Below are 53,680 nucleotides of genomic sequence, written 5' to 3' on the forward strand. Positions count from 1 at the left end.
TATAAGAGTTGCTTCCCTCTCTTAAACGCTAGCGGTATCAGATAAGAGAAGCAAGCCTCTCCTATGATGGAGGCATGAGCACACCGGCCGACAAACGTCCCCAGCGTCGTCGCGGGCCCGCCCTCGAGGCAGCACTGCTGGACGCCACCTGGGACGAGCTGGTGGAGACGGGCTTCGCGAAGCTGACGATGGAATCGGTCGCGGCCCGGGCGAAGACGGGGATCGCCGTGCTGTACCGGCGATGGGCCAACAAAGACGAGTTGGTGCTCGCGGCGTTGTCGCACTATCGCCACAGCCATCCGGCCGACCTCCCCGACAGCGGCACCCTGCGGGGTGACCTGCTGATCGCGCTCATCGGAATGGGTGAGGAGCGTGCGTCGTTCGTCATCACCGCGGCCCTTGCGGGGTCTGCCGGACTGCTGGCAGGCACCGGACTCAGCCCTGCGCAGGCGCGGGAACGGATCTTCGGCGAGCAGCCGGCCGTGCGAGTCCAGACCATCTACCGGCGCGCTGCGTCCCGAGGCGAGATCGACCTGGCGCGCACGCCACCGGCCGTGCTCGCCATGCCCTACGACCTGGTGCGCCACGACTTGCTGCTCCGGCTCGAGCCCGTGTCGCGCGAACGCATCCGGTCCATCGTCGACGACCTGTTCCTGCCGCTGATCCGGCGCTGAAACCGGGGTCGCCCGCCGCCGGAAAAGTTCCGGTGACACCGGAGCACCCCACCCAGCGGAAAGCGGACGTCGACGGGTCCCGCGAGCCCGGGCCACCCTCGGATCGTGATGCGCACTCACTCCCCGGCATTTCGATCCCACCGAGAGCTGGCGTCGAACCCACGGAAGGCAGACCTGTGAAGCTTCTCGTCACCGCCGTCGATCCGGAGGGTCGATCCGTCTTCGAGCGCGAGTCGCAGCTCGCTCCGGTCGCGGCTTCGCTCGCGCCGGATCTGATCAACTACCCGATCATTGCGACGCTCGACCCGAGCGACCTGCTCGGTGGCGCCTACGCCGAGGCAGAGGACATGCCGTTCTTTCCTCCGCCAGGTGCCCTTCGCGCGTTTCAGCTGGAGATCGCTGCACCGAACGCGTCGGACGGAGCCGCGCCGACCGCCGACCAATTGGACGAGGCCGAGCGCCTGTTCCCGGGCCTGTTCGCGGCGATGGAAGCAGATCCTCCCGGAATGCACCGAACCGACACCGTCGACTTCGTGGTCGTTCTCGACGGGGAGGTGGTGCTGGAACTGGACGACGGTCAGGAGCGCACGTTGCGCCCCTATGACGTGGTGATCCAACGGGGTGCGCGGCACCGCTGGCGCAATGAGACGAACAAGCCCCTTCGGCTCTCGGTCGTGATGCTCGGAATCCATCGGCCGTAGGACGCGCCGCCTATTCGGCTGCCGCCGGGCCTCCGCGTCCAGGAGCCTTCGTCGTGAGGTGATCGACCGCGTCTGCCAGGGTTTCCGCCAACCGGGCGGGCATCGACATCATCGGCGAATGGCTCGAAGGCAGTTCGGCCCACCAGGTGGCCCGCTCGGCGAGATCCCGTTGCCGCGCAACGGGCAGGGCGCGGTCCCGGGTGCAAACGACGTAGTAGCTCGGCACCGAGCGCCAGAGCACGACGCCGTGATCGAATCCGCGCAGAGGTTCGCGGCCGACTTTCCCGGCCTGGAGGCGATACCGGAACAGGTCGATCTCGGCTCGATCGACTCCATTCGGCACCTGGTGGATCGGGTCGAGGCGCGGTTCGGGCGCATCGACGTGCTCGTGAACAACGCGGCCACCAACCGCCGAGCCTCGCTGGCCGAACTGCGCCAGGGCGACTGGGACGTGATGTCCGACGTCAACCTGCGCGGGCCGGCGTTCCTCGCGTCGGCCTGCTCGGACGCCTTCGCGCGCCAGCGGTCGGGAGCGATAGTCAACATCGCCTCCCGTTCGTGGGTGTCCGGCGGCCCCGTCGCGTACGTCACGATGAAGGCCGGCATCGTCGGTCTCACGCGAGCGCTCGCGACCGAACTGGCGAGCAGCAACGTGCGGGCCAACGCGGTCGCGCCGAGCTTCCTGGTCTCGGACTTCACGGCCCACGGCAGAACGTCCGACGCCATGTCGCGCCTGCTCGAGAGCTACCGGGAGATCACACCGCTGCCCCGGATGACGCGGCCCGAGGACGTCGCCAACGCGGTCGTCTTCCTCGCGTCCGAGAAGGCGTCGTTCGTGACGGGTGAAGTCATCCATGTGTGCGGCGGAGCCCAACTGGCTCCGCTGCCCCGCCTGCCCCTCGTCCTGCCCGCGGATCGGCGGCGCGATCGGTGAACGCGCCGACGCCGACGTTCGGTCTCCCGTTCCCGATCGCGTACGCCTCCGTGTCGCTGCACGACCTCTCGCCGGAACAGGCCGTTCGCGAAGCCGCCGCCGCGGGGTATGCCGGCGTCGAGTGGAAGGTCGGTGACGCTCCCCACGCCGCCGACAGCACTGCCTCCGGTCCGTTCCTCTCCGCCAACCGATGCACGATTCCGCCGGGGCCCGGCGGAGCGGCGCTCGTCCGTCGGCTCGCCGCGGAGAGCGGGCTGGCCGTCGTCGGCCTCGGCCCGTATCTCCAAGTCGGCGACCGCGACGGCCTGGACGCGATGTTCGACATGGCGGTGGCGGCCGGATCGCCGCAGATCCGGTTCCAGGCCCCGCGTCTCGGCCGCGAGCCGTTCGCGTACGCCGGTCTCGCCGAAGCGACGCGTTCCTATGTCCGCGCGGCGGGCAGCCACGCGGCCCGGACCGGGGTGCGGTTCGTCCTCGAACTGCACCACCGGACCATCGCCCCGAGCTCGCGCTTCGCGTGATCGAGGGAGCAGACCCGGAACACGTCGGTGTCATCTTCGACGTCGGGAACAACGTCTGGGAGGGCTACGCCGACCCGCGGCTCACGATTGCGCTGCTCGGACCGTATCTGCACCACGTTCACCTCAAGAACGTCCGCGCCGCGAGGTCGGGGGACCGCTGGGTTCACGAGTGGGCGCCGTTGGCGGAGGGGTTCCTCGACGTCGGAGACGTCCTGGCCACGCTCGACCGGCAGCGCTACTCCGGCTGGATCACGATCGAGGACCTGTCGAGGGACCGGACGCCGACGGAGACGCTGCACTTCAACGCGACGTACCTCCGGGGGTTGGCCGACCGGGTCAGGCCGCGCTGAACGTCCTACCGCGCCTTCGCGTTCGACCGACCCGGCCCGGACGCGGGTCGCGATCTCCGAGGCGAGGTCCAGTGGCGGACCGGTCATCCGGTTGTGAACGATCGCTTCTGCAGATGATGGAGGAAGCCGCCGATCTCGAGCAGCGCCGTCGCGCCGTCGCCGACGGGATCGCGCCGGATCGGTAGCCGGGCACCGAACTACGCTGCGCCCCATGAAGCTCCTACTGACGTCGGGCGGCGTCACGAACCCGAGCATCCACTCGGCGCTGGTCCAGCTGCTCGGCAAGCCGATCGACGAGTGCCACGCCCTGTTCGTCCCGACAGCACAGTGGGGCCATCCGATGTGCGATCCGACGTCGGTGCAACGATCGATCGTCGGCCACCCCGCGTCCGGTCGGCAGTACCTGTCCGGCCTGGGCTGGGCGTCGCTCGGCGTCCTCGAGCTCACCGCGCTGCCCACGATCGGCCCGGAACGATGGATCCCCTGGGTCCGGGAGGCCGACGTGCTCCTGGCCGACGGCGGCGAGGCGACCTATCTGGCCCACTGGATGCGCGAGTCCGGGCTGGCCGACCTGCTGCCGTCGCTCCCCGAGACGGTCTGGGTGGGAGTGAGCGCGGGAAGCATGGTGATGACGCCCCGGATCGGGACGTACTTCGTCGAATGGCCGTCGGCGCCGGACGATCGTGCGCTCGGGCTCGTCGGCTTCTCGATCTTCCCGCACCTCAATTTCTTCCCCACGAACACTCCCGCGGACGCGGAGCGGTGGGCCGCCGAGATCGGGGTTCCGGCCTACGCCATCGACGAGCAGACCGCCATCCAGGTCGTCGACGGCACGGTCGAGGTGATCTCCGAGGGGCAGTGGTCGAAATTCGAGTCCTGACCGCCGGCGCCGATCGGTCGATCAGGGACGAGCCGGCGATCGGTAGTCCTTCAGCGCGAGGTCCACGACCAGGGTTCCGAAGTCGGCGAAGTCTCCCGGGCCGGCCTGGCCGTCGTCGTCGTGATTCCGGTCGTTGAGTCGGCGTGCGGCGGCCTGGTTGTCGAGGACGTAGTCACGGATCTCGTCTTCGTAGCGGGTGATGCCGGCCGCCGGGTCGGCGGCGGAGCCGGCGAGCTCGCCGGCCAGGACGTAGGCGCCGACCAGGGCCATCGACGCACCCTGGCCGGTGGTGAGGGAGACGGCGTAGCCCGCGTCGCCGACCAACGCGACGCGGTTCCTGGTCCAGTGGTCCATGACGACCTGGACGCGGGCGTCGAAGTGGAACCCCGACGCGTCGTGTCTCATGTGTTCGAGGATCTGCGGGACCACCCAGCCCAGACCGGCGGACCGTTCGGCCAGCAGGCGCTTCTGGGCGTCCTCGTCGCGGTAGTCGTACCCGACCGGTTCGTCGCTCTGGAAGCCCAGGTAGGCGCGGGCGGTGCCGCTGCCGTCGAGGCCGATCAGCCCGGCTCCGGCGTCGTCACCGCCCATCAGGAACGTTTGCCAGCGGTCGAGGCCGAGGAAGTTGGGAATCGTCATGATCGCCACGTAGCCGCCCAGGTAGCGCAGGAACGGCTCTTCGGGGCCGAACACCAGGCGGCGGGTGCCCGAATGCGTCCCGTCGGCGCCGATCACGACGTCGAACCGGGCCGGCGCGCCGCGGGCGAACCACACGTCGACGCCGTGGTCGTCCTGCCGGAGGCCGGTGATCCGGTCGTCGAACACGAACCGGACGCCCGGCCCGCAGGCGTCGTGGAGGACCTCGACGAGGTCGTCGCGCAGGACCTCGAGGTCGTCGGAGTCCAGGCGTCCGCCGGTCAGGGTGCGTTCGGTCGTGCGGTAGATCTCCGTGCCGGAGTCGTCGACCATCGACATTCCGCGCAACCGTGTGGTGCGCCGACGGAACTCGTCCAGGACACCCATGCGTCGGGCCACGTCGAGAGCGGGCCCGCGGACGTCGAGTGCCTGACCGCCCGGGCGCAAGCCGGGGGAGCGCTCGACCACGGTCACCGCGAAGCCGTAACGCTCGAGCCAGTAGGCGGCGGTCAACCCCGCGACACTCGCGCCGGAGACCAGAATCTGGCTGTTCTTACCTGACATCGCCGATACCGACTTCCCTCGTCGTTTGACGTGGTCGACGCTAGAACGGCCGGCGCGCGCATGGCGGCCAACCGATGCCCCGAAACGGCCAACGCCGGGTGTCGGAGCCCGTCACCGGCGGCTCGGGCGGCAGCATCGATCGGGTGAACACCCCGTCGCCGATCCTGAGCATCGACCGAGGCGAGTCCGCGCCGCGCGACGACCTCGGAGTGCACGCGCATCCCGAACCGAAGCTGCTCTGGACCTGGACGGCGACGATCCTGGTGACGGCCGCGGAACGCGACTGGCTCGTCCCACCCGGCTACGGGCTGTGGATCCCCGGCGGCGTCGAACACGGCGGCGCGGTCCTGCGAGCCGGTGCGGGATCCGCGATCACGTTCGATCCGGCGACCTGCCCGATCACCTGGTCCCGGCCCACCGGCGTCGCCGGAGGCCCGCTGCTGCGGGAGCTGATCACGTACCTCTACGAGACCGATGTGCACCGGCTCCACGCCGAAACGCTCATGTTCAGCCTTCTGACGCCGGTGCCGCCGTTCGACATCCACGTCACGATGCCGACCGACCCGCGCCTCCGGGTCATCTCCGAACGGCTCGTCGCGGACCCGGCCGACTCCCGCGAGCTGGCCGCCTGGGCCGACTACACCCACGCCGGCCTGCGGACCCTGGCCCGGCTGTTCCCGCACGAGACCGGTCTGAGCTTCGCCCGCTGGCGCACCCAGGTCCGGGTCCGCGCGGCGATCCCGATGCTGGCCGCGGGAGTGGCCGTCGAAACGGTGGCCCGGCGCGTCGGCTACCAGAAGGCGGGCGCCTTCATCGCGGCGTTCCGCCGCGTCACCGGCCAGACCCCCGGCACCTACCTCCGGCCCTGACACCCGGACGCACCCCTCCGCCCGGATCGCCACTCGCTCCTACGCCCGCCGCACGCGCTCCGGCCCGGCTTGAGCACCTTCCACTGCCGTCGCGACCGGGGGACGCTGACGCAGCAGGCGTCCGAGCAGGGGAATCTCGGTCAGCCCCTCGGCGTCGGCGATGGCCAGGCCCTGTGGTGCCACGGTGCTGAGGTCGCTCACGACGACGTAGCGGGGACGCCACAACGGTCGGAACTTGTCGTTGTAGTGCCACAGCGTCTCCATCTGGGTGCCGTCGGAGAAGCGGTGCAAGAGTTGCCGCTGGAGCTCGCTGAGCGGACCGCTCCCGCGCTCGCCGGCCAGCACCGCACGCATGACCGCGAAATTGAGGCCCAGGCCCCACCCGCCCCCGGCCTTGAGGTGGCCGATCGTCTCGATGATGACGAAGTCGGTCAGGCCGTTGGGCAGGTCCTCGTCGGTGCGGCGCCGCATCAGATCCAGCGACCAGCCGTTCAGGTCGGCGGCCGGAACCCACTGGCAAAAGGCGTCCGGCCGTCCGTCGGGGGCGTGGGCGACAGCGAGCAGGAGTTCGGTGTCGCGGGGGTCGCAGAGCCGGGAGAGCGTCATCGAGAAACCGCGTTCGGTCTGGCCCACCCGACTCTCGGTGGCCAACTCCCGCAGCTCGTCGGCGAGCTCCGCAGAGAGGGTCGCCGGGTCGTAGAAGCGGACGGTGTAGCCGGCCTTGCGTACCCGGTTGTAAGCGCCTCGGAGGCTCTTCGCGGAGCGCCCCTCGAGGGAGAAGGCCGTGCAGTCCACGATCGCTTCGTCGCCGAGGTAGACCGGGCGTAAGCCCCCGGCCCGGTAGGTCGGCAACCAGCCTTCACCGGCACCCAGCACGCTGATCGGCCAGCCGTGACGGTCGGCGAACGCGGTGAATTGCGCCCACGCGTCGGCGTGTTGCTCGGGCGGACCGATCGGGTCGGGCGAGACCAGGCAGACACCGTTGCGCACGGCGTAGGCGACCAGGCAGTCGGCGGTGAAGAACCAACTCTTGTCGTCACGGAGCGCGAAGTAGTCGAGGGTGCCGCCGCCGTAGCGGGCGACGATGCGCCGGGCGCGAGCCAGATCGGTGGCGTGGTCGGCGGCGTTCGGTGTGGACACCCGCCGCGGCCGGAGCAGAGCCCAGCTCAGCGCGATCAGCAAGCTGATTCCCGCGGCGATCAGAGCCGGGGTGAGCAGGGCCCCGTCGGTCGGCAGCGGCAGGGAGCGTTGGCCGATCAGGCGTTCGGCGACCGCACCGGCGGTCTCGCCTGCGGTGTCGGTGGCTCCGGTGGTGAGCACGAGTGCGGTGCTGACCAGTGCGACGAACCCGGTGCCCGTCGCCAGGAGGACGAGCACCCGGCGGAGCGCACGGCGATCGGGATGGGTCGGGAACGCGGCCCGGTGGTACGCCAGCCAGGCGGCGACCGACAGGGCCAGCCCGGCTTCCTCGACGTCGAGTCCCTTGATCAGATGCAGTCCGGCCGAACCGACCAGCAGGACGAGCGTCGTGGCCCAGGCGACGCTGCGGCCGCGGTGCAGTCCCCAGGCCAACAGCAGCAGCGCGGTGCTGAGGAAGACGACCGCGGCGGCGGCGGCCTGCGGCGCCTGGACCGGCAGGACGTCCAGCAGCGCTTCGAAACGACCGCGGAAGGGGCTGGTCAGAGCTGAGCCGAGTCCGATGAGCGCGACCGCGGCGACCGCGAGCGCGGCGACGCTGCGGGTGCGCTCGAATTCGGCCCGGCGTCGCAGGCCCTCCTGCTCGAGCGGCCAGCCGGCCTGTCCCGGCAGTTCCGCCACGACCTGCGGCGCCTCGCCCCGCTGCCCCTCCCGGCGAGTCGTACGGCGCGCCGCCAGGCGCTCGAGCCCGGTGGACTCGCCGCTGGGAGTCTCGGCGACCACGAGGCGGATGCGCAGATCGCGCTGGACGTCGACTTCGACCCAGGCCCGCCGGAGCGCCGGGACGAAGACCGGCGGCAGGAAGAAGCGTCCGGGACGACGCTCGACGACCCGGGTGCCGCTGCCGGTGTTGGCGTAGAACCCGCCGGGCACCGGGGCGAGTTCCGGTTGGTGGGTGTGGCCGGTGATCAAACCGTCCAGACCCTGGGCGCACAGCGCGGACGCGGCGGTCAGGGGAGCGGCGTTGGAGCCGCGACCGCGGGGACCGAGCCCGCTACCGGCCAGAGCGCCGTATGCGGCCCGCGTGACCAGCCCGACCAGGAGGAGCATCAGCGCGAGATCGGCGAGGAACCCGACGCCCAGCAAGGATCCCCAGTGTTCGAGCCGCCCGGTCGCGGACGGGTGGGAGAGTAACCGGACCAGCGAGTGGACACGTAGTCCGAGCAGCACCACCAGCGGGATCAGCAACCACTTCGCGGCCGGCATCAGGTGCCGGTAGACCAGCCGCGAGCCGACGAACTCGCCGATCGCGTTCGGATCGGCCAGGTCGGGCACGTCGGACAGCAGCGGCGCCCGCCGGACGCCGGGCAGGATCTGCTGCACGACGTGCTGGCCGAGCGGTGAGTCGAGCGGATCACGCGGGTCGCTGAACGCGTTCGCCGGGTCGTACGCGTGCCCGTGCTCGCACCGCACCACCCGTCGTCCGGCCGGTGTGTCGAAGACCAGGTCGGCCTGGAGTGCCGGGCGAGCGCCGATCAGCTCCTGCAGCACGGCTGCGGAGACGCCGTCCCAGGCGATCGGCGCGTCGTGATTCCCGACGGTCAGCACCAGCGTCCGGCCCGGCTGCTCGGCGAAGCGGTGCAACGCCGTCGTCAGGTCGGGGTGGGCGGCCAGGGCACCGGCGACCGTGCCCTCGGGCTCGCCCCACAGCTCGATGCAGTCGCCGTTGAGGACGACCGCGCCCGGTCCCTCCCAGGAGCCGAGACGGGTCACCAGGTCGCGTTGCATCTGCTCGGTTGCGTGGCTGGGCGTCTGGCCCAGGTGCAGGTCGCTGCAGACGAGCACGGTCGCGTCGGCCGGCAGTTCGACGGTGATGCGGTCCGGCACGGCGAGCCGGGGTCCGGTGTTGCCGGGCCGCTCCGGGGTGCGGGTCGAGAGGATGGTCGCGGTGTTCATCGCGGTACTGCTCCCATCGCTGATCGGAATGGACGATCGGTCCCGGTGGGCGGTCCCGGCCGGCGCGGTGCGGATGGTCGTCATCGATGCTTCGCCCGGCCCCGTCCGGACGGGGCCGGTGACGCCGCCGTCGGCGACGCGACCGGCGTCGAGCTGGATTGGCCGCTCTCGACGACGGCAGGCGTGCTCGGCGCCGGGAGGCGGTGGCCGATCCAGTCCAGTGCCGGAGGTAACGCGGCGTTCCAGACCGTGGTGTTGTGCCCGCCGGAGGGCACGGTGACCACCGTGAGATCGGTGCCGGCGGGCACCGCGTGCCGGAACGGGGCGAGCTCGCGCATCGCGGCGTGGTCACCGCCGCTGGCGAAGAGGTAGAGAGCGGGCCGCACCGGGTGGTGCCGGACGAACCACCGCGGCGAGTTGTACTCACGGACACCCCGATTGCCGTGGTACAGGTTTCCGGTGGTGTTGTCGGTCAGCGCGGTGAAGTACCCGCTGAGCGACACCGCCGCGCGGTAGGTGCCGGGGTAGTGCAGCGCCATGTTGACCGCGCAGAAGCCGCCGGTGGAGAACCCGAGGGTCGCCCAGGACTCCGGTGACGTCGCGGTACGGAAGGACGACGCGATGTCGGCGGGTACGTCCCGGGCGAGGTAGGTCTCGTTCTGCTGCCCGTCGACGGCATCCACGCACTCACCGTCGTGGGTGTCGTACTCGTACGGCGCGACCGCGATCACCGGCGGAATCCGGTCGGCGGTGATCTCGGCGTCGAGCGTCGACGCGATCGGCAGCGCGTGCACCCAGTTGTGCGGGCTGCCGGAGTATCCGTGCAACAACTCGACGACGGGGAACCGCTCGGTGGGCCGGTTCGCGGCGAAGTAGGCCGCCGGGAGATAGACGTACCCGCTCCGATTGATGCCCGACCGCGGGCCGGGCATCGACCACGGGATGATGATGCCGTGCCCCTTCGCGGCCGCCGCCCTCCCGGCCGACAGATCGGAGGGGGGAACGCGTTCGTGCCGCGTCTGCGCCGCGGCGGTCAGCCGTTGGTCGGCCGGACTGTTGAACAGGTCGTCCCACGACGTGTAGAAGCCGAAGTAGCGGTTGACGCCGTCGCCGCTGATCGCGACGGGCAACACCATCACGAGCACCAGGCACGCCACTCGGGCCGGCCACGCCACCAGTCGGGGCCAGCGGTTCCAGCCGTACAGCAGAGCCGCCACGGCCAGCACCAAGGCGCCGCAGAGCAGTAGCAGGAACGGCAGTCCGAGCAACGTCATCGCAGTCTCCTCCGAGCCGACGGCGGCCGGTGGGATGGAAGTTCCGGGTGTCTGCGATGACGATGGCGCCGCGTCGATGACACGACGATGAAAATCCGCTGTGAGGGCCTTCACCCCGATGACCCGGCCGGGGTGATCCGGCGCTCAGGCTCCCGGGAGGGTCACCGTCACCACGGCGCCGCCCAGCGGTGCGCCGTTGCGCGCACCGACCGTGCCTTCGTGCGCGGCCACGATCGCCCGGACGATCGAGAGCCCGAGGCCCGCTCCGGAGCCGGTCGCGCGGGCGGTGTCACCGCGGACGAAGCGGTCGAACACCGAGGTGAGCAGCTCGGCCGGGAAGCCGGGGCCGTCGTCGGCGTGCTCGATCCAGGCTTTTGTGGCGCTCCGGCCGGTCGTGATCCGGACCACGGTCGCTCCGGCGGCGGCGCTGTTGGTGGTCAGGTTGATGAGGACCCGGCGGAGTTGATCGACGTCGACCGGTGCGTCGACGGGGTCACCCAGGACTTCGACGTCCAGTCCCGTGCCTCGGCGCAGCATGGGGGCCTCATCGGCCACGAACGCGGCCAGTTCGACCGGTCCGGGATTGCCGCGCAGTGCCCCGGCACGCTCCCGGGCGAGCAGCAACAGGTCCTCGCTCAACCGGGTGAGCCGTACCGCCTGCGCTTGGGCGGCCCGCAGCGACTGCTCCACCTCCGCCGGGTCGTCCAGCGCGGTCAGCGCCAGCTCCAGCTCACCGCGGAGCACGGCGATCGGCGTCCGCAGCTCGTGGCTGGCGTCGTCCACGAACGCTCGTTCCCGCGCGAAGGCCACCCGCAGCCGGTCGAGCATGCCGTCCAGCGTCGCCGCGAGCCGGGCTATCTCGTCGTGTCCCTCGGTCCGGGGCAGGCGCCGATCGTTGTCGAGGGACGAGATCGCAGCGGCCTCCCGGGTCAGCACGTCGACCGGCCGGAGCGCCGCGCGCACCACCAGCCAGCCCGCACCGCTCAGCGCCGCGATCAGCAGCGGTGCCGCGGCGGCCAGGCTGGTCAGGGCGTTGAGGCTGGCCCGGTCGACCACCCGTGCGGACGCCGCGACCGCCAGAACCTCCCCGGACCGGCCGATCGGCCGGCCCTCGACCCGCAGCGGGACGTCCAGGCTGCCGTGGCCGAGCTGCGTGGCGGTGTCGGTCAGCCACGGCCGGGTGGTGGACCGGACCTGGTCCACGCTGAGCAGCCGGCGACCGGCGAGCGCCGGCGATCCGGTCAGCACCGTCCCGTCCGACGCGTACAACTGGGCCAGCGGATCCGAGCTCACGACCCGGGTGTCCCGCGTCGCGATGCTCGCGGCCAGGTCTCGGCTCCGATACGTCAGGTCGGTGTCGAGCGTCTCCCTCAGCCGCTGATGAAGGAGGAAGTACAGGCCCGCGAGACACACGAGCAGCGCCAGCGCCGACCCGGCCGCGAAGATGACGACCAACCGGCTCCGCAGCGACCTGGGGCCCCAGCGCATGCCACCACTTCCCTACACCGTGAAGTCGGGCCGTCCCGGCCTCCCCGCCGCGCTCCGGGCGCGCCACCGACCTTTATCTTGGTACCCATGAGGCTGCTGGTCGTCGAAGACGACCCGGCCATGTCGGCGATGCTGGACCGCGGCCTGCGGCGCGCGGGTTACGCGGTCGACACGGTCGCCACCGGCACGGACGCGATCTGGCGGATCACCGAGACCGACTACGACGCCGTCGTGCTGGACGCGGTGATCCCTCCGCCCGACGGCTTCGAGGTGTGCCGGACCGTCCGCGCCGCCGACCGGTGGGTGCCCGTCCTCATGCTGACCGCCCGCGACCACGTCCAGGACCGCGTGCGGGGCCTGGACGCGGGCGCGGACGACTACCTCACCAAACCGTTCGCGCTCGACGAGCTCTTCGCCCGGGTCCGGGCCCTGACCCGCCGCGGGCCGCTGCCCCGCCCGACCACCTTGCGCGTCTCCGACCTCGCGCTGGACCCGGCCGCGCGCACCGCGCACCGCGGCGGTACGCCCCTGGACTTGTCCGCGAGGGAGTTCGCGTTGCTGCAGGAGTTCATGCGTCATCCGGGGGAGACGCTGAGCCGGACGCACCTGATCGAACACGTGTGGGACTTCGCCTACGAGGGCGGCTCGAACGTCGTCGACGTCTACGTTCGTCACCTCCGGGACAAGATCGACCGTCCGTTCGACCGCGACACGATCCAGACCCTGCGTGGTGTCGGTTACCGGCTCGATCCGGACGCCTAGCTCTTGGCTTCCAGCTCCGAGCGAACCGACCGGGTGAGTTCGTCCCACGAGTCGACGAACTTCTGGATGCCCTCGTCCTCGACGGTCGTGAACACGTCGTCGAGGTCGACCCCGGCGTCGGCCACGGCCTTCATCACCCGGGCCGCGTCGTCGTAGGCGTCCGGGATCGGTGCGCCGGGGCTGCCGTGGTCGGCGTAGGCCTTCATCGTCTTCTCCGGCATCGTGTCACGGTGCCCGGCGCGATGAGGTCGCTGACGTACAACGTGTCCGGGTAGTCGGCGTTCTTCACGCCGGTCGAGGCCCACAGCGGACGGTGCGGCTGCGCGCCGTGCTTCCGCAGCGCACGCCACCGGTCGGAGGAGAAGATCTCCTCGTAGGCCTGATAGGCCAGTTGCGCGTTCGCCAGCGCGGCCTTGCCCTTGAGCGCGGGGTCGGCGCCGGCCTTCTCCAAGCGGTCGTCGATCTCGGTGTCCACCCGGGAGACGAGGTTGGGCCGGTCGACCAGCCACCACAGGTGCGCCGCCTCCGCCGCCGTGGTCTCGGTGTCGCGGGCGACGCCGGGGGAGACCTCCAGCGACACCCGGCCGTCGCGGCCGGTGCGCTGCGCCACCGGCGCGAGCAGGTCGCAGGCGTCGCGGACGTCCGCGACGGTGATGGTCCGCAGCGCTTCCCCGACGCTGACGTTCCGGACCGCCATCGCGTGGACCTGGTCGTCGTAGGCGTCCGAGCCGCTGATCGCGGCGGCGAAAATCGTCGGGTTGGTGGTGACGCCGACGACGGAGAACGCGAGTCAGCGGTCCCCGGTCGCGGAATGCAGCACACCGGGGCTGTCCGGACCGGTGGGAGCGACGGGTGGGGCCTGGGCGGCGGCGAGGCTTTCGTGCGCGGCGGCCACGACGGCCTCGGACGTGAGACCGAACCGTTCGTAGAGCACGGTGTAGGCGGCGCTGGCACCGTAGTGGTCGAGGCCGACGATGCGACCGGCGTCGCCGACGAACTCCCTCCACCCCATCCTCACACCGGCCTCGACGCTGACCCGGGCGCGCACCGTGGGTGGCAGCACCTGCTCGCGGTAGCCGCGGTCCTGGGCAGCGAACCACTCCCAGCACGGCAGCGACACGACCCGGGCCGGGATCCCGTCGGCCTCGAGCGTCTCGCGGGCCGCGACCGCGATCTGCACCTCCGAGCCGGTGCCCAGGAGGATCACCTGCGGGGCGCCGCCGGAGGCCTCGGCCAGCACGTAACCGCCCCTGGCCGTCCCGTCGGTCGAGCCGAACCGTGTGCGGTCGAAGACCGGCAGGTTCTGCCGGGACAGCGCGAGCCCGGCCGGGCGGTCGCCGTGCTCGAGGATGGTGCGCCAGGCGACCGCGGTCTCGTTGGCGTCGGCCGGACGCACGAAGTCCAGGCCGGGGATGGCCCGCAGCGCCGCGTAGTGCTCGACCGGCTGATGGGTGGGGCCGTCCTCACCCAGCCCGATGGAGTCGTGCGTCCACACGTAGGTGACCGGCAGCTGCATGAGGGCGGCCAGCCGCACCGCGCCGCGCATGTAGTCGGAGAACGTGAGGAACGTTCCGCCGTAGACCCGGGTTCCGCCGTGCAGGGCGATGCCGTTCATGATCGCGCCCATGGCGTGCTCGCGGACGCCGAAATGGAGGGTGCGTCCGTACGGGCCGCCGCTCCACATCTTCGTCTGGCGGTTGGTGGGAAGGAACGACGCCTCACCCTTGACCGCGGTGTTGTTGCTCTCGGCCAGGTCGGCCGATCCGCCCCACAGCTCGGGCAGAACCGGATAGAGGGCGGACAGGACCTCACCGGACGCCTTGCGGGTGGCCACACCTTTGGAGTCGGCGTCCCAGGTGGGCAGCTCGCCGGCCCAGCCCTCGGGCAGCGTGCGGGTGGACAGGCGCTCGAGCAGCGCGGCGCCGTCGGGATCACCGGAGCGCCAGGCGTCGAAGCGCTGCTGCCACTGCGCGTGTGCCTGCTTCCCGCGTTCGGCCACCTGGCGGGCGTGCGTGAGCACCTCCGGGGCGACTTCGAACGTCTGGTCGGGGTCGAAGCCGAGGATCTCCTTCGTGGCGCGGACTTCGTCCTCGCCGAGCGCGGAGCCGTGCGCGGCGCCGGTGTTCTGCTTGTTGGGCGACGGCCAGCCGATGATCGTTCGCAGCACGATCAGCGACGGGCGGGCGGTCTCCTCCCTGGCCGCGCCCAGCGCCCGGTCGACCGCGGCCAGGTCTTCGCCGTCCGGCACGTGCTGGACGTGCCAGCCGTAGGCCGCGTAACGGGCACCGACGTCCTCGGTGAAGGCGATCTGGGTGTCGTCCTCGATCGAGATCCGGTTGTCGTCGTAGACCAGCACCAGGTTGCCGAGTTCCTGCGTGCCGGCCAGCGACGAGGCTTCACCGCTGACGCCCTCCTCCAGGTCACCGTCGGAAGCGAACGCCCAGACGGTGTGGTCGAACACGCTCTCACCCTCCGGAGCGTCGGGGTCGAGCAGGCCGCGCTCACGGCGGGCGGCCATCGCCATGCCGACGGCGTTGCCGACGCCCTGGCCCAGCGGGCCGGTCGTCGTCTCCACGCCCGGGGTGTGGTTGACCTCGGGATGGCCGGGAGTCAGCGAGCCCCAGGTGCGCAGCGCCTGCAGGTCGGAGAGCTCCAGCCCGTAACCCGAGAGGAAGAGCTGGAGGTAGAGCGTGAGGCTGGAGTGGCCCATCGACAGGACGAAACGGTCGCGCCCTGTCCACTGCGGCTCGCTCGGATCGTGCCGCAGCCACTTCTGGAACAGCAGATACGCGGTGGGGGCCAGGCTCATCGCGGTGCCGGGGTGTCCGTTGCCGACTTTCTGCACCGCGTCCATGGAGAGGACCCGCACCGTGTCGATCGCGCGGCGGTCGAGTTCGCCCATCCCGTCGGGCAGGCTCGGTCGCGGCTGGGACGGGTTACCCGTGGGGGCATCGCTCGCCGCCTCGGCCGGGGCTTCGGGGCGGGTGCTCTCGGTGCCGGCGGCGGGATCCGACTCGGTGGAGGTCATCGGTTTCAGTGCTCCTTCGACTGGGCGGTGGCCGTTCGAATCGCGTGAGTGAGTCCGTCGCCTCGTCCGGGGAGCGTCGGCCGGCGTCCGGCTGAGCGGCGCGCTCGGCAGCGCCGGCGCGCTCGGCGGTGCCGGCGACGGCGCCGCTGGTAGCGGCCTGCTGCCGCTTGCGGCGCGGGTACCCGTCGTCTCTTCGCCCAAACCGTGTGGCGGCCCTTCTGCCGGGTAGACGGGACCCATGGCCGATACCGCGATCTTCGACGTCGACGGCACTCTCGTGGACACCAACTACCAGCACGCCCTGGCGTGGTTCCGTGCGTTCCGCCGGTACGGCATCACCCGGCCGATGTGGCGCATCCACCGCGGCATCGGGATGGGCGGGGACATGTTCGTGTCGGAGGTCGGCAGCCGGGAGATCGAAGAAACACACGGGGACGACCTGCGCGCCGCGTGGGTGGAGGAGTTCGACCAGCTCATCGACGAGATCCAGCCCTTCGAGGGCGCTCACGAGCTGCTGGCCGACGTCAAGGACCGGGGTTTCCGTCTGGTCCTGGCGAGTTCGGGCAAGAGTCAGCACGTCGAGAAGTTCCTCGACCTCCTCGACGGCAAGTCCCTCGCCGACGCGTGGACCACCTCCGACGACGTGGAGAAGAGCAAACCCGAGCCCGACATCGTGGCGACCGCGCTGGCCAAGGTCGAGGGGGCCGGCGGCATCATGATCGGGGACTCGGTCTTCGATGCCCGGGCGGCGGCCAAGCTTCAGATCCCCACGCTCGCGGTCCGGACCGGGGGGTTCTCGGTCGGGGAGTTGCTGGAAGCCGGAGCCCTGCAGGTCTTCGACTCGCTGGTCGCGTTCCGCCAGGCACTGGACGGCACCCCGCTGGCTCGCGCCGGCCGCTGAACGGAGCTCGGACACACGGCGTCACCCCGTGGGCTCCCGGACGGCCGCGGGCCCCAGCCCGGGTGGCCCCAGCCCGGGTGGCCCCAGGCCGGTGGGCCCCAGCCCGGCGGGGTGTTCCGGGCTGGGGCGTTCAGTGCCGCCGGGTCAGTTGCGGGTGAAACAGAGCGACTGGGTGCCGATCGACCAGGCCGCGTTGCCTGGGATGCCGTCGTCGTCGATGGTTCCGGTGGTCACCACTCCGGTCGCGCTGGGGACCGCGGAGTCGATGAGCGGGCCGCCGAACGTGCCGACCGACCAGCCGGCGGTGGTGCCGACCTGACCGCTACCGCAGTTCGCGGTGGCCGTCTTGGTCGGCTTGTTGTCGAAGGGACTACTGCCGCCCGGGGTGCTCTGGCCCGGGTGCGTGGGCACGCAGATCGCGTAGGTGGTCACCGACCAGTTCTGGGTGAATTGCGGGTCGGACACGTTCGCGGTGGTCAGCGACGTGCCTCCGCCCTGGAAGAACTGGCGGGTGATCGTGACGTGACCGGCGGCGTTCGGGGAAAGAGCGGCGCCGCTGCCGATCAGTTGTGTGCCGCCGGTGCAGGGCTGCTCGGCTTGCAGGAACGGTTGGAAGGTGGTCGGACTCTGCGTCGCCGGGATGATCTTCGCGTCGCCCATCGACGTGGCGCACACCGCAAAGGCGGTCAGCGTCCAGGCGGTGTTCGTGCCGTCGGCGTCCTCACCCGCGGTCGCGATCACCTCTTTTGACGCGGGCACGAGCGAGGCCAGCACTACGTCGGTGGGTGCCCCTTCGATCTTGTAGCCCGTACCGATCACCCGTTCGTTGCCCAGGCATCGTGCGGTCGCGGATTTGGGGGAGACGGAATTGCTGTCGCTGACCCCGGGCCGGACGACGTAGCCCGGAATGGCGGCGGAAGCGGGTGCGGGCGCGACCAGCACGCCTAATGCCGCCACGATCACACCGACGAGGATGCCGACCGCGATCGGTAGTGATCGGCGGGTTTTGATGGTGTTCCGCACAAGCAACTCCCGGTCTGTTTCTTCGAGTCGTGCCGGTGACGTTCGGCGCCAACCGAATTCAACGGGGTCTGCCGGATTCGTTCTGCGCAGTTCTACGCACAGCCGGTTGCTGTCGATTACCCGACGGTGCGCCGACCGGCGGCGGAGGCGGGGCTACGTCGAATGTCTCGGGCGGTGTTTTACGGCATCCGGCCGATGCGCTGCCGGCCGCGTCCCGGCAGCGTGAGGGCTGTTTCCCGCAGAAAGGGCCCACCGTGTCGTTACGAGATGTCCCGGAGTTGTCGACGCCGGTGCGCGACCGCCTCACGACGGTGCCGAACGTGGTGACGATCGTGCGGACGGTCGCCGCGGTCACGCTGGCCGTCGCCGCCCTCACCCGCAACAGCGCGATTCTGACCGTCGCCGCCTTTCTCTGCTATTGGATCGGCGACATGCTCGACGGATTGTCGGCGCGACTCCTGAATCAGGAGACCCGGGTGGGCGCCGTCCTCGACATCGTCGCCGATCGGGCCTGCTGCGGCGTCTGTGCGAGTGCGCTGCTGGTCGTGCGCCCGGAATTCGCGATTCCGGTGGCAGTTTTCCTGGGCCAATTCCTCGTCGTGGATTGCATGTTGAGCCTGTCGTTCATCCGCTGGCCCATTCTCGGGCCGAACTACTTCGCCGCGGTCCACCGTGGCGTCTACCGGTGGAACTGGTGGCCGCCGGCGAAGGTGGCGAACACGGCCGGGTGCGTCGTCCTGGTGGTCGCCGCTCCGTCGCCGTGGTGGGCGACCGCCTTCGCGGTGTTCGTCCTGGCGATCAAGGCCGTGTCGTTGCGGACGGTCGCCCGGCTGGCGTCGCCGTGATTCCGGTCTACCTGACCACCCTGCTGGTCGGCGCGCTCTCGGCCGTTCTGCCGCTGACGCCGGTGGAGCCGTACCTGGTCGGCGTCATCACGACGACGGCGGTCAACCCGATCCTCTGTGGCCTGGCCGCGGCGCTGGGGCAGACGGCGGGCAAGTCGGCCCTCTTCTTCAGCGCCCGCGGCGTACTGCGCTCGGCCGTTCTCCGGCGGCGACGCGACCGCGCCAAGCCGGGTGGCCGATTCGGTGCCCGGCTCCTCGAGACGCTCGACCGGCCCCGGTGGAGCGTCCCGGTGGTGTTTCTCAGCGCGGTCAGCGGGCTGCCGCCACTGCTCGCGGTGAGCGTGTACGCCGCCCGGACCCGGATCAGCGGCAAGGCTTTCGTGCTCGCCTGTCTACTGGGCCGGTCGATCCGGTTCGTCCTCATCGCCGAGGCGCCGCGCCTGGTCGGGCACGGATGACGAGAGGCCGGCGCGCACCGCGGCCAGGGCCGCCTGTGTTCGTGACGACAGGCTGAGCTTGCGCAGGACGTTGCTCACGTGGGTGCGTGCCGTGCGTTCGCTGATGTAGAGGCGCTCGGCGATCTGCTTGTTGCTGAGACCGTCGGCGACCAGCGCCAGGATCTCCCGCTCCCGGTCGGTCAGGGTGGCCAGGGCTCCAGTGGTGGCCAGCGCTCCGGTAGCGGCCAGTGCATCGGTGGCGTCCGGATCGGTGGAGTCGTTGCCCGCAGGGCCGTTCCGGGGGTCGTCCGGCGACGGCGGCGCGGACGACGACCGGTGGGAGCCCAGCAGACCGGCCGCGCGGAGGTAGTGGGCGAGGAGCACCACGGCCCAGATCAGCGCCAGCCACAGCGGCCACCAGTAGTCCGCGCCGTAGTCCGAGGGCCGGGGGTGGCGGTCGCGGGTCGACTGCCAGAGGGCCAGCGTGCCGCCGGCGCCGAGCACGAACACGAACACGTGCGCCCGCCAGGCCCGGTTTCTCCAGCCGCGGTGGGCGGCGCTGACGGCGTCGGGCAGGTCGGCGACCAGGTTCGTGAGGTCGGCGCGGGTGACCGCCCGCGCCGCGGCGCAGGCGCGCTGGTCGAACTCGTCGGAGGTCAGCCGTCCGGAGCGGTGGTGGGCCCGGAGCGAACGGCGGATCGCCGTACGTTCCGCGTCACTGACCCGGTAGTCCGTTGCCACCCCCGCATTCTCCCCGGTCGGTCACGCGGGCGAAAGGAGCACCGGCCGGAGTGCGGCGTCCCGGCTCAACGGGATTGATGCTTCGGGCACCAGTACGTCGTGCGGCCGCCGACCGTGGCGTGCTCCAGGAGCGTGTGATCGCGCGGGCACTGGCCGCCGGGCCGGCGCTCGGGCACCAGAGGCAGCGTATGCACACCCCCGTTGCGCAGCGCCTCGTCGATAGTGGAGTGCAGCGCGCGGTAGAGCCGCCGCCGCTCGGGATCGGTGATCGCGTCGACCGGCCGCGCCGGGTTCATCCCCGCCCGCCACAGGATCTCGTCGGCGAGCAGGTTGCCGACCCCGGCCAGCGCGTGCTGGTCGAGCAGCCGGGCCTTGATCGGCGCACGGCCGACGCTGACGGCCCGGCGGAACTGGGCCGCGGTCATCGTGGCGGCGTCGGGCCCGAGGGCGTCGAGGTTCGGGTCGAGCCGGACGCGGCCGAGCCGCCGGGGGTCGAGCAGGCGGAGCACGCCGCCGTCGGCGAACGTCAGCGAGAACCGCGAGAAGCGGTAGTCGCCGGGCGCGCGTCCGTACTCCCAGTGATCGCCGCCGTCGACCTCGCTGCCGTCCGCGGCCGCGATCACGATCTTGCCCGACATGCCCAGGTGGAGGCCGAGCACCGGACCGGTCGCGGTGTCGCACCACATCGTCTTGCCCCGCCGGTGCGCGGCGACCAACTCGGTGCCCACCAGGGCGTCCCGGATCTGGCCCGGTGGGTGCGGACGGCATTCGTAGCTGTCGGTGTCGTCCACGGCGACGATCCGCCGCTTCAGCGCCGAACGTTCGATGACGATCCGGGCCGACTCGACCTCCGGCAGCTCAGGCATTCGGACACGTTAGCCGGTCGGCGTGCCGGTACCGGCGTCCTGCATCGCTCGCCGCAGCGTCTGCAGTGGACCCGCGAGCTCGGCGGCCAGCGGCTCGGTGAGCCAGGTCCGCAAACCGTCCTCGACCGTCGGGGTGGCGGCCTCGAGGAGCTCCCGCCCGGCCGGGCTCAGCTCGAGCAGCGACGACCGCCGGTTCCGCGGATTCGGCCGCCGGACCACCCAGCCGGCCTGCTCGAGCCGGTCGACGGCCTTGCTCACCGCGCCCACGGTGATCGCGATGTCGTGGGCCGCGTCGTTGACCCGGTAGTTTTCCCGGCCGTCGATCAGCCGCAGGAACCCGAACTGTCCGATCGTGAGGCCGTGCTCGGCACGCACACGCTCGCTGAGGGCGTTGTACAGCCGGGTCTCGAAGTGCACGAGGTCGTTGAAGACGTCGATCAGCTCGGTCACTGGCAGCCTCCTTTCTCCGGAAGTATATTCGTGGACAGGTTCATTCCAGGGAAGATATTGCGGAGGAAGAATCATGAGTGCCGAGCAGCGGGCCGCGGTCGACGCCCAGTTACGGTCGGTGGTGTTCGACACGGGGGCCGCGCCCGAGCAGATCCGCGCCGGCTTCGCCGCGATGATGGCCGGTCCGGCCCCGGCGGGCGTCTCGATCACGCCGACCGAGCTCGGTGGCCGCCGCACTCTCGAATTCGCCGGCGAGACCGGGACGATTCTGTACTTCCACGGCGGTGCGTGGGTGTTCGGTTCGCCGGAGACCGCGCAGGGGCTCACGGCGGCTCTGGTCCGGCGCACCGGTGCACGGGCCTACTCCGTCGACTACCGGCTCGCGCCGGAGAACCCGTTCCCGGCCGCCGTCGAGGACGCGCTCGCCGCCTACCGCGAACTGCTCGACCGCGGTACTGCCCCGGAGAGCGTGGTGCTGGCCGGTGACTCCGCCGGCGGCGGGCTCGCCATCCTGCTCGCGATCGCCGCGCGCGATGCCGGCCTGCCCGGGCCGGCCGCGGTCGTCACGTTCTCGCCCGGTCTGGACGCGACGCGCAGCGGCGAGAGCATGGTGTCCAAGCACGGCGTCGACCCGCTGTTCACCCGGGAGAGCCTGCAGGTGCTGAGCGCGCTGCACCTCGACGGAGCCGACCCGCGGCAGCCGCTGATCAGCCCCGCGGTGGTCGGTGACCTGGCGGGCCTGCCGCCGACGCTGCTGCAGGTCGGCACGAACGAGGTCCTGCTGGACGACTCGACCCGCTTCGCCGCGCGGGCCGCGACCGCGGGCGTCGACGTGATCCTCGACGTGACGGCGGACGTCCCGCACGTGTTCCAGGCCTACGAGGGGACGCTCGACGAAGCCGACGCCGCGCTCGACCGGGCCGCCCGCTTCGTGCGCGACCACCTGGCCTGAACTCAGCCCCGGAGCCGCAGGTCGACGATCATCTGCGCGGCCTGCGTCATGCCCCGGGCCGGCGGCCCCGAGCCGGCCGGTTCGATCCGCCGGTGGGTCTGCGCGATCGTGGTGATCTCGCGCTCCGACAGCGGCAGCGCCCGGCGCGCTCGCATCGACAACGCGGTCGGCTGCCAGGCCGCGATCCAGCCGGCCCGCTCGTCGGCGTCCAGGGTGTCCCAGGCGCGTCCGTCTTCGGCCGACGAGGCTCTGGCCAGCTGCTCGGCCAGCGCGTTGATCTCGCCGCCGCGGCGCCGCTTGCTCCTCGACCGCTGCCCCCGCTCGTCGTCCGCCATGGGTCCGACGATAGGCAATCTAGGTAGCCCGACCGCAAATCTGGGGATCGATGCCCGATCTCTCGGACCACGTCCGTGCATACAACGAGGCGGTGGCATTCACACGAACACGGAGGATCAGTATGCGACCGCTCAAACGTGCCGTAGGTCTCGCGGCTGCGTTACTACTGGCGTCAGTGGCGTTCTCGGCCGCTCCGGCGTCGGCGCAGGGGGTGAACGAGGCCGTTCCCCGCACGCTGCCGTCCGCGACGCTGACGAGTGCGAGCGTCACGTTCAACACCAACGACGAGGACAAGGACGGAGACACCCTGGTCCGCATCCGGATCTGGAACAAGGCCGGGGCGCTGGTCTCACTGACCGAGAACACGTACACGCATTTCGACGACAATTCCGTGCACGGCCCGTACGCGCTGAATGTCCCGGCCGGCGTGCCGATGAGTGATCTGCAGCCCGGTCAGTTCGAGATCTTCATCGTGCCGTCGGGCGGGTCCATTTTCACCGTGCCGAACGACACCTGGAGGTTCAACTACAAGGCGATCCTCAACTTCTCCGACGGCACCTCGTACAAGGTCAGCCAGAACGGTATCGAGCTGACCGAGTGGAACCGGTTCGTTCTCACGCCGTTCACCCCGGTCACCCAGGTCTCCGTGCCGGACGTCACCGGCCAGAGCCAGGCCGGCGCCACGTCCGCGCTGCAGGCGGCCGGTCTGGTCGTCGGAACCATCACCAAGAAGGTCGACCCGACGTGCGACAACATCAACACGGTGACCAACATGAGCCCTGATGCCGGCACCATCGTGGACCCGGGCACGGTGGTCAACCTGACCATCGGGACCAAGCCCAAGGTCTGCAGCTGATCGATCCGTGCGGCGGTTCGTCGCAGGGTTGACGTTGTCGCAAACTGTGACTCATTGTGCTGAGACATAGCTTGCGACATTCGAGGTGATCCTGATGGTCGTCATCGACCCGGCTTCGGCGACGCCGCCGTACGAGCAGCTCCGGGTCCAGTTCGCCGGGCAGATCCGAGACCGTTCGCTCGCCGTCGGGACGCGGTTGCCGACGATCCGCCGGCTCGCGGCCGAACTCGGGCTCGCGGTGAACACGGTGGCCAGGGCGTACCGGGAGCTGGAAGAGGCCGGACTGATCGAGACCCGGGGGCGGGCCGGTTCGTTCGTGACCGCGGGCGGTCAGCACGCGCTCGAGCAGGCCCGGCGCGCCGCCCGCGAGTACGCGGCGGTCGTCCGCGGACTCGGCCTCGACGCGGCCGAGGCGGTCCGGATCGTGGAAGCCGCCCTGGATTCGCCGGTCACGACGCCGTGAGCCGCCCGCCGAGGGTGACGCAGGCCGACGTCGCGCGGTACGCCGGTGTGAGCGGGGCGGTGGTCAGCTACGTCGTGCACGCCGGGCCGCGCTCGGTCTCGCCGGAGACGGCGGCGAAGGTCCGGGACGCGATCCGGGTGCTCGGGTACCAGCCGAACGCCAGCGCGGCGGCGCTGCGCACCGGCTCGTCGAAGCTGCTGGGGCTGGTCCTGCCCGAGTTCGACAACTCCCTCTGGGCCGACCTGGCGGTGGCCGTGGGCCGGTGCGCTTCCGCACGCGGCTTCGCGCTGATCACGGCCAGCAGCGGCGGGGACGCCGCGCTCGAGCGGGACCAGATCCTGCGCCTGGCCGGGCGCCAGGTCGAGGGTCTGCTCGTCACGTCGGTCGAGATGACCGATCCCGACGTGCACGGCGCCGCGGGCATCCCGACCGTCTTCCTCAACGTGTTCTCCGACGTGCCCGGGGCGACGACGATCGGGGTGGACGCCCGTCGCGGCGCGATCGACGGGGTCGAGCACCTGTTGTCGCACGGGTACGACAGCGTCGGGCTGATCATCGGGCCGGACGCCGACGTGCGGGAGCAGGGCTGGCGGGAGGCGCTGGAGTTCCGGAGCATGCCGGTCGAGCGGTGCGCGTTCGACCGGCAGGGCGGTTACGAGGCCGCGCTCCGGATGTTCGGCTCGCCCGGGCGTCCCCGATCGGTGTTCGTGAGCTCCGACATGCAGGCGGTCGGGTGCCTCCGGGCCCTGTGGGAGCTCGGCCTCCGGGTGCCGCAGGACGTGGCGATCGTGTCCTTCGACGGGAGCGTCGACTCGCAGTTCACCGCACCACCGCTGACGGCGGTGCGGCAGCCGATAGAGCGGATGGCCCAGGTGGCGGTGGATCTGGTGCTGGACGGACCGGGGCCGCGCCGGGTCGTCGAGCCCGTGCGCCTGGTGGTGCGGGAGTCGTGCGGCTGCTGATTATCTTTGACCTGCATCTATACGTATAGTTCCGGCAGTGACGTCCACGCCTGTCGCCTCTCGGTCGGCGATCCAGATCGTGATCCGCACCCCGCTGTACCGAGGGGCGACGATCGCGCTGTTCCTGGCCGGTGTCGGGCTCTCGTCCGCCGCGCCGTTGATGTCGTTGTTCTTGGTCGAGGACCTGCACGCGTCGCTGACGACGGCCGGCCTCTACGCGCTCACCAACCTCGCCGCGCCCCTGGCCGGCTACCTGGTCGGGTCTCACTCCGACCGGATCGGCGACCGGTTGGGGCTGTTCCGGATCTGTGCCGTGCTGGGGTTCGTCGGGTGGGCCGTGATCGCGGTATCGACGCAGCTCTGGGTGCCGATCGTGGTGAACATCCTGGTGCTGGGCTTCGCGGGCGCGGCGACGTCGCAGTTGTTCGCGGCGGTCCAGGACGATCCGGTTCCGGAGATCGACGGTGTGATCGCGATCATCCGTATCGCGCTGGTCGGGGGATGGGTGGTCGGGCCGGTGCTCGGATCGCTGCTGGCGTCCTGGACCAGCGTCCGGTTCCTGTTCTTCGTGACCGGGTTATGTCTGCTCGCGCAGATACTGCCGCTCGGCCGGCTGCGGACGACCGTCACGGTGCGCGCCGACGCGAGCCCGCAGGTCGCGCCCGGGATCTCGGCCATGACGCCGTTGCTCGTGTTCACCGCTCTGACCGTCCTGGCCTACGCCGGGGACACGATCAAATTCGCCTACCTGCCGCTCTACATGAGCCGGGAACTCGATCTCCCGTCGGGACTGCGCGGTGCGATCATCGGGGCCCAGCCGCTGGTGGAGATCCTCGTGATCCCGGCGGCCATCGCGCTGTCGCGCAAGATCGGCGCGATGCCGCTGCTGATGCTCGGCTGTGTGCTCTCGGCACTGGGTGCGGTGTGTTTCGCGGTGATCGGCAACGCGGCCGGGTTGTTCGCCGGGCAGATCCTGATCGGTTTCCTGTGGGGCATCTTCGGCGGGCTCGGCATCATCGTCGCCCAGCGGCTGCTGCCGGCCTCGATCGCCACGGCGTCGGCGATCTTCATCAGCGCCGAGCCGCTGAGCACCGCGGTGGGCGGGCTGGCCGGCGGGCTGGGCGTCGCGGAGCTCGGCATTCCGCACGTCTTCTTCGTGCCCGCGGTGCTGGCCGTGATCGCGACGGCGGGCCTGGCCGTGATGGCCGTCGTCGGGCCGGCGGATGGACGCGGCGCGCACGCCACGCCGGCGGAGCACTAGGACGAACGGCGGCCCGCGAACGCGAGCGCCACCGTATGACGGAGTGCGGCTTCGTGGTCGGACCCGGTCACCGGGGAGAGGCCCACCACCGACCAGGTCAGGGCCATCGAGGTCACCAGCGCCAGCACGTCCTGGGGGCTCGCGGTCGCGTCCAGCCGCCCGTCGGACTGCGCCCGGGCGATCTCGTCGACTTTCTCCCGCACCGCGTGCTCGTCCATCGGGAGGTCCACGCCCTCGAGCCGGGCCCACGCCAGCAGGCGGATGACGTCGGGACGCCGTTGCGCGGCCTCGTACAGGCCGACCGCGTAACCGGGCAGGTCGTCGACGCTGAACGGCGTCTCGTCGACGATCGCGGCCGCGTGCTTGCGGTAGACGGCCTCGAACAGCGCCTGCTTGTCGCCGAAGTACGCGTAGATCTGGGCCTTGTTCACCCCGGCCCCGGCGGCGATTCGGTCGACCCGGGCACCCGCGATGCCGCGCTCGGCGAAGTCCCCGGTCGCGGCGGCGAGGATCCGGCGGCGCGTCTCCGGTGCGTTGCGGGTTCTCACACCGGCAGGCTAGCTTAGTTTCTGACTAGTTGGTTACTAAGGAGTTCCCCATGTTGCGGTACGCCGTAGACAAGCCCGGCGGTCCGGTCCGCGCGATCGAGGCCGAGGACCCGCCTCTCGGCCCGCGCGAGGTCGACGTCCGGGTCACGCACTGCGGCGTGTGCAACACCGACGTCAGCCTGATCGACGACGTGTACGGGATCTCGCGCTTCCCGCTGGTCGCCGGCCACGAGGCGGTCGGCATCGTCGAAGCGTTCGGACACGAGGTCGAGCTCACGATCGGGCAGCGCGTCGGCGTCGGCGCGGTCGCCGGATCCTGCCAGGCCTGCGAGTGGTGCCTGAGCGGCAGGCAGAACCTGTGCCCGCGGAAGGACCTCACCGCGGTCCGCGGCGACCGGGGTGGCTTCGCCGGCGTCGTCCGGGCCGGCGACTGGCGGTACGTGCAGCCGATCCCCGACGCCCTCGACTCGGCCGCGGTCGCGCCGCTGCTCTGTGCCGGAGCCACGGTCTTCCCGCCGCTGCTCCGCCACGGCGTCCGGCCGATCGACCGGGTCGCGGTGGTCGGGGTCGGTGGGCTCGGCCACCTGGCGATCCAGTTCGCCGCCGCCTGGGGCTGCCACGTCACCGCGATCTCGTCCACTGCCGACAAGGAGACCGACGCGCGCCGCTTCGGCGCGCACGACGTGCTCGTCGGCCACGACCCGGCGCCCGGCTCGTTCGACTTCGTGCTCTCCACCGTCCCGGCCGACCTGCCCTGGAACACCTATGCGGACGCCCTGCGGCCGGGCGGAACGCTCTGCCTGGTCGGGGTGCCGCACGAGCCGCTCTCGATCGCCCCGATGACGCTGCTCACCGGCGAGCGGACGATCACCGCGGGCAACGTGGGGACGCCGATCGAGCAGCGCGCGATGCTGGAATTCGCCGCCCGGCACGGCATCGTGGCGCAGACCGAGACGTACCCGGTCGCGCGCATCGACGAGGCGCTCGACCGGGTACGGCAGGGCGCGGCCCGCTACCGGGTGGTACTCGAGATGTGACCGCCGGACGGGAACGGGTCGGCGAACCTCTCTCGCACCCCGAGCAGGTGGTCGGTGATCCTTCTCGGCGTCGGTCTGACGCCGTGCGATGTACCGGAAGTCCTCGTCCGTCCACACCGGTTCGCCCGGCTCGGCGAGCTTCCGGACGGTGTGTTCCCACCTGTACTCGGCCACCCAGCCGGTCCGGGCCCAGACGCCGCCGCGTTCACGGTAGTGCTCGGCGAGCAATGCGCTGACGGTCGTCGTGCCGGTCGACTCGGCGCCGACCACCACGACCCGGGGTGGCCAGCCCGGCTCGTACCACCGCCTGCCGGACACCGGCCAGCAGGTTGGCGACGTGTGCCCGCCGGACCGGTTCGCTGTGGAGGTCGACCGGGATGTCGCACGGCAGGCCGACCACCGTGACCGGTTCGTCGTGGACCGCCCGCAGCCACTCGACCCGGTCGGCCAGGCTGATCGTTTCCACCTGGGCCGCACCGACCACCACCGTCACCCGGTCGGCGTGCTCGGCCGCGGTGCGGATGAGGTGGTGGTGGCCGAGGTGCGGTGGGTAGAACCTGCCCATCACCAGTGCGTGGGTCATGCCGCCACCGCCACCCGGCCCACCCCGCAGCCAGAGGTACCAGCCCCAGACCGCCAGGACGATGTAGACGACCTGCAGCGCGGAGTCGGCGGACAGACTCTTGACGAGAAAAGCTAATTGCATTAGCTTTTTAGCTAACAACATTCACCAAGGAGAGCGTGATGACCGAGTTCCTGAACGTCGACGGCGGCACGATCGCGTACGAGGTGGCCGGCAGCGGGCCGTTGGTCGTACTGGCGCACGGCATGGGCGACAGCCGCGAGTCGTACCGCTTCGTCACCCCGCAACTGGTCGCGGCCGGCTACCGCGTCGCCGCCGTCGACCTGCGCGGCTGCGGCGAGTCCAGCGCGGTCTGGCCGTCGTACTCCCGCACCGACATCGCGGGAGACCTGGTCGCGGTGATCCGTCATCTCGGCGGCACCGCGGTGCTGGTCGGGCAGTCGATCTCCGGCGGCTCCGCCACGATCGCCGCCGCGACCGCGCCCGAGCTGATCACCGGCATCGTCGAGATCGCCCCGTTCACCCGCAAGCTCTCGATCCGCCTCGGAGACTTCCGCCACCGCGACTACCGCCGGGGCGCGTTCCGGCTGCTCGGCACCGGCCTGCTGGGCAGCGTCAAACTGTGGAGGAGCTACCGCGACAGCGCGTTCCCCGGCGTCCGGCCGGTCGACTGGGCGGCCGACGTGGAGCGGGTCGACGCGATGATGCGCGAGCCCGGCCGGATGAAGGCGATGCAGAAGATGGGCCGGTCGGCCCCGACCGACGCGGCCGCGCAGCTGGCCAACGTCCGCTGCCCGGCGCTGATCATCGAAGGCACGCGGGACCCCGACTGGGTCGACCCGCGCGCCGAGGGCGAGGCGATCGTGGCCGAGATGCCGGCCGGGCTGGCCCGGCTCGAGCTGATCGAGGGCGCCGGTCACTACCCGCACACGCAGTACCCCGACCAGACCGCGGCACTGATCCTCACGTTCCTCAAGGAGCAGAGCGAGGCTCGTCCCTAGGTTGGGGATCCGCGCGATTCCGTCGTCGGTTGAGGGCCGCCGTGCGGCCCCGACCCCAGAGTGATGACGCCCGCCGCCAGGAACGGAGCATCACGATGGGGCAGATCCCCGACCGAGCCAGCCGCCCCACCGCATTCACCCGCCCCACCGCATTCACTCGTCGGGCCGCGCTCACGCTCGGAGCCCTCGCCGGGGTCGCGGCCGCCACCGGCCCCGTCGGCGTCGCCGAGGCCGCCGAGACCGCAGCCCCCGCCGAGACCGCAGCCCCCGCCGGGACCGCAGCCCCCGCCGGGCCCGCAGCCCCCGCCGGCCGGTTTCCCCGGCCGACCGGCCTCGACGGGCGGGCGCTCCTCCCCGGCGACCGTGGCTACGCCGATGCCACCACGACGTTCAACCTCAGCCAGACGCCCCACCCCGGCCTCGTCGTCGTCGCCACCACCCCGGCCGACGTCCAGCGGGCCGTCCGTTTCGCCGCCGAGCACCGCGCCCCGGTCGCGGTGCTCGCCACCGGCCACCAGCCCTCGGTCCCGATCGGCCCGGACGCGGTGCTGGTGGCCACCCGGGCCCTGCGCGCCGTCACGATCGACGCCCGGCGCCGCGTCGCCCGGGCCGAGGCCGGCGCGCTCTGGCAGGACGTCCTCGACCGGTGCGGGCCGGCCGGCCTCGCGCCGATCGTCGGCTCGACCCCGATCGTCGGGGTGGTCGGCTACACGCTGGGCGGCGGGCTCAGCCCCACGCTCGGCCGCAAGTTCGGCTACGCGGCCGACCACGTCCGCAGCATCGACCTCGTCGGCGCCGACGGCCGATCGCGTACGGTCACCCCGAACGACGATCCGGAGCTCTTCTTCGGACTCCGCGGGGGCAAGAGCAACTTCGGGCTGGTCACCGCGATCGAGTTCGACCTGTTCCCGGTGACGTCCTACTACGGCGGCGCGATCTATTTCGACGGCGGGGACGCGGCCCGGCTGCTCCACGCCTACCGGCGCTGGACCCGGACGGTCCCGGACGAGATGTCGTCCTCGGTCGCGCTGATCCGGATGCCGGACACCGCCCCGCGCCCCCTGGGCGGCCGGCTCGTCGCCGCACTGCGCATCTGCTACCTGGGCCGCCCGTCCGCGGGGGCGGCACTGGTCAAGCCGCTGCGGGACGTCGCCACGCCGCTGATCGACGGCGTCGCCCAGCAGCCCTACTCCGCGTTCCCGTCGATCCACGCCGATCCGGTCGATCCGGTGGCCGCCTACGAACGGACCGCGCTGCTCCGCGAGCTCTCCGCCGGAGCGGTCGACACGCTGATCTCGCTGACCGGCCCGGCCGCGCCGGTCCCGATCACGCTGGTCGAGGTCAGGCACCTCGGCGGCGCGCTGGGCCGCCAGCCGGAACACCCCGACGCGGTCTCCCACCGCGATGCGGCCTTCACGCTGTTCCTGGCCGGTTTCGGCGGGACCCGCGGCCCGAGCGGCCTCCGGAGAGCGGAGGCCGAGGTGATCCGCCGGCTGGCCCCCTGGAGCACCGGGGGCATGTACCTCAACTTCATGGCTGAGGACGACGTCTCGCCCGCCGCCGTCCGCCAGGCGTACCAGCCGGACGTCTACCGGCGGCTGCAGCGCCTCAAACGCCGGGTCGACCCCACCAACATGTTCCGGCTCAACCACAACATCCCGCCGGCCGGGCCCGACTCGTAGTGAGCCGGGCCGGTCGGGCAGTCGGGGCGGTCGGGCAGTCGGGCCGGCGGGCCGGGCGGGCCGCCGTGCCGCTGGGCCGCCGTGCCGCCGTGCCGCTGGGCCGCCGTGCCGCTGGGTCGCTGGGCCCGGCGGCGGGTCAGCCGCCGACGTGCGCGGCGGCCGCCAGGATCGCGGTGACCGTGTCTTGCGGGTGCGACACCATCGACACGTGCGAGCCCGCGACCTCGGTGACCGTCGCGCCCGCGCGCTCGGCCATCGACCGCTGGATGCCCGGTGGGATGACCAGGTCTTCGGTGCCGACGACGGCCCAGCTGGGCAGGATCTTCCAGGCCGCGCCGGCCGACGGCGTGGTGTTCGCGCTGATCGTGATCGGACGCTGGCCCGCGGCGATCAGCCACCGGTCGGCCTCGGACAGGTCCTGGGCGAAGAACTTGTGCACGGTGTCGGGCTTGAGGAACGCCTCGGCGTCACCGTCGGGCGCACCGGGGTAACCGGCGATGTCGAACACGGTGGTCGGGTCGGGGACGTCGAGCGCAGAGCCCGACCCGCCGAGGATCTGGAAGACGGTCTCGCCCTCGTCGGGGATGAACGCGTCGACGTAGACCAGCGCGCGGACGTCGCCCCCGCCGGTGGCCGCGTTGGTGATGACGAAGCCGCCGTAGGAGTGACCGACCAGCACGACCGGCCCGCTGGTGCGCTGGGCCAGGAACGAGGCCACGTATCCGGCGTCGGTCGCGATACCGCGCAGCAGGTTGGTCGGGGCGAGAACCGTGTAGCCCTGGCTCTGCAGCGCCGCGGCGACCACGTTCCAGCTGGACGCGTCGGCCCAGGCGCCGTGGACGAGAACGATTGTGGGTTTCGCCATGTTTGTCTCCTGATCAGCGAGAGGACCCGAATCGGCCTGAGCATAAGTGCAGGAAAGCGCTCTCCATAGTGAACTTTCGGTTGGTACGGCCGCCCGCCGGCGGAGCGGCCGTACCCCGTGCCCGTACCGCGTTCGACCGCTGGGACTCCTCCGGCCCGGCGCACGGACAGCCCGCCGGGCGGGAGGCAACCACGGATCAGGCGTAGGTGACGTCGGAGAGTTTGACGTAGGCCCAGCGGTGGTTGAGGGAGATCGCCAGGTACGTCTGCGCTCCCTTGATCAGCGTGTGGCTCAGCGGGTCGTTCGCACCGTCGAACCGCGCGTAGTAGTTCGCCGCCGGCGTGACCTCACCGACGACGTACTTCTGACCGGCCGCGATCGTGTACTGCAGCGGTGTGCCGACGTCGGGGGTCACCCCGGCCGGGTACTCGGCCGCGTCCGGGAACGCCTTGCCGTACGTCGGGATCGAGGTCTTCCCGGCGGCCGGCGTGACCGTCTTCACCCGGATCCCGCACTTCTCGACGATCGTGTGGCCGGGGTCGTGGATCCACGCCTGCTTACCGGCGAACCAGATCGCCACCCAGTCGTCCTGCACGCCGGCCACCACGTACTGCCGGCCGTAGGCGGCCTTGTCCGACCAGTCCTCGGCGTTCCTGGTGCCGGGTGAACCGCTCGGCTGCAGCGCGGGGTCGTTGATCAGCGGGGCGTCGTCCTGCGGGGCGCTGTAGAGGAACGTGAAGTTCGTGCCCTGCTCGGGCAGGTTCTGGCAGGGCGGGGGCGAGCAGCCGGGGATCGCCTGACGGTTCGCGGCGAAGCCGGGAGCGATCGTGACCACGTCTCCGGCGGCCGGCGCCTGGTTCGTGCGGCTCGGCGTCCGGATCAGGTCCAGGTAGTGCTGCCAGTCCCAGTACGGTCCCGGGTCCCAGTGCTGGGTGGCGACTCGCGCCGCGTCCCGCCCGGGCACCTCGTCGTGGCCGATGATGTGGTTGCGGTCCAGCGGTATGTGGTACTTCGCCCCGAGATAGCGCACCAGCTCGGCCGAGGCTTGGTACATCGCCTCGGTGTACCAGGTGGCTCCCTCGCGCGCGAAGCCTTCGTGTTCGATGCCGATCGACGTCTGGTTGATGTTCCAGTTGCCGGCGTGCCAGCCGACGTCCTTCGTCCGCAGCATCTGGGTGATCTCGCCGTCGCTCGACCGGATCACGTAATGCGACGACACGTACGTGAGCGGGTTCTGGGCCGACGCGATCGTGCTGTCGTACGAGCTCTCGGTGTCGTGGATGACGATGTACCGGATCGTGTCGCCGTCGGCCGGACGGTCGGCCGGGTCGTAGTTGCCGTAGTCGTTGGAGTCGTCCGGGTCGTTCCAGGCGTACGCGGCCGGGAGGAAGCGGCAGGTGACGCCGGACGGGCACTCGACCGCGGTGCCGGCCTTGGTCTCGGCGTGCGCCGGGGTCGTCACCGCGGTCTTCGGCAGCACGATCCGCTGCCCGTTCCTCGTCGTCCGGGTGACACCGGCCCGCATCGACTCGAACACGTCGTCGGCGAACGCGTCGGCGCCACTGGCCTGCGGCGACCCGCTGTACCAGGCGACCGCCGGGTACCAGCCGCCGGTGGTGGCCGGTAACGTGCCGCCGCCCCGCTTCTTCGCCTCGTCGGCCAGCAGCAGCGCCCCGCCCCGGATGTTCAGCGCCCGGTCGGTCTTCAATCTCCCGGCGTCGGAGCCCACGAGGTCGGCCGCGGTGTCCAGGCGGTGCAGCGACTCGTCGTTCTCGATCGCGGCCGCGTCGACGTCCGCGCCCCGGCCCCGTGCGTCCTCCGCGCGCACGTCAGCCGGGTCGACGTCGGTCAGGTGCATCGGGCCGAATCCGCCCGCCGCGCTCGCGGCGCTGCCGTGGTCGTCCCAGCGCGTCAGCCGGTACGAGACCGCGAGCAGCACCGACACCGGCACGTGCGACTCGGTTGCCGCGGCGGCGAACTCGGCCTGCATGGTCGCGTCGGCGGCCGGTGCGGCGTCCGTGGCGGGCGGCGGCACGAGGGCAACCGCCACCACCGACAACGCGGCTGCGAAAACACCGTACCTTCGGTATCGATTTGGTGCCGAAACCTCATCTCTATACATAGGTAACGACCCTATACATAGGACACAACTCGCGCCGGAAGGTCATTGCGGCTCGCTGTCGTCCCGGGAGATGACGCAGGTCACAATCGCCGGAGAACCGTAGCTCACGGTCCCGTCGTCTCTCTGGGCGTGAAAGGCATGGCAGAACTCGACGAGGAAGGGCTCGTGCGACGCGTCGCCGGTGGTGACCGGGCAGCGTTCGACGAGCTCTACCGGCGTACGTCACCGTGGCTCGCGGTCCGGTTGCGCCGCCGCTGCGCCGACGACGACGTGGTCGCCGACGTCCTCCAGGAGACCTACCTGGCGGTCTGGCGGGCGGCCGGCAGCTACGCGGGCACCTCGACCAACGGCAGTGCGGTGGGCTGGCTCTGGAGCATCGCCGCGAACCGTCTGGTCGACGCGTTCCGCCGCCGGGCCCGTCAGGCCCGGGTGCCTGCGGTTCCGCTGGCCGAGGCGACCGCACCCGCCGCCGAGGACGAGGTGATGGCCGGTCGCGTCGACCAGGACCTCGAACAGGCGCTGCTGCGCCTGCCGCCGGAGCTGCGTCAGGTGTTGCAGGCGATGGTCCTCGACGGGCTGACCGTCCGCCAGACGTCCGTACTGCTCGACGTGCCGGAAGGCACGGTCAAAACCCGGGCCCGCCGGGCCCGGATCGCGCTGCGGGAGGCGCTGTCATGAACCACCCCACCGATGCCGTGCTCACCCGCTACGCGACCGGGGGGCAGGGCCTCGACGACGTCGCACTCTGGTCGATCGAGACCCACCTCGACACCTGCGCCGACTGCCGGGCCCGGCTGACGGTCGGCCCGGAGACGGAAGCGGTGCTGAGCCGGGTCGCCACCGCGATGAACGACGAGATCGGTACCACGGCCCCGGCCCGCTACCGGAGGCACCAGGCCGTCCAGCGCCGGTGGTTCACGTTCATGCTGCTGCCCTGGCTCGTGATGACGCTCGCGGTGCTGGCCTGTGCGGTGATTCTCGACGCGGCCGAATCCAGCCTGCCGTCGCTCGTCCTGCTCGTCGCTCCGATCGCGCCGCTGCCCGGCGTCGCGGTCGCCTGGAGCCGGAAGACCGACCCGGCCTGGGAGCTGATCACGACCACGCCGGCGGCCGGCCTCGCGATGGTGCTCCGCCGCACGCTCGTGGTGCTCGTCGTCGTGGTCCCGGCGCTGCTCGTCGCCGGAGCGGGCGACCCGCTGGGGCTGATCCTGCTGCCCTCGCTGGCTTTCACCGCCGCCGCGATCGCGCTCGGTGCGCTCGTCGGCGTCCGCCGGGCCGCGATCGCACTCGGCTCGGCCTGGACCCTCGCGGTCCTGTTTCCCAGCGTGCTGACCGAAAGCCCGTCCCCGCTGCTCCGACCGGACAGCACCGCTGTGTGGGCCCTGGCCGTCGTGGTGGCGGCCGCCGTCGCCGCGCGGAGCGGGAACCACTTCCGCCGCTTGTCCAGCGGCAACTAACCCCCTGGAGATCACATGCGTTCGGTGAGCGCGGCCGAAACGGCCCCCACCCGTCATCCCTGGCTCGTCCACGCGGACTCACTGGAGGTCCGCGCCGGACGGCACCTGGCCGTCGACGGCCTCGACCTCACGCTCGACCGCGGCGTCCACGGCCTGCTCGGCCCGAACGGCGCGGGCAAGACGACGCTCATGCGCGCGCTGTCCACCGTCGTCAAGCCGGCGGGCGGCACCCTCACGCTGCTGGGCCGGCCAGTCGACGGCCGCGCCGACCTGCGCGAGGTGCGCCGGTCGCTCGGCTACCTCCCGCAGCAGTTCGGCTTCTACCCGCGCTTCACCGTGCGCGAGTTCGTCGAGTACGTGGCCTGGCTCAAAGAGATGCCGAAGTCCGCGATCCCGGACGCCGTCCAGCGGGCCGTCGACCGGGTCGGCCTCACCGAACGCGCGGACAAGCGGATGAAGACGCTCTCCGGCGGCATGCTCCGCCGTGCCGGGATCGCCCAGGCCATCGTCAACGACCCGGAGCTCCTGCTCCTGGACGAGCCCACGGTCGGGCTCGACCCCGAACAGCGCCTCGACTTCCGCAACCTGCTGCGTGACCTGGGCGCGGACAGTTGCGTACTGGTCTCCACCCACCTCGTCGAGGACGTCGTGGCCGCCTGCTCGGACGTCGTGCTGCTGAACGTCGGAAAGCTCCTCTTCCAGGGGACGCCCGACGGCCTCGTCGCCCACGGCGGCGAGCGGGACGCGGGAGACAGCCCGGCCGAGCGGGGCTACTCGGCGCTGCTGCGAGCACACCGGGAGAACGCATGATCAGGATGTTCGGAATCGAGCTCCGCCGGAGCTCCGCGCTCGGCGCGGCCCTGATCCTGGTGGTCGCGGGGATCGCGACGCTCTATGTCACGCCGCAGCGCTGGTCGCACGGCTGGATGTCGCTGGCCATGACCCAGCGGGAGTACCTGGCGCTGCTGTCGCCGCTCGCGATGGCGGCCGGTGCCTGGCAGTCGTTCCGCGAGCACCGGTCGCACGTCGCCGAGCTGTTCGCCAGCGTGCCCCGGCCGCGGCCGCAGCGGATCCTGCCGATCCTGGGAGCGACCGCGCTCGCGGTCGTCGTCGCCTACCTCGTGGTGCTCGCCGGAGCGATCCCCCGTCTGCTGGGCACCGCGGGGTACCTGCCGGTGGCCGCGTTCGCGGTGACGGCGGTCGGTCTGCTGGCGATGATCGCCTCGGTCTGGATCGGGCTGGCCGTCGGACGACTGGTCCCGGCACTCGCGACCGCGCCGGCGCTCGCCGTCGCCGGCTTCGCGCTGCAGACGTTCGCGCCGCAGGCGTTCGACAACCCCTGGTTGTTCGCCGCGTTCTCGCCGAGCATGGGCATGAGCCAGTTCAGCGACTACACCACGGTGCCGGGCCGCCTCACCGTCGGTCAGGGCGTGTGGATCGCGGCGCTCGGGGTGGCCGCGTTCGTGCTGTTCGCGGTCCGGGGGCGGCGCGCGGGGGTCGCCGCGCTGGCGCCACTGGCGGTCGGCGCGGCGGCGACGGTGCTGGTCCTGCCGACCGGTTCCGACTTCGGCCGGGCGACGGTCGACCCGGTGGCGCAGGAACTGGTGTGCACGAACGACGCTCCGCGGATCTGCGTCAGCCGGGTGCACGAGTCGCTGCTGCCGGACGTGACCCGGTCGGCGCGGCGTGCGCTGACGGCACTGGCCAAGGTCCCGGGCCTGCCGGTCACCGAGGCGCACGAAGACACCACCACGTACCTGCCGCTCGTCATGCCGGCGCCGCGGGCCGGTACGGCGCTGATGGACGTCGGCGTCGACAAGGACGGCGGGCTCGCGCACCCGGGCCGCTTCCAGACCACGCTGCTCACGAACGTGTTCGCGGGCCCGCGCACCTGCACCGAGGTCAACAACTACGGAGCGGCCCACGCGGCGGCGCTCTGGGTGCTCGGGACCGACACGGGCCTGACCGATCCCGATCCGGAGGCGGTCGCGCTCTGGCACCACCTGCGGCAGCGGCCGGACGCGGCCGACCGGCTGGCCGCCGCCTACCGCGCCGCCTGGCGGTGCCAGGACGCCGCCGCGGTGCTGGAAGCCCGATGAGGCGGGTGGTTCTCTACGCACGCTCGCGGCGGGCGCCGGTGGCGGCCGCGGCGGCGGCCGGAGCCGTCGGCGCGGTGTGGGGGATGGCGGCCTACTTCAGCGGGCCCGGCCAGGTGTCCGGCCCCACGCTGACCCTCACGGTCCTGCTGCTGGTCGCCGTGGTCACCGCCACGCTCGGCGGCCCCGACGACGCTCTCGACCGCACGGCCGCCGCTCCCTGGCGGTGGTTGCGGACGTCCCACCTGTGCGCCGCGCTGCTGCTCGTCCTGGGATTGCTGCTGGTCACGCTGCTGACCGGTACGCGGTTCGGCCCCACCGGGGCCGTCGTGCGCGACGCGGCCGGTCTGCTCGGCCTGACCGCACTCGGAGCCGCGGTGGCGGGCGCCGGGCGGTCCTGGTTCCTCCCTCTCGGCTGGACGCTGGCCGCGACGGTCTTCCCCGCTGCGCATCCGGCCGGAGAGGCACTGACCTGGCCGGCCCAACCGGCTGACAGCCGGGCCGCCGCGGTCGTCGCGGCGGTGCTGGCGGTGGCGGGTTTCGCCGCGTACGTGACCCGGGGCCCGCTTCCCCGGGCGGCCGACGAGAATCCGTAGCCATGAGCCTCGACCCGATCGCGCTGTTCCGCGACGTCGCGACGACCGTGCCCGCCTATCGGCACTTCCTCGCCGAACGGGACGTCGATCCGGCCGGCGTCGTCAGCCGGGCGGATTTCCGGACGCTGCCCACGATCACCAAGGAGAACTACCTGCGGGCGTACCCGCTCCCCGATCGGTGCCGGGGTGGGTCGCTCGACGGGTGTGACACGGTCGCGCTGTCGTCCGGATCGTCGGGCCTGCCGACGGTGTGGCCGCGGAGGCTCGAGGACGAGCTCGCCGCGACCGCGCGGTTCGCGCAGATCTTCCGGAACTTCGGCGCGGAGGAGCGGAGCACGCTCGCGGTGATCTGCTTCCCGCTCGGGAACTGGGTCGGCGGCATGTTCACCGCCGCGGCCTGCCGGCACCTCGCCGCGCGAGGTTTCCGCATCCTGGTGGCGACGCCCGGCAACGTGGTGGACGAGATCCTGCGGGTCGTGTCGGCGCTGGGGGAGTTCTACGAGCAGACCGTGCTGCTCGGGTACCCGCCGTTCGTCAGGAACGTGATCGACGCGGGGGCGGCTCGGGGCGTCGACTGGCCGGCCCGGCGTCTGAAGCTGGTGTTCGCCGGCGAGGTGTTCAGCGAGCGCTGGCGCGATCTGGTCTGCGATCGCGCCGGCATCGACGACCCGGTGACGGACACCGCCGCGATGTACGGCACCGCGGACGCGGGTGTGCTCGGCAACGAGACGCCGCTCAGCGTCCGCGTGCGGCGCCGGATCGACGATCCGGCCACGGTCTTCGGCGACGCCCGGCTGCCGACGCTCGTGCAGTACGACCCGGCGCACCGGTACTTCGAGTCGGAAGGCGGTGCGCTGGTGTTCACCGCCGACGGAGCCGTCCCGCTGGTCCGCTACGACATCGGGGACGACGGAGGGGTGCTGCCGTACGCCGACCTCGCGCCCGAGGGCGCCGAACCGGAGGAGGCGGGGCCGGAGCAGCCGTTCGTGTACGTGTTCGGGCGGACGCTGTTCGCGGTCTCGCTGTACGGCGCGAACGTGTTCCCGGAGAACGTCGCCGAGGCGCTGGAAGCCCCCGACCTCGTCGGCTGGACGACCGGCCGGTTCGTGATGCGGGTCCCGGAGAACGGCCGGTTCGACGTCACGGTCGAGCTGGCGCCCGGCCACCAGGGCGAGGGCCGGGAGGCGAGGGTCGCCGACGCGATCCGGTCCCACCTGGTCGCCGTCAACAGTGAGTTCGCGCACTACGTGCCGGAGGATCGGCAGCACCCCGAAGTCCGTTTCCGCCCGGTGGGCGACCCCGACAACTTCCCCGTCGGGGTCAAACACCGCTACTCGCGGTGAGCTCTGTCCGTCATGGACGGAGGAGGGCGGGGCGAATCAACCGGGGGGATTCATGGCACGTCGTGCGCTTCTCATTGGTGCACAAACGTTTGGCCTGCAGGGTGTCGAGCACGACGTGCCGGCAATGGCGGCGGCGCTCGACGCGCGCGGCTTCACCGATGTCCGATCGTGCGAATGGGGAGACGCGACCCGCGACGGCATCCTCGCCGCCTACGAGAAGCTCATCGCCGACACCGCGGCCGACGACACCGCACTGGTCTACTACAGCGGTCACGGTGACTACTTCGCGCCGCTGCCGGAGGAATCCGTCGCGGTCACGCGCAACGACCGCCAGTTCATCGTGCCGACGGACTTCACCGAGGACGGTGACTTCCGCGGCATCACCGGGATCGAACTCTCGGTGCTCTTGGGCCGGCTGACCGAGAGGACCGGCAACGCGGTGGTGGTGCTCGACTGCTGCCACTCCGCGCTGATGTCCAGGAACCTCGGTGACCTGCACGTTCGTCAGCGGCCGAGCACGGCCGGCCTGGACTACGAGGTCATCGCGGCCCATTTGCGGCGGCTGGTGGCCGACGGTCTCCAGGTCGGCCTCGCCCGCTCCACGGGCAACCAGAACGCCGTCCGGCTGGTGGCCTGTGGCCAGGACCAGGGCGCGTACGAGCGGCCCCGGCACGACGGTCCGGGGTGGTACGGCGTCTTCACCCGCGCACTCGTCACGACGCTTCAGGAGGCGTCCGACGTGCGAGTGAGCTGGTCGACGCTGATGGCCCGGGTCCGGGCGCAGGTCCAGCGCCGAGGCTCCGTCCAGCGGCCCGAGGTCGAGGGGCCGTCCTCCCGCGCGCTGTTCGAGGTCGGCGACGCCGAGTTTCCCGGCTCGCTGCCGGTGATCCCGGCCCGCGGTGGCCGGGCCCGGATCGATGCGGCGCCGCTGTTCGGCGTGCAGGTCGGTGACGAATTCGAGGTCGAGTCGGACTCGGGGGAGCAACTCGCCACCATCCGCGTCGACGAATGCGACCTCACGTCCGCGAGTGGTCCCCTGTCCCCACCGACCGAGCTGCCGGCCGGGGCACGCGCCCACCGGACGAGCGCGGCCGCGCGGCGCGTTCCGGTGCGGATGCCTCCGCCGGTCGCGGCGGCCGCCGCGTCGAGCATGTTCGCCCGTCCGGCCGACCCGGAGGAAGATGCCGCGTTCGAGGTCGAGCTCACCGACGATGAGCTGACTCTGCGCGACCGCATCGGTCCGTTGCACGCTCACCTCCGTTCCGATCCGGACGCCATCCGGCGCACCGTCGGCGATCTGGACCGGGTTGCCCGGGCGACGCTGCTCCGCGAGCTCCGCGACGAGTCGACGGCGACGTACCCGGTCACCGTCGAGTGGGGCCGCGTGGTCGGCGACCAGACGCATCCGTTGCCGCTGATCGGCGCGTCGCTAGGCGTCGGTGACCTGGTTTATCTGGCCGTCCGCAACAACGGTGACGTCCCGCTCCACGTGTCCGTCGTCGACATCGGGCTGTCGTACGCGCTCACGCAGCTCACCGAGGAAGCCCCGTCGGGCGTCCGGCTGGATTCCGGCCGGTCGTACGACTACGGCTGGAACGACGGCGCCCGGCGGTGGGAAGGCTTTCCGCTGGAGTGGCCGCTCGGGCTCGGCACCGAGTCGCCGCGACCGGAGACCGTGCTGGTACTCGTGACCAGACGTCCGCATGACGTCACGGCGCTGCGGCAGCAGGGCGTAGGGAGCCGCGACCTGCGCCGACCGTCGCCGTCGGATGGCTCGCGGAGCGGGCTGCTGGTCGAATCCGTCGAGTTCGTGCTGAGCCCGCAGGGGGCACCGGAATGACCGCCGGATGGTCGATACCGGCCGACCCGACGGCGCTCCGGACGAAGCTGGCAGACGTCGACTACCTCGCCGACGACGGACTGGCGGCCGCCGCCTTCCTCGCGCTGAGGATGCACCGGCCGCTCTTCCTGGAAGGCGACCCGGGCGTCGGGAAGACCGACTTCGCGCAGCGGATCGCCGACGCGTTCGGCGTGAGCTGCATCCGGTTGCAGTGCCACGCCGGTCTGGACGCCGCTCAGGCACTGTACGACTGGAACTTCCCGCGTCAGATCCTCGCGATGCGGGCCGCCGAGAGCACCGGCGAGGACCGCTCGCAGATCCTGAACGGGCTTTACACCGGCGAGTTCCTGCAGCGCCGGCCGATTCTGGAGGCTCTGCAGAACAGTCCGGCAGTGCTGTTGATCGACGAGGTCGACCGGGCCGACGACGAGTTCGAGGCGCTGCTGCTGCAGGTCCTCGAGAAGTACACGGTCAGCGTGCCGGAGTTGGACGAACCGATCGAGGCGACGACACCGCCGCTGACGATCCTGACGTCGAACCGCACCCGCGAGGTGCACGACGCGCTCAAGCGACGCTGCCTGTACCACTGGATCACCCATCCGACGCCGGACCAGGAGACGGACATCCTCCATCGGCGGGTGCGCGATCTGCCGGAGGGACTCGGCCGGCAGATCGCCGAACGAATGGTGCGCGTGCGGGGTGCCGAGAACATCGTCAAGACGCCGGGAGTGGCGGAGTCGATCGACTTCGCGACGGCACTGACCGCGATCGGCGCCGTCACCTTGGATGAGTCGGCGGTCCGGACCGTGGTGAGCACGGTCGTGAAACACCACGACGACCTGGAGCAGGTCTTCCGCCTGCTCGCGGCATGAACGAGCTGCTGGCGCTCGTGCGCGATCTGCGGGCGGCAGGCATCGTGATCAGCGTCGACCGCGTGATCGTGGCCGCCGAGGCGCTCCGCAACCTGCCGGGCGACCCGTACCGGGCACTGCGCGTCTCGCTCTGCGTCCGCCGAGGCGACCTGCAGGTGTTCGACGCGGTCTGGCGTGACCGCGCTTCGGCGCAGCGGGTGGACGCCGCGACGCCGATCGTCGTCGCGAGCACCGCCGGTGAACCGGAGGTGCTCGCGGACGGGCTCGACGCGCTCGAGGCGCAAGGCGGATCGGGCTCCCTCGGAGACCTCACGACACGGGACGTGGCGACGCTGACCGACGCCGAGCGGGCCGAGATCGCACGGCTGATCGCACTGCTCGTCCCGGCAACCCGGCGCCGGCCCTCTGCGCGCCGGGTCCCGGCCCGCCACGGCCGCATCGACGCTCGCCGGACGGTTCGGCTCTGGCTCCGGAACGGCGGCGAGCCCAGCCGGGTCCTCTACACCCGCCGCGGCTGGCGTCGCCGCAGGCTGCTGCTGCTGATCGACGTCAGCGGATCGATGTCGGAGTACAGCGAGGCGATGCTGCGGTTCGCGCACGCGGCCGTCGCCGCGAGCCCCACCACGACCGAGGCGTTCGCGATCGGAACCCGGTTCACCCGGCTGACCTCCCAGCTCCGCGGACGCGATGCCGGTCAGGCGATGCGGACGGTCGCCGAGACCGAGGCCGATTGGAACGGCGGGACGACCCTCGGCCAGGTCCTCCGGCAACTCCTCCACCAGTGGGCCGGGCGTACGGCGGTCCGGTCGGCGATCGTCGTGATCAGCTCCGACGGGTTCGAGTTCGACGCCGATTCGAGCGCGCTCCCGGCGCAGGTCGCTCGGCTGGCCCGCCTGGGCCATGTGCTCATCTGGGTCAACCCCGAGGAGCGGCACCCCGGGTTCGAGGCGATCAACCCGGCTCTGGAAGACAGCTTGCCGTACGTCACCCACACGCTGTCCGGGCATTCCGTCGCCTCGCTCCGTGAGCTGGCGGAGCTGATCGCCCGATGACGACGATCTCGGAGCCGGTTCGCCGGGTGCTCGCCCGCGACGACCTGTTGATGATGGCGATCGACGCCGACGAGGCGGTCGGTATCGTCCGCCAGCGCGAGGCGCTGTCGCGGCTCTCCCGGGACGAGAAGTCCCTGTTCTCGACCGCGCTCGAACATCACCTGTCGGTCGCCGAAGGCGCGGGCGGGAGGGCAGGCAAGGCACAGGCCTGGCGTTACGCCGGCGTCATCGTCCGGTTCTGCGAGCTGGTGGGTATCCCGGTCGAGCAGCCGGGCGGCAAGGACTACCGGTCGGAGGAGTTGCACGCGAACTCCCTCGACGAACTGCGGGATCCGGTCGACCACAAGGCTCCGCCGCGAGACCTCACGCTGTATTTCTTCAACCTGTACGCGACCGCCCGTGACCTGCGCCTCGGTGGGGATCTCAAGGGTGCGCGCCGGCGGGCCTGGGTTTCCGCACACGCCCTGCTCGCCAGCGGAGCCGAACCCGAGCTGGCGCATCTCATGTTCGAGGTGGGCGCCGCCGTGATCGGGGCCGGGCAGGCGGTCCAGGTGGAGCGCCTGCTCAAGGAGCTCGACCGGTACTGGACGACGACGCGGGCGGCCCACTACTCGACCCGCTACCGGTTCGACCTGATCCGCGCGATCGCCCGCTGGGAAGCCGGTCATCCCGACGCGGCCAAAGGACTCGACGAAGCGATCAGCCTCGTCGGTCAGGGGCCCGAGGCACTCAGGTCGGCGGATCCGGGGCTCGAGAAACTGTCGATGGTCCTCACCGAGGCAGAGTTCCGGGCGCAGCGGGCGACCTCGCCGGAGGAGCAGCGTGAAGCGGCGCGGCTGGGACACGAAGCGCTGAAGATCGCCGAGGACGTGCGGGGCCGTTGGCGGGTGGTCGCCCGTTCGCGAGCGCCGCTGGCGGTCGTCTTCCATCGCATCTACGGGGACATCGCGCTGCTCGCGGCGAGCCTGCCGGTTCCGGAAGCGGCTCGTCTGGGGCTGCGGGTGTCACTCTCGGCGAAGCAGACGGGGTTCGCCGCCCGGATGCGGTCCGGCCGGCAGCTGATGAGTTCCACGATCGAGGGGATCATCGAGTCGATCATCGACCTGGAAGACAGCGACAACCCGGACGGTGTCGGCTCGCGCCTCGACGAGCTGCGGTTCGAGCTGGCGGAGGCGGTCTCGCCGATGCTCGCTGACACGGTCATTCCGCTGCCCACCGATCTCAGCACGGTGACCAGCCGGATCGGCTCCCGGCACGCGCTGGACTATCAGGAGTTGCCCGACAGCCTGGCGGGGGCGCCGAACCTGTTCCGGACGCTGATCCGGCCCGACTCGCGAATCACGTTCGAGCGATTCCACCCGGACGCCTTCCACGCCACGCTGTTCGAGCGCGCGCGGACGGAGGAGAACCTGGCGACGGTGATGCGGGGCAGAGACCTGCGTCCGACGGGCCAGGGGGTCGGAGACCTCGATCGGTTCGACTGGTTGACGCTGGGTGAGAGCATCCTGCCGGCCGAGTTGCGCGACGATCTCCGCAGCGCGCCGGACCCGGTGGAGCTGCTGATCTCGGCCCATTCCTGGCTGTGTCTGGTGCCCTGGCCCGCGCTCGAGTTCACCGGCGAGCACGGTCGGCGTCTGCGCCTGGTCGAGCGGGCGAACGTGACGCAGACCCCGGTGTTCACCTGCCTGCAGCACGAGCGCCCGGCACCCGTCACCGGCCGGGCGATGATCCGGCTGGTCGGCCAGAACGAGTACGGCGTCGACGTGACCGAGGAGCGCGCCGCCTGGGGGCTGGAGGCCTCCACCGACGGTGTGCCACTGAGCGAATGTGCGATCCGGGGTAGCGACCGTCCCGAACCGCTGACCGGGAAGCTGACCGACGCGCGGGGCGACTGGGGTTTCGTCCATATCGCCGCCCATGGCGACGGCCGCGGACTGGAGCAGCATCTGCGCATCCCGAACGATTCGGTGTCGTTCGCCGGCGCGCTCGGGCTCCACTGGCCCGGCTCGGTGCTGATGGCCTCCTGTCACGTCGGCCAGGTCATCAACGAGGCTTCGGCCGAGCCGCTGAACCTGGTGATGGCGCTGCTCACCGGGGGAGCACGCTGCGTCGTCGCCGGTATCACCTCGGTCGACGACCAGGGCACCGGCGCCTTGGCCGGTCGCCTGGTGAGCGCCATCCGCTCGAGCGGCGTCGCGCTCGACGTGGCGCTCCACCAGGCGCAGCGGGCCGCCGCCGCAGCAGGCGCGCCGGAGCGGGAGTGGGCGCTACTCGCCGCGTATACGCAGTGAGGGCCGGCTCGCGGCCTCCCGGAGCGCCGCCTCGACGCGGTCTCGCCGGCCCGGCTGGTTGGAATAGCGACCCAGCTCGAACCAGTCGCGCCGCCACTCGAGATAGTCCTCCGGGTCACCGGTGAGCGACCGCAACGCCAACGCCGACTGGACGAACAGGGGCATGGTGGCGCTGCCGATCATGCTGCCCCGCACCCTGGTCGAACCCTGGGAGGCCGGTGCCAACCATCCGGACAGCGCTGCGATCGCCTTGCCGTCCAGCGGATCGGGCTCGAGACACGGATCGAACGGAGCCTCGGAAGGGAGCGAGTAGCCCGGCCGCAGCAGCGCGAGGTTGAGCCGTAGCTGCACGAGAGCCCGCTGATGGTCTTCGTCCCAGGGCACTGGCTCCCCGTCGCGGTCGGTCACCGGTTGCTCGGTCGCGCGGTACGCCCGGACGAACTGCTCGGTGAGCGCCTCACGGTGTTGCCGCCAGGTGAGGCCGTTGGCGGGCAGGCGTCCGAGGTCTTCCATGGCCGGACAGAGCGCCAGCGCGATCAGCGCCGCCCGGGCGCACATGATGCCGGGATTGCGGTAGCCGGTGACCAGCGCCATGCGCTCCTCGGTCACCGTGTGCACCAGACCGTGTGTGTCCTTGATCCGCTGGGCCGTCGCCAGCGCGCGAGCACCGATGTCGGCGCCGGTGGTCACGTCGCGGTAGATGCGCTGCACCCACCGCTCTTCGTCCTGGCGCGTGCCGGCGGAATACTCCTCGGCCCAACGGCCCACCACCCGCTCGGCGGTCCGGCACGCGGTGCCCGTTTCGGCGAGCGCGAGTTGCAGCAGCACCTCGTCGAGGGCGAGCACGAACCGCGCGCGGGCCGGGTCGTCGCCGAGCGAGTCCAGATAGCTGCGGTACCGCTTGTCGGCGTCCCGATGGGAGTGCCAGGCCAGGTCGTAGCTCTCCTCGGTGTCCCGCTTCGACTCGGCCAGCGCCTGCGAGCGGATCGCGCCGAGAGCCCGAGGGGCGAACTCCGGCCAGGGGAGCTGTCTGGCGGCCTCCGCGAGACGATTGACCTGGTGATAGGCGATCTCACTCCGGGTGCGCTCCGGTCCGTCGGCCGCGCTCTGGAAGGAGGCGTCGATCTGCCGCACCGCGTTCCAGCTGGCTTCGTAGATCAGCCAGCCCGTCAACGGCAGCAGTTCGAGCAACGGCTCCGGTGGCAGTTGGGCCGGCTCCCGGCCGACGTAGTAGTGCGCGCGGTACTGCTCCACCTCGGTCTCGATCAGGTCGATCACGGCGTCGTCGATCGATGCCGTCGGGGTGCTCCGGAGGTACACACACCACTCACGCAGCCCGGCAGCGTCCATCATGGTGTGTCCTTTCTCCACGTCTCGTCCGTCAGAGGCTGACGGACGCGGGGGCGTGTTCGAGGGGGGAATCACATGACGCTGACGCCTGAGCAGCTGCGCGAACTGTGCCGGGGGATCCGGAACCGGGGCAAGAAGGGCGGGCCACCTCCGGGGAGCCCGGAAGTGGACGACGGTCTCGTGCGCCAGATCGAGTCGGACGTCGACGAGTACCGCGCCCGGTACTACCTCGAGCCGCGTCCGCAACTCCCGCCGGAGCCGCTGCGCGAACTGCTGCCGTTGATGGGCTGGTTGATCTACGAAGCGTCGCTCGACCGGCTCTGGGTCGTGAAGCCGGGCTGGACCGAGGAGGACGCGGGGTCGGCGGCGGCGGCGTCCCTGGTCGAGCGGCTGGCTGATGCCGGGAGAGCGCTGGTGTGGCCGGAGTTCGCGCCCCGCGCACTCGGTGCGACCCGGGCGCAGGCGCTCGTGGAGTCCAAACGTGACACCGAGGAGGGCTACGACCGGGCCTGGCACTACCACCGCGAGGCCGAGAAGAAATACCGTGTCTACCTCGATACGCTCGGTCATCTCGACGATCGAGCGGACTTCGTCGTCGCGCTCGACGAAGTGCTGCTGCAGCTCGGCCTGGCCGAAACCGGCACCGCGTGCCGTACCGCGGAGCGGGTGGTCGGGCGGTGGGACGACGAGTTCGAACCGCTCTACGGTGACCGCAGCAAGCGTGAGCAAGACCGCTGGGTCCAGCGGATGTTCGCGCAACTCATCCAGGGAGTCGAGACCGGCGAGACGGCGGTAGCCAACGCCAAGCGCATCCAGGAGGTGCACCGGTTCGTCTATCAGGTCACCGAGGCCCGGCTGACGCTCCCCGTCGGTCTGCGCAACCCGGCGATCATGACGTGCCGCGCGTTGCTGCTGGCGTACTCACTCTGCCCGGCGATGGAGCGGTCCGGGCGGATGCCGCCCGACGGCGCGCAGAGTTGGAGCAGCTACCAGAAGGCGCTGCTCGAGCGCTTCAACGAGCCGTTCACCGCGTTGTGTGCACCGGTGCAGAAGGAGGACGAGACGGACTGGCCGCTGAGCGACGACCACCGCCGCTCGCTCGTCCAGCTCTGCCTGCACCTCGGCCTGGTCACCCCGCGACACGTGTTGCCCTGCGAGGCGGTCATCGACGGGAGCTTGACGTTGAAAGTGCTCGACGACGACGTGGTCGAGGCGATCTCGGTATGGCTGACCGCCGAAGCGGGCGGAAAGCAGCGCGGCGACGCCAACACGATCGGCACCGCGTCGATGCCGGCTTTCATCGCGTCGGTCGAGGCCTGCCGCCAGGACTCGGGTCGCGCCAGCGACTATCGGCTCTGGCGCCTGAGGTACCCGGACCTCGACCGATACGCGGAGCAAAAAAACCGGGCGATCCGGATCGCCCGGATCCTGCGCAGCCTGGAGTAGCCGGCTCAGTTGCCGACGTCGAGCATGGCCATCATCGCGGTGGGGTAGCGGTCGCCTCGGGCCGACCCCCTCGGCACCGCCGTCTCGATCTGCGCCAGATCGTCCGCGCTCAGCGTCACGTCCAGAGCCGGCAGCGCCTCGGCCAGGCGCTCGCGCGTCCGTGCGCCGACCAGCGGCACGATGTCGGGCCCCTGCGCCAGCACCCACGCGATCGCGAGCTGCGCGACCGTGCACCCCTTCGCCGAAGCGACGCGCCGCAAGGCGTCCACCAGAGAGAGGTTGTGGTCGAGGTTCTCGGCCGCGAAGCGGGGCTGGAGGCTCCGGCCGTCGCCGGCGGACGGCGGTCCGGCGTTCCAGTGGCCGGAGATAAGGCCGCGCGACAGCACGCCGTACGCGGTCATCCCGATGCCCAGTTCGCGCAGCGTGGGCAGAACCGACTCCTCCACCCCCCGGGAGACGATCGAGTACTCGATCTGCAGGTCGCTGATCGGATGCACGGCGTGCGCACGGCGGATCGTCTCCGCACCCACCTCGGAGAGCCCGACCTGCCGGACGAAACCGGCGTCGACCATCTCCTTGATCGCGCCGATCGTGTCCTCGATCGGGACGGCCGGGTCCAGCCGGGCCGGGCGGTAGACGTCGAGGTAGTCGACGCCCAGGCGGTTCAGCGAGTAGTTCAGGAAGTTCTTCACCGCGGCCGGGCGGGCATCGACGCCGGCGATCGAGCCGTCGGGGCCGCGCAGCGCCCCGAACTTCACGCTCAGCAGGTAGCTCTCGCGCGGAACGCCCCGCAGGGCCTCGCCCAGCAGCATCTCGTTGTGCCCGTTGCCGTAGAAGTCGCCGGTGTCGATCAGCGTGACGCCGGCCTCCAGCGCCGCGTGCACGGTGGCGATGCTCTCCGCCCGGTCGGACGGACCGTACGCGCCCGACATGCCCATCGCGCCGAGTCCGAGGGCGGAGACCGGGGTTCCCAAGTTTCGTGTCTGCATGTCTCGAACGTTCCCCCGGTCACGGCGAACCCGGGAGAGGAGGGCTCATCGTGGGAGAGCCGCTCCCTGGACAACGGCGGAGCAACCGGCAGCATGGATCCATGCAGCGTGCCCAGCTCGCCGACTTCCTGCGCCGGCGCCGGGAGGCGATCCGGCCGGGCGAGGTCGGCATCGCCGACGGCCCGCGCCGCCGCACGGCCGGGCTGCGCCGCGAGGAGGTCGCGATGCTCGCCGGGATGTCGGTCGACTACGTCGTGCGCCTCGAGCAGGGCCGCAGCAGCCAGCCGTCGACGCAGCTGCTCGGCGCGCTGGCCCGGGCGCTGCGCCTGACCGACGACGAGCGCACCCACCTGTTCCACCTGGCCGGCCACCAGCCCCCACCGTCGGTCGGCAGCGCGCGCCTGGCCCGCGCCGGCCTGGTGCGGATGCTCGACCTGCTCGGCGACACCCCGGCGCTGGTGATCTCCGACCTGGGGGAGGTGCTGGCCCAGAACCGGGCGTCGCTGCTGCTGACCGGCGACCTCTCCGGTGGCACCGGCGACCGGCGCTACTCGATCTACCGCTGGTTCACCGAGCCGGAAACCCACGCGGTCCATACGGCCGACGACGCGGAGCACCACGCCCGCCGGCTCGTGGCCGACCTCCGCGCCGTCGCCGGCCGCCGGTCCGGCGACCGCGAGGTCGCCGCGCTCGTCGAGCGCTTGCAGGCCGTGAGCGCGGACTTCCGGCGTCTCTGGGCCGAGCACGAGGTCGCGGTCCGCCGCGCCGACCGCAAGACGTTCGTGCACCCGCGGGTCGGGCCGATCCTGATGGACTGCGAGACCCTGGTGACGCCCGACCTCGGTCAGCAGCTGCTGGTCCTGTCTCCGGCCGACGCGGACGCCCGCGAGCGGCTCGAACTACTGCGGGTCGTCGGCGTCGAGGAGTTCTGAACCCGGCCCGGCCCGGCGAACCCGGACGACGGCCCGCGGGAGCGTTTGGCAGGCTGGGCCCATGACTGACGCGCGCCCGCCGTTCCCGCCGTTCGACCTCGTGTCCGCGACGAAGAAGGTGCAGGCGGCCGAGGACGCCTGGAACAGCCGCGACCCGCAACGGGTCGCGCTCGCCTACACGCCGGATTCGGTCTGGCGCAACCGGGACCTGTTCCTGCACGGCCGGGGCGAGATCGTCGAGTTCCTCACCGCGAAGTGGCAGCGAGAGCTCGACTACGTCCTGCGCAAGAGCCTCTGGGCGTTCACCGACGACCACATCGCGGTCCGGTTCCAGTACGAGTGGCACGACGCCGGAGGCCAGTGGTTCCGCAGCTACGGCAACGAGCTCTGGGAGTTCGACGCCCAGGGCCTCATGCGGCGCCGCGAGGCGAGCATCAACGACGTGTCGATCAGCGAGTCGGACCGCCGCTACTTCGCCGCGCGGACGCCGGACGAGCACGGCCAGGAGATCCCGCTCCGGTAGCGGACCGGCGGGCGGAGCCGATTCCTTTCCGGCGTCCGGCCCGGTCCAAGCCGCATGACCGATCTGAACAACATGATGTGGCAGGAGCGGGCCGCCGGGAACACCGACCGGCCCTGGGAGTCGCTGACCACCGAGCCCGGCGGGCTCGAGCCGACGCTCGAGCTGCGGCCGCCGGGGGCGGAGGAGGGCGTGACGTTGCTGGCGATCCACGGCGGCGGGTTCGTCAGCGGGTCGATCGAGACCCACCGGCGGATGTTCGGGCACCTCGCGCTCGCGGCCGGCCTCACGACCGTCGTCGTCGACTACGGGCTGGTGCCCGCTCACGTGTACCCGTCGCAGCTGGACGCCGTGACCGCGGCGTTCCGACGACTCGCGGGGCGGGTGGCGATCGTGGGCGACTCCTGCGGGGCGACGCTCGCGCTCGGCGTCGCCCTGCGGGCGCGGGACGCCGGGTTCGACGAGCCCGCGGCACTGGTGCTCATGTCCCCGTGGGTGGATCTGACCGTCTCCGGAGCTTCCTTCGACGCCGGGACGGACCCGTTCTTCACCCGCGACCTCTGCCGCGGCCTGGCCGCCGGCTACCTCGGCGGCGCGGACGACCCGGCCGCCGACCCCGGCCGCGCCGACCTGCGAGGGCTGCCACCGACGTACGTCCAAGCCGGTGCGGACGAAGCTCTGGTGGACGACGCCCGGCTGCTGGACCGACGATTGCGGGCGGCGGGGGTCGACGTGCGCCTGGACGAGTTCGCCGGGCAGTTGCACACGTTCCAGATGGGCGCGGGCCACTCGGCCGCCGCCGACGACGCGATCGGAAGGGCGGGTTCGTGGCTGCGCCGCACGCTGAGTTCGACGCGGCCGTAGAGCCGTGGCGGCGGGAACTGGTCGGGTACTGCTACCGCCTGCTCGGAGCCTGGGACGACGCCGAGGACGCCGTGCAGGAGACGTACGTGCGCGCCTGGCGGTACTGGGACACGTTCGAGCACCGCTCGTCGGTCCGGACCTGGCTGCACCGCATCGCGACCCGGGTCGCGTTCACGGCGATGGAGGGGCGGCAGCGGCGGGCGTTGCCGTCCGGGCTCGGCAACTCCGACGGGTTCCTGCCCTGGTCCGCCTGGGTCCAGCCCTACGCCGACGATCGCGACGACCTGCGGCTCGCGCTCGTCGCCGGGCTGCAGACGCTGACTCCGTCCCAGCGCGCGGTGCTCGTCCTGCGTGACGTGTTCGCGTTCCCGGCGCCCGAGGTCGCCGAGCTGCTCGACGTCAGCATCGGAGCAGTGAAGAGCACGTTGCAGCGGGCGCGGGCCCGGCTGGCGCGGGAGGCCCCGCGGCCGGACGACGTGGTGGAGCCGCAGGATCCGATCGCCCGGCGGCAGCTCGACGCGTACGTGAAGGCGTTCGAGACCGCGGACGTGGGGCTGCTGACCGCGGTCCTGCGCGCGGACGCGTCGCTCGAACTGCTGCCCGGGCGGCGCTGGTTCGACGGGGTCGCCCAGTGCGTTCCGGTGCTGACCGACGCGGTCGGGGCGCCGGGCGACTGGCGGATGGAACCGGTGGTCGCGAACGGGCAGCCGGCCGCACGGGTCTGGCTGCACGGCGAGCCGATGGGTCTGGCGGTGCTGGACAGCCGGGCCGACGGGATCGCGTCAATCACGGTGTTCGGCGAGCCGGGCCTGGTCGGTCGTTTCGCGCAGCCACTCGTCGAGTAGCTCGGCGAGGTCGGGGCAGGTGCGGTAGTCGGGGTGCGGGCAGTTCAGCGCCTGCTCGATCATCGTCAGCCGCAGCCGCGCCCGGGCCAGCTGCTCCGCGGCGATGGCCCGCTGGCGTTCGAGCGCGCCGGTGCGATCGCCGGCGTCGAGGGCGGTGAGCGAGTCACGGATCTCGCCGAGGCCGATACCGAGGTCGCGGGCCATCCGGATCAACGCCACCCGGTGGACGTCGGCCTCGGCGTAGCGGCGCTGGCCGCGCTCGCGCGCCGGGCTGAGCAGGCCGGCGTCTTCCCAGTGCCGCAGCACGTGGGGCGCGACGCCGCAGCGGGCGGCGAGCCGGCTGATCGTCAGCGAGCTTGACTTCATGTGCACATTAGGGCGCATCGTTCGGGTCATGAGCAACCTGATCGAGCGGGCCGCGAGCCGCCTGCTGACGACCGCGACCGTCGTCGGGAACACACCGGTCAGCGACGCGCTGCACGAGGTCACGCTGACCGCGCCCCAGTTCGCGGGCTGGGAGTCGAAGCCGGGGCAGAGCGTGCGGCTGATGTTCGGGCTGAGCGCGCTGCGTACCTACTCGATCTGGTCGCGGGCGGGTTCCGAACTCGTGCTGCGCGGTCTCGGACACCACGGGCGCGGGCCCGGCAGCGCGTGGATGGCGTCGGCGCGGGCCGGAGACACCGTGTCGATGACGAAGCCGCGCGGGGTGTTCGGGCTGGATCCCGGGGCGCCGTGGCATCTGTTCGCCGGTGACGAGTCGGGGTCGGTGCCGCTACTGGCGATGAGGGCCGAGTTGCCGTCGCACGCCGTGGTGCACGGGGTCCTGGAGGGTTCGGGGGCGGACGGGGAGTTGCCCTGGGTGAGTGGTGGGCTGGCCGCGGCCGTCCGGTCGTTGGATCTGCCGGACGAGCCCGGCGTCGCGTACCTCGCCGGGGAGCAGGCCGTGTGCCTGGAGATCCGGCGCTACTTGCGAGAGGAGCGGGGCTGGCCGCGCCGGGCCGTCCGGGTGTCGGCGCACTGGGCCCCGGGCAAGCGCGGACTCGAGTGACGCATCGCTGCACCCCCGTTCGAGACTGAATTGTTAACACCATCGATATCTATGGCGGAATATTTCTATACACACTCAGGGCATGGCGACCGCGACGCACTACCGGCACATCGTCGTCGGCTCGGGCGGTATCGGCTCGGCCGCGGCCTACTGGCTCGCCGAACGCAGCCACGGTGACGTCCTGGTGCTCGAGCAGTTCGCCCTCGGCCACGAGTTCGGCTCCTCCCAGGACCACTCCCGGATCATCCGCTACGCCTACAATGCGGTCGAGTACACCCAGTTGGTCGAAGCCAACTACGCCACCTGGTTCGACGTCGAGCGCCGCAGCGGGCAGCAACTCGTGTTCCCGACCGGCGGTCTCGACCTGAGCCCCGGCGCCTTCGGCGAACAGCAGATCCAGGCCTACGCCGACGCGCTCGACGCGGTCGGAATCA

Annotated in this window: 55 protein-coding genes (1 of these 55 cut by a window edge); 36 read left to right on the plus strand and 19 right to left on the minus strand. The window is 71.4% G+C overall.

Features of this window, described 5'->3' with window-relative positions; genetic code table 11:
* Positions 1–74 precede the first annotated feature (74 nt).
* The 6 genes from ACIBZJ_RS41550 (at position 75) to ACIBZJ_RS41575 (ending at position 4,060) form a co-directional block, all read left to right on the plus strand.
* A complete protein-coding gene (locus tag ACIBZJ_RS41550) occupies positions 75–674 on the plus strand; it encodes a TetR/AcrR family transcriptional regulator (protein ID WP_395939112.1) in 600 nt (199 codons plus the stop codon).
* 176 nt (positions 675–850) lie between these two features.
* Positions 851–1,375, plus strand: a complete 525-nt coding sequence (locus ACIBZJ_RS41555) for a cupin domain-containing protein (protein WP_395939113.1) — start codon at positions 851–853, stop codon at positions 1,373–1,375.
* Positions 1,376–1,622: 247 nt separating this feature from the next.
* Complete coding sequence (locus ACIBZJ_RS41560) at positions 1,623–2,309, plus strand: SDR family NAD(P)-dependent oxidoreductase (protein WP_395939114.1); 687 nt, start codon at positions 1,623–1,625, stop codon at positions 2,307–2,309.
* The gene (locus ACIBZJ_RS41565; RefSeq protein WP_395939115.1) at positions 2,306–2,830 is read left to right on the plus strand and encodes a sugar phosphate isomerase/epimerase family protein; all 525 of its coding nucleotides are present in this window, start codon (positions 2,306–2,308) and stop codon (positions 2,828–2,830) included. Before ACIBZJ_RS41560 ends, ACIBZJ_RS41565 begins: the two co-directional genes overlap by 4 nt.
* Entirely contained in the window at positions 2,827–3,180 is a 354-nt protein-coding gene (locus ACIBZJ_RS41570; RefSeq protein ID WP_395939116.1) for a sugar phosphate isomerase/epimerase family protein, read from the plus strand. Before ACIBZJ_RS41565 ends, ACIBZJ_RS41570 begins: the two co-directional genes overlap by 4 nt.
* Positions 3,181–3,391: 211 nt before the next feature.
* Positions 3,392–4,060: a Type 1 glutamine amidotransferase-like domain-containing protein gene (locus ACIBZJ_RS41575; protein ID WP_395939117.1), complete on the plus strand. Its 669-nt coding sequence runs from the start codon at positions 3,392–3,394 to the stop codon at positions 4,058–4,060.
* Between the two features lie 21 nt (positions 4,061–4,081).
* Here the strand turns inward: ACIBZJ_RS41575 and ACIBZJ_RS41580 are convergent, their stop codons facing one another.
* Positions 4,082–5,260, minus strand: coding sequence for an FAD-dependent monooxygenase (locus tag ACIBZJ_RS41580; RefSeq protein WP_395939118.1), 1,179 nt, complete (start codon positions 5,258–5,260; stop codon positions 4,082–4,084).
* A gap of 74 nt (positions 5,261–5,334) precedes the next feature.
* Between ACIBZJ_RS41580 and ACIBZJ_RS41585 the strand changes: the two genes are divergently transcribed.
* Positions 5,335–6,129: an AraC family transcriptional regulator gene (locus ACIBZJ_RS41585; protein WP_395939119.1), complete on the plus strand. Its 795-nt coding sequence runs from the start codon at positions 5,335–5,337 to the stop codon at positions 6,127–6,129.
* A 39-nt stretch (positions 6,130–6,168) separates the two neighbouring features.
* Here ACIBZJ_RS41585 and ACIBZJ_RS41590 read toward each other — a convergent pair whose 3' ends face one another.
* The 3 genes from ACIBZJ_RS41590 to ACIBZJ_RS41600 form a co-directional block, all read right to left on the minus strand.
* The gene (locus ACIBZJ_RS41590; RefSeq protein ID WP_395939120.1) at positions 6,169–9,222 is read right to left on the minus strand and encodes a phosphatidylglycerol lysyltransferase domain-containing protein; all 3,054 of its coding nucleotides are present in this window, start codon (positions 9,220–9,222) and stop codon (positions 6,169–6,171) included.
* Positions 9,223–9,302: 80 nt separating this feature from the next.
* Positions 9,303–10,496 (minus strand): alpha/beta hydrolase, encoded by a 1,194-nt coding sequence (locus ACIBZJ_RS41595; protein WP_395939121.1) that lies wholly within the window; start codon positions 10,494–10,496, stop codon positions 9,303–9,305.
* A 144-nt stretch (positions 10,497–10,640) separates the two neighbouring features.
* Positions 10,641–11,984, minus strand: coding sequence for a sensor histidine kinase (locus ACIBZJ_RS41600; protein ID WP_395939122.1), 1,344 nt, complete (start codon positions 11,982–11,984; stop codon positions 10,641–10,643).
* Positions 11,985–12,071: 87 nt separating this feature from the next.
* On the opposite strand from ACIBZJ_RS41600, the gene ACIBZJ_RS41605 reads away from it, so the two are divergent.
* Positions 12,072–12,746: a response regulator transcription factor gene (locus ACIBZJ_RS41605; protein WP_395939123.1), complete on the plus strand. Its 675-nt coding sequence runs from the start codon at positions 12,072–12,074 to the stop codon at positions 12,744–12,746.
* Here ACIBZJ_RS41605 and ACIBZJ_RS41610 read toward each other — a convergent pair.
* The 3 genes from ACIBZJ_RS41610 to tkt are packed head-to-tail and all read right to left on the minus strand — an operon-like array spanning position 12,743 to position 15,648.
* Positions 12,743–12,967, minus strand: coding sequence for a transaldolase family protein (locus ACIBZJ_RS41610; RefSeq protein ID WP_395939125.1), 225 nt, complete (start codon positions 12,965–12,967; stop codon positions 12,743–12,745). The genes ACIBZJ_RS41605 and ACIBZJ_RS41610 overlap by 4 nt on opposite strands.
* Positions 12,949–13,497, minus strand: coding sequence for a transaldolase family protein (locus ACIBZJ_RS41615; RefSeq protein ID WP_395939174.1), 549 nt, complete (start codon positions 13,495–13,497; stop codon positions 12,949–12,951). The genes ACIBZJ_RS41610 and ACIBZJ_RS41615 overlap by 19 nt, the downstream gene beginning before the upstream one ends.
* Before the next feature lie 39 nt (positions 13,498–13,536).
* Positions 13,537–15,648 carry a transketolase gene (gene tkt / locus ACIBZJ_RS41620; RefSeq protein ID WP_395939175.1) on the minus strand — a complete coding sequence of 704 codons (2,112 nt, stop codon included), beginning with the start codon at positions 15,646–15,648 and terminating at the stop codon, positions 13,537–13,539.
* A 364-nt stretch (positions 15,649–16,012) separates the two neighbouring features.
* On the opposite strand from tkt, the gene ACIBZJ_RS41625 reads away from it, so the two are divergent.
* Entirely contained in the window at positions 16,013–16,675 is a 663-nt protein-coding gene (locus ACIBZJ_RS41625; protein ID WP_395939126.1) for an HAD family hydrolase, read from the plus strand.
* Between the two features lie 144 nt (positions 16,676–16,819).
* Here the strand turns inward: ACIBZJ_RS41625 and ACIBZJ_RS41630 are convergent, their stop codons facing one another.
* Positions 16,820–17,698, minus strand: coding sequence for a hypothetical protein (locus tag ACIBZJ_RS41630; RefSeq protein WP_395939127.1), 879 nt, complete (start codon positions 17,696–17,698; stop codon positions 16,820–16,822).
* Between the two features lie 278 nt (positions 17,699–17,976).
* Between ACIBZJ_RS41630 and ACIBZJ_RS41635 the strand changes: the two genes are divergently transcribed.
* Both ACIBZJ_RS41635 and ACIBZJ_RS41640 read left to right on the plus strand, forming a co-directional pair.
* Positions 17,977–18,543, plus strand: a complete 567-nt coding sequence (locus ACIBZJ_RS41635; RefSeq protein WP_395939176.1) for a CDP-alcohol phosphatidyltransferase family protein — start codon at positions 17,977–17,979, stop codon at positions 18,541–18,543.
* Positions 18,540–19,001 carry a hypothetical protein gene (locus ACIBZJ_RS41640; RefSeq protein WP_395939128.1) on the plus strand — a complete coding sequence of 154 codons (462 nt, stop codon included), beginning with the start codon at positions 18,540–18,542 and terminating at the stop codon, positions 18,999–19,001. Before ACIBZJ_RS41635 ends, ACIBZJ_RS41640 begins: the two co-directional genes overlap by 4 nt.
* Here ACIBZJ_RS41640 and ACIBZJ_RS41645 read toward each other — a convergent pair.
* The 3 genes from ACIBZJ_RS41645 to ACIBZJ_RS41655 form a co-directional block, all read right to left on the minus strand.
* The gene (locus ACIBZJ_RS41645) at positions 18,936–19,721 is read right to left on the minus strand and encodes a LuxR C-terminal-related transcriptional regulator (RefSeq protein ID WP_395939129.1); all 786 of its coding nucleotides are present in this window, start codon (positions 19,719–19,721) and stop codon (positions 18,936–18,938) included. The genes ACIBZJ_RS41640 and ACIBZJ_RS41645 overlap by 66 nt on opposite strands.
* Before the next feature lie 65 nt (positions 19,722–19,786).
* Positions 19,787–20,587 (minus strand): Fpg/Nei family DNA glycosylase, encoded by an 801-nt coding sequence (locus ACIBZJ_RS41650; protein ID WP_395939130.1) that lies wholly within the window; start codon positions 20,585–20,587, stop codon positions 19,787–19,789.
* 9 nt (positions 20,588–20,596) lie between these two features.
* Complete coding sequence (locus tag ACIBZJ_RS41655; protein ID WP_395939131.1) at positions 20,597–21,037, minus strand: MarR family winged helix-turn-helix transcriptional regulator; 441 nt, start codon at positions 21,035–21,037, stop codon at positions 20,597–20,599.
* Positions 21,038–21,110: 73 nt separating this feature from the next.
* Between ACIBZJ_RS41655 and ACIBZJ_RS41660 the strand changes: the two genes are divergently transcribed.
* Positions 21,111–21,989: an alpha/beta hydrolase gene (locus ACIBZJ_RS41660; protein ID WP_395939132.1), complete on the plus strand. Its 879-nt coding sequence runs from the start codon at positions 21,111–21,113 to the stop codon at positions 21,987–21,989.
* 2 nt (positions 21,990–21,991) lie between these two features.
* On the opposite strand, the gene ACIBZJ_RS41665 is transcribed toward ACIBZJ_RS41660, so the two are convergent.
* Positions 21,992–22,324: a hypothetical protein gene (locus tag ACIBZJ_RS41665; protein WP_395939133.1), complete on the minus strand. Its 333-nt coding sequence runs from the start codon at positions 22,322–22,324 to the stop codon at positions 21,992–21,994.
* A 122-nt stretch (positions 22,325–22,446) separates the two neighbouring features.
* Between ACIBZJ_RS41665 and ACIBZJ_RS41670 the strand changes: the two genes are divergently transcribed.
* From ACIBZJ_RS41670 to ACIBZJ_RS41685, 4 genes are all read left to right on the plus strand, one after another.
* Positions 22,447–23,181 carry a PASTA domain-containing protein gene (locus ACIBZJ_RS41670; RefSeq protein ID WP_395939134.1) on the plus strand — a complete coding sequence of 245 codons (735 nt, stop codon included), beginning with the start codon at positions 22,447–22,449 and terminating at the stop codon, positions 23,179–23,181.
* A gap of 94 nt (positions 23,182–23,275) precedes the next feature.
* Complete coding sequence (locus tag ACIBZJ_RS41675; protein ID WP_395939135.1) at positions 23,276–23,644, plus strand: GntR family transcriptional regulator; 369 nt, start codon at positions 23,276–23,278, stop codon at positions 23,642–23,644.
* Positions 23,641–24,606 (plus strand): LacI family DNA-binding transcriptional regulator, encoded by a 966-nt coding sequence (locus tag ACIBZJ_RS41680; protein ID WP_395939136.1) that lies wholly within the window; start codon positions 23,641–23,643, stop codon positions 24,604–24,606. Before ACIBZJ_RS41675 ends, ACIBZJ_RS41680 begins: the two co-directional genes overlap by 4 nt.
* 37 nt (positions 24,607–24,643) lie before the next feature.
* Positions 24,644–25,867 carry an MFS transporter gene (locus tag ACIBZJ_RS41685; protein WP_395939137.1) on the plus strand — a complete coding sequence of 408 codons (1,224 nt, stop codon included), beginning with the start codon at positions 24,644–24,646 and terminating at the stop codon, positions 25,865–25,867.
* Here ACIBZJ_RS41685 and ACIBZJ_RS41690 read toward each other — a convergent pair.
* Positions 25,864–26,415, minus strand: coding sequence for a TetR family transcriptional regulator (locus ACIBZJ_RS41690; RefSeq protein ID WP_395939138.1), 552 nt, complete (start codon positions 26,413–26,415; stop codon positions 25,864–25,866). The two genes, ACIBZJ_RS41685 and ACIBZJ_RS41690, sit on opposite strands and share 4 nt — an antisense overlap.
* Positions 26,416–26,465: 50 nt before the next feature.
* Here ACIBZJ_RS41690 and ACIBZJ_RS41695 point away from each other — a divergent pair, with 50 nt between their 5' ends.
* Positions 26,466–27,452 (plus strand): NAD(P)-dependent alcohol dehydrogenase, encoded by a 987-nt coding sequence (locus tag ACIBZJ_RS41695; protein ID WP_395939139.1) that lies wholly within the window; start codon positions 26,466–26,468, stop codon positions 27,450–27,452.
* Between the two features lie 205 nt (positions 27,453–27,657).
* On the opposite strand, the gene ACIBZJ_RS41700 is transcribed toward ACIBZJ_RS41695, so the two are convergent.
* A complete protein-coding gene (locus ACIBZJ_RS41700; RefSeq protein ID WP_395939140.1) occupies positions 27,658–28,158 on the minus strand; it encodes an adenylyltransferase/cytidyltransferase family protein in 501 nt (166 codons plus the stop codon).
* A 38-nt stretch (positions 28,159–28,196) separates the two neighbouring features.
* On the opposite strand from ACIBZJ_RS41700, the gene ACIBZJ_RS41705 reads away from it, so the two are divergent.
* Together ACIBZJ_RS41705 and ACIBZJ_RS41710 are read left to right on the plus strand one after the other, a co-directional pair.
* Positions 28,197–29,036: an alpha/beta fold hydrolase gene (locus ACIBZJ_RS41705; protein ID WP_395939141.1), complete on the plus strand. Its 840-nt coding sequence runs from the start codon at positions 28,197–28,199 to the stop codon at positions 29,034–29,036.
* A gap of 95 nt (positions 29,037–29,131) precedes the next feature.
* Complete coding sequence (locus tag ACIBZJ_RS41710) at positions 29,132–30,718, plus strand: FAD-binding oxidoreductase (protein WP_395939142.1); 1,587 nt, start codon at positions 29,132–29,134, stop codon at positions 30,716–30,718.
* A gap of 136 nt (positions 30,719–30,854) precedes the next feature.
* On the opposite strand, the gene ACIBZJ_RS41715 is transcribed toward ACIBZJ_RS41710, so the two are convergent.
* Positions 30,855–31,583, minus strand: coding sequence for an alpha/beta fold hydrolase (locus ACIBZJ_RS41715; RefSeq protein ID WP_395939143.1), 729 nt, complete (start codon positions 31,581–31,583; stop codon positions 30,855–30,857).
* 196 nt (positions 31,584–31,779) lie between these two features.
* Entirely contained in the window at positions 31,780–33,633 is a 1,854-nt protein-coding gene (locus ACIBZJ_RS41720) for an N-acetylmuramoyl-L-alanine amidase (RefSeq protein ID WP_395939144.1), read from the minus strand.
* A 210-nt stretch (positions 33,634–33,843) separates the two neighbouring features.
* Here ACIBZJ_RS41720 and ACIBZJ_RS41725 point away from each other — a divergent pair, with 210 nt between their 5' ends.
* From ACIBZJ_RS41725 to ACIBZJ_RS41770, 10 genes are read left to right on the plus strand one after another with little or no spacing between them, the layout of a single operon-like run.
* Complete coding sequence (locus tag ACIBZJ_RS41725) at positions 33,844–34,383, plus strand: RNA polymerase sigma factor (protein WP_395939145.1); 540 nt, start codon at positions 33,844–33,846, stop codon at positions 34,381–34,383.
* Positions 34,380–35,162 carry a hypothetical protein gene (locus ACIBZJ_RS41730; protein WP_395939146.1) on the plus strand — a complete coding sequence of 261 codons (783 nt, stop codon included), beginning with the start codon at positions 34,380–34,382 and terminating at the stop codon, positions 35,160–35,162. The genes ACIBZJ_RS41725 and ACIBZJ_RS41730 overlap by 4 nt, the downstream gene beginning before the upstream one ends.
* Positions 35,163–35,177: 15 nt before the next feature.
* Positions 35,178–35,972, plus strand: coding sequence for an ABC transporter ATP-binding protein (locus ACIBZJ_RS41735; protein WP_395939147.1), 795 nt, complete (start codon positions 35,178–35,180; stop codon positions 35,970–35,972).
* A complete protein-coding gene (locus ACIBZJ_RS41740) occupies positions 35,969–37,261 on the plus strand; it encodes a hypothetical protein (protein WP_395939148.1) in 1,293 nt (430 codons plus the stop codon). Before ACIBZJ_RS41735 ends, ACIBZJ_RS41740 begins: the two co-directional genes overlap by 4 nt.
* Positions 37,258–37,854, plus strand: coding sequence for a hypothetical protein (locus ACIBZJ_RS41745; RefSeq protein WP_395939149.1), 597 nt, complete (start codon positions 37,258–37,260; stop codon positions 37,852–37,854). The genes ACIBZJ_RS41740 and ACIBZJ_RS41745 overlap by 4 nt, the downstream gene beginning before the upstream one ends.
* Before the next feature lie 2 nt (positions 37,855–37,856).
* Positions 37,857–39,197 (plus strand): phenylacetate--CoA ligase family protein, encoded by a 1,341-nt coding sequence (locus tag ACIBZJ_RS41750; protein ID WP_395939150.1) that lies wholly within the window; start codon positions 37,857–37,859, stop codon positions 39,195–39,197.
* A gap of 52 nt (positions 39,198–39,249) precedes the next feature.
* Positions 39,250–41,037 (plus strand): caspase domain-containing protein, encoded by a 1,788-nt coding sequence (locus ACIBZJ_RS41755; protein WP_395939151.1) that lies wholly within the window; start codon positions 39,250–39,252, stop codon positions 41,035–41,037.
* Positions 41,034–41,909, plus strand: a complete 876-nt coding sequence (locus ACIBZJ_RS41760; RefSeq protein WP_395939152.1) for an AAA family ATPase — start codon at positions 41,034–41,036, stop codon at positions 41,907–41,909. The genes ACIBZJ_RS41755 and ACIBZJ_RS41760 overlap by 4 nt, the downstream gene beginning before the upstream one ends.
* The gene (locus tag ACIBZJ_RS41765) at positions 41,906–42,961 is read left to right on the plus strand and encodes a VWA domain-containing protein (protein WP_395939153.1); all 1,056 of its coding nucleotides are present in this window, start codon (positions 41,906–41,908) and stop codon (positions 42,959–42,961) included. The genes ACIBZJ_RS41760 and ACIBZJ_RS41765 overlap by 4 nt, the downstream gene beginning before the upstream one ends.
* Complete coding sequence (locus ACIBZJ_RS41770) at positions 42,958–45,252, plus strand: CHAT domain-containing protein (protein WP_395939154.1); 2,295 nt, start codon at positions 42,958–42,960, stop codon at positions 45,250–45,252. The genes ACIBZJ_RS41765 and ACIBZJ_RS41770 overlap by 4 nt, the downstream gene beginning before the upstream one ends.
* Here ACIBZJ_RS41770 and ACIBZJ_RS41775 read toward each other — a convergent pair.
* On the minus strand, positions 45,229–46,605 hold the full coding sequence (locus tag ACIBZJ_RS41775; RefSeq protein WP_395939155.1) for a hypothetical protein: 1,377 nt from the start codon (positions 46,603–46,605) through the stop codon (positions 45,229–45,231). The two genes, ACIBZJ_RS41770 and ACIBZJ_RS41775, sit on opposite strands and share 24 nt — an antisense overlap.
* Before the next feature lie 72 nt (positions 46,606–46,677).
* On the opposite strand from ACIBZJ_RS41775, the gene ACIBZJ_RS41780 reads away from it, so the two are divergent.
* Positions 46,678–48,048: a hypothetical protein gene (locus ACIBZJ_RS41780; RefSeq protein ID WP_395939156.1), complete on the plus strand. Its 1,371-nt coding sequence runs from the start codon at positions 46,678–46,680 to the stop codon at positions 48,046–48,048.
* A gap of 5 nt (positions 48,049–48,053) precedes the next feature.
* Here the strand turns inward: ACIBZJ_RS41780 and ACIBZJ_RS41785 are convergent, their stop codons facing one another.
* Entirely contained in the window at positions 48,054–49,037 is a 984-nt protein-coding gene (locus ACIBZJ_RS41785; protein ID WP_395939157.1) for an aldo/keto reductase, read from the minus strand.
* A gap of 101 nt (positions 49,038–49,138) precedes the next feature.
* Between ACIBZJ_RS41785 and ACIBZJ_RS41790 the strand changes: the two genes are divergently transcribed.
* The 4 genes from ACIBZJ_RS41790 (at position 49,139) to ACIBZJ_RS41805 (ending at position 52,198) form a co-directional block, all read left to right on the plus strand.
* The gene (locus ACIBZJ_RS41790; RefSeq protein WP_395939158.1) at positions 49,139–49,969 is read left to right on the plus strand and encodes a helix-turn-helix transcriptional regulator; all 831 of its coding nucleotides are present in this window, start codon (positions 49,139–49,141) and stop codon (positions 49,967–49,969) included.
* A gap of 61 nt (positions 49,970–50,030) precedes the next feature.
* Positions 50,031–50,492, plus strand: coding sequence for a nuclear transport factor 2 family protein (locus tag ACIBZJ_RS41795; RefSeq protein WP_395939159.1), 462 nt, complete (start codon positions 50,031–50,033; stop codon positions 50,490–50,492).
* A gap of 54 nt (positions 50,493–50,546) precedes the next feature.
* Positions 50,547–51,353: an alpha/beta hydrolase gene (locus ACIBZJ_RS41800; protein WP_395939160.1), complete on the plus strand. Its 807-nt coding sequence runs from the start codon at positions 50,547–50,549 to the stop codon at positions 51,351–51,353.
* On the plus strand, positions 51,317–52,198 hold the full coding sequence (locus ACIBZJ_RS41805) for an RNA polymerase subunit sigma-70 (protein WP_395939161.1): 882 nt from the start codon (positions 51,317–51,319) through the stop codon (positions 52,196–52,198). Before ACIBZJ_RS41800 ends, ACIBZJ_RS41805 begins: the two co-directional genes overlap by 37 nt.
* On the opposite strand, the gene ACIBZJ_RS41810 is transcribed toward ACIBZJ_RS41805, so the two are convergent.
* Complete coding sequence (locus ACIBZJ_RS41810; RefSeq protein ID WP_395939162.1) at positions 52,136–52,564, minus strand: MerR family transcriptional regulator; 429 nt, start codon at positions 52,562–52,564, stop codon at positions 52,136–52,138. The genes ACIBZJ_RS41805 and ACIBZJ_RS41810 overlap by 63 nt on opposite strands.
* A gap of 28 nt (positions 52,565–52,592) precedes the next feature.
* Here ACIBZJ_RS41810 and ACIBZJ_RS41815 point away from each other — a divergent pair, with 28 nt between their 5' ends.
* Entirely contained in the window at positions 52,593–53,246 is a 654-nt protein-coding gene (locus tag ACIBZJ_RS41815) for a siderophore-interacting protein (protein ID WP_395939163.1), read from the plus strand.
* Between the two features lie 82 nt (positions 53,247–53,328).
* Positions 53,329–53,680, plus strand: the beginning of a protein-coding gene (solA, locus tag ACIBZJ_RS41820; protein ID WP_395939164.1) for an N-methyl-L-tryptophan oxidase. It continues 839 nt past the right edge of the window; the window shows 352 of its 1,191 coding nt (coding positions 1–352); the start codon lies at positions 53,329–53,331; its stop codon lies off the right edge, out of view.

It is taken from the genome of Cryptosporangium sp. NPDC051539, from assembly GCF_044454545.1.
In the GTDB taxonomy this organism is placed as follows: domain Bacteria; phylum Actinomycetota; class Actinomycetes; order Mycobacteriales; family Cryptosporangiaceae; genus Cryptosporangium.

What these genes read in the sequence shown, in the direction of transcription:
- ACIBZJ_RS41775 (WP_395939155.1), bottom strand. Translation starts at nt 46,605, where the DNA reads ATGATGGACGCTGCCGGGCTGCGTGAGTGGTGTGTGTACCTCCGGAGC.
- ACIBZJ_RS41750 (WP_395939150.1), top strand. Translation starts at nt 37,857, where the DNA reads ATGAGCCTCGACCCGATCGCGCTGTTCCGCGACGTCGCGACGACCGTG.
- ACIBZJ_RS41625 (WP_395939126.1), top strand. Translation starts at nt 16,013, where the DNA reads ATGGCCGATACCGCGATCTTCGACGTCGACGGCACTCTCGTGGACACC.
- ACIBZJ_RS41600 (WP_395939122.1), bottom strand. Translation starts at nt 11,984, where the DNA reads ATGCGCTGGGGCCCCAGGTCGCTGCGGAGCCGGTTGGTCGTCATCTTC.
- ACIBZJ_RS41770 (WP_395939154.1), top strand. Translation starts at nt 42,958, where the DNA reads ATGACGACGATCTCGGAGCCGGTTCGCCGGGTGCTCGCCCGCGACGAC.
- ACIBZJ_RS41800 (WP_395939160.1), top strand. Translation starts at nt 50,547, where the DNA reads ATGACCGATCTGAACAACATGATGTGGCAGGAGCGGGCCGCCGGGAAC.
- ACIBZJ_RS41810 (WP_395939162.1), bottom strand. Translation starts at nt 52,564, where the DNA reads ATGAAGTCAAGCTCGCTGACGATCAGCCGGCTCGCCGCCCGCTGCGGC.
- ACIBZJ_RS41795 (WP_395939159.1), top strand. Translation starts at nt 50,031, where the DNA reads ATGACTGACGCGCGCCCGCCGTTCCCGCCGTTCGACCTCGTGTCCGCG.
- ACIBZJ_RS41665 (WP_395939133.1), bottom strand. Translation starts at nt 22,324, where the DNA reads ATGGCGGACGACGAGCGGGGGCAGCGGTCGAGGAGCAAGCGGCGCCGC.
- ACIBZJ_RS41670 (WP_395939134.1), top strand. Translation starts at nt 22,447, where the DNA reads ATGCGACCGCTCAAACGTGCCGTAGGTCTCGCGGCTGCGTTACTACTG.
- ACIBZJ_RS41705 (WP_395939141.1), top strand. Translation starts at nt 28,197, where the DNA reads ATGACCGAGTTCCTGAACGTCGACGGCGGCACGATCGCGTACGAGGTG.
- ACIBZJ_RS41790 (WP_395939158.1), top strand. Translation starts at nt 49,139, where the DNA reads ATGCAGCGTGCCCAGCTCGCCGACTTCCTGCGCCGGCGCCGGGAGGCG.
- ACIBZJ_RS41550 (WP_395939112.1), top strand. Translation starts at nt 75, where the DNA reads ATGAGCACACCGGCCGACAAACGTCCCCAGCGTCGTCGCGGGCCCGCC.
- ACIBZJ_RS41740 (WP_395939148.1), top strand. Translation starts at nt 35,969, where the DNA reads ATGATCAGGATGTTCGGAATCGAGCTCCGCCGGAGCTCCGCGCTCGGC.
- ACIBZJ_RS41755 (WP_395939151.1), top strand. Translation starts at nt 39,250, where the DNA reads ATGGCACGTCGTGCGCTTCTCATTGGTGCACAAACGTTTGGCCTGCAG.
- ACIBZJ_RS41605 (WP_395939123.1), top strand. Translation starts at nt 12,072, where the DNA reads ATGAGGCTGCTGGTCGTCGAAGACGACCCGGCCATGTCGGCGATGCTG.
- ACIBZJ_RS41815 (WP_395939163.1), top strand. Translation starts at nt 52,593, where the DNA reads ATGAGCAACCTGATCGAGCGGGCCGCGAGCCGCCTGCTGACGACCGCG.
- tkt (WP_395939175.1), bottom strand. Translation starts at nt 15,648, where the DNA reads ATGGGCGAACTCGACCGCCGCGCGATCGACACGGTGCGGGTCCTCTCC.
- ACIBZJ_RS41745 (WP_395939149.1), top strand. Translation starts at nt 37,258, where the DNA reads ATGAGGCGGGTGGTTCTCTACGCACGCTCGCGGCGGGCGCCGGTGGCG.
- ACIBZJ_RS41590 (WP_395939120.1), bottom strand. Translation starts at nt 9,222, where the DNA reads ATGAACACCGCGACCATCCTCTCGACCCGCACCCCGGAGCGGCCCGGC.
- ACIBZJ_RS41715 (WP_395939143.1), bottom strand. Translation starts at nt 31,583, where the DNA reads ATGGCGAAACCCACAATCGTTCTCGTCCACGGCGCCTGGGCCGACGCG.
- ACIBZJ_RS41585 (WP_395939119.1), top strand. Translation starts at nt 5,335, where the DNA reads ATGCCCCGAAACGGCCAACGCCGGGTGTCGGAGCCCGTCACCGGCGGC.
- ACIBZJ_RS41735 (WP_395939147.1), top strand. Translation starts at nt 35,178, where the DNA reads ATGCGTTCGGTGAGCGCGGCCGAAACGGCCCCCACCCGTCATCCCTGG.
- ACIBZJ_RS41785 (WP_395939157.1), bottom strand. Translation starts at nt 49,037, where the DNA reads ATGCAGACACGAAACTTGGGAACCCCGGTCTCCGCCCTCGGACTCGGC.
- ACIBZJ_RS41675 (WP_395939135.1), top strand. Translation starts at nt 23,276, where the DNA reads ATGGTCGTCATCGACCCGGCTTCGGCGACGCCGCCGTACGAGCAGCTC.
- ACIBZJ_RS41700 (WP_395939140.1), bottom strand. Translation starts at nt 28,158, where the DNA reads ATGCAATTAGCTTTTCTCGTCAAGAGTCTGTCCGCCGACTCCGCGCTG.
- ACIBZJ_RS41710 (WP_395939142.1), top strand. Translation starts at nt 29,132, where the DNA reads ATGGGGCAGATCCCCGACCGAGCCAGCCGCCCCACCGCATTCACCCGC.
- ACIBZJ_RS41765 (WP_395939153.1), top strand. Translation starts at nt 41,906, where the DNA reads ATGAACGAGCTGCTGGCGCTCGTGCGCGATCTGCGGGCGGCAGGCATC.
- ACIBZJ_RS41760 (WP_395939152.1), top strand. Translation starts at nt 41,034, where the DNA reads ATGACCGCCGGATGGTCGATACCGGCCGACCCGACGGCGCTCCGGACG.
- ACIBZJ_RS41610 (WP_395939125.1), bottom strand. Translation starts at nt 12,967, where the DNA reads ATGCCGGAGAAGACGATGAAGGCCTACGCCGACCACGGCAGCCCCGGC.
- ACIBZJ_RS41695 (WP_395939139.1), top strand. Translation starts at nt 26,466, where the DNA reads ATGTTGCGGTACGCCGTAGACAAGCCCGGCGGTCCGGTCCGCGCGATC.
- ACIBZJ_RS41725 (WP_395939145.1), top strand. Translation starts at nt 33,844, where the DNA reads ATGGCAGAACTCGACGAGGAAGGGCTCGTGCGACGCGTCGCCGGTGGT.
- ACIBZJ_RS41730 (WP_395939146.1), top strand. Translation starts at nt 34,380, where the DNA reads ATGAACCACCCCACCGATGCCGTGCTCACCCGCTACGCGACCGGGGGG.
- ACIBZJ_RS41660 (WP_395939132.1), top strand. Translation starts at nt 21,111, where the DNA reads ATGAGTGCCGAGCAGCGGGCCGCGGTCGACGCCCAGTTACGGTCGGTG.
- ACIBZJ_RS41575 (WP_395939117.1), top strand. Translation starts at nt 3,392, where the DNA reads ATGAAGCTCCTACTGACGTCGGGCGGCGTCACGAACCCGAGCATCCAC.
- ACIBZJ_RS41580 (WP_395939118.1), bottom strand. Translation starts at nt 5,260, where the DNA reads ATGTCAGGTAAGAACAGCCAGATTCTGGTCTCCGGCGCGAGTGTCGCG.
- ACIBZJ_RS41650 (WP_395939130.1), bottom strand. Translation starts at nt 20,587, where the DNA reads ATGCCTGAGCTGCCGGAGGTCGAGTCGGCCCGGATCGTCATCGAACGT.
- ACIBZJ_RS41595 (WP_395939121.1), bottom strand. Translation starts at nt 10,496, where the DNA reads ATGACGTTGCTCGGACTGCCGTTCCTGCTACTGCTCTGCGGCGCCTTG.
- ACIBZJ_RS41780 (WP_395939156.1), top strand. Translation starts at nt 46,678, where the DNA reads ATGACGCTGACGCCTGAGCAGCTGCGCGAACTGTGCCGGGGGATCCGG.